Origin of the sequence: Streptomyces nojiriensis (assembly GCF_017639205.1) — a bacterium.
Taxonomy (GTDB): Bacteria; Actinomycetota; Actinomycetes; order Streptomycetales; family Streptomycetaceae; genus Streptomyces; species Streptomyces nojiriensis.
In genome coordinates, this window is record NZ_CP071139.1 from 8,520,691 (window position 1) to 8,577,020 (window position 56,330).

General features: G+C 73.1%; 50 protein-coding genes and 1 tRNA gene (2 of these 51 only partly in view). 26 read left to right on the forward strand and 25 right to left on the reverse strand.

Annotated elements, in window-relative coordinates; all coding sequences use genetic code 11:
* A protein-coding gene (locus JYK04_RS38495; protein ID WP_189744456.1) for a tyrosinase family protein crosses the window boundary here: on the forward strand, window positions 1–560 show its 3' portion. It extends 304 nt beyond the left edge of the window; 560 of the gene's 864 nt are visible here — the last part of the coding sequence; its start codon lies off the left edge, out of view; it ends in the stop codon at window positions 558–560.
* A gap of 114 nt (window positions 561–674) precedes the next feature.
* Here JYK04_RS38495 and JYK04_RS38500 read toward each other — a convergent pair whose 3' ends face one another.
* Window positions 675–959, reverse strand: a complete 285-nt coding sequence (locus JYK04_RS38500; protein WP_189744458.1) for a chaplin — start codon at window positions 957–959, stop codon at window positions 675–677.
* A gap of 99 nt (window positions 960–1,058) precedes the next feature.
* Window positions 1,059–1,355, reverse strand: coding sequence for a hypothetical protein (locus JYK04_RS38505; RefSeq protein ID WP_189744460.1), 297 nt, complete (start codon window positions 1,353–1,355; stop codon window positions 1,059–1,061).
* Window positions 1,356–1,489: 134 nt separating this feature from the next.
* On the opposite strand from JYK04_RS38505, the gene JYK04_RS38510 reads away from it, so the two are divergent.
* Complete coding sequence (locus tag JYK04_RS38510; RefSeq protein ID WP_189744462.1) at window positions 1,490–2,965, forward strand: carboxylesterase/lipase family protein; 1,476 nt, start codon at window positions 1,490–1,492, stop codon at window positions 2,963–2,965.
* Here the strand turns inward: JYK04_RS38510 and JYK04_RS38515 are convergent.
* Window positions 2,943–4,238 (reverse strand): alpha/beta hydrolase, encoded by a 1,296-nt coding sequence (locus JYK04_RS38515; RefSeq protein WP_189744464.1) that lies wholly within the window; start codon window positions 4,236–4,238, stop codon window positions 2,943–2,945. The two genes, JYK04_RS38510 and JYK04_RS38515, sit on opposite strands and share 23 nt — an antisense overlap.
* A gap of 266 nt (window positions 4,239–4,504) precedes the next feature.
* On the opposite strand from JYK04_RS38515, the gene JYK04_RS38520 reads away from it, so the two are divergent.
* Window positions 4,505–5,533, forward strand: coding sequence for a TolB family protein (locus JYK04_RS38520; RefSeq protein WP_189744466.1), 1,029 nt, complete (start codon window positions 4,505–4,507; stop codon window positions 5,531–5,533).
* Between the two features lie 61 nt (window positions 5,534–5,594).
* On the opposite strand, the gene JYK04_RS38525 is transcribed toward JYK04_RS38520, so the two are convergent.
* Window positions 5,595–6,281 carry a GNAT family N-acetyltransferase gene (locus JYK04_RS38525; RefSeq protein WP_150261243.1) on the reverse strand — a complete coding sequence of 229 codons (687 nt, stop codon included), beginning with the start codon at window positions 6,279–6,281 and terminating at the stop codon, window positions 5,595–5,597.
* Window positions 6,282–6,821: 540 nt separating this feature from the next.
* Here JYK04_RS38525 and JYK04_RS38530 point away from each other — a divergent pair.
* The 3 genes from JYK04_RS38530 (at window position 6,822) to JYK04_RS38540 (ending at window position 9,541) form a co-directional block, all read left to right on the forward strand.
* On the forward strand, window positions 6,822–7,232 hold the full coding sequence (locus tag JYK04_RS38530; RefSeq protein ID WP_189744469.1) for a VOC family protein: 411 nt from the start codon (window positions 6,822–6,824) through the stop codon (window positions 7,230–7,232).
* 33 nt (window positions 7,233–7,265) lie between these two features.
* Window positions 7,266–7,949 (forward strand): (2Fe-2S)-binding protein, encoded by a 684-nt coding sequence (locus tag JYK04_RS38535; RefSeq protein WP_189744471.1) that lies wholly within the window; start codon window positions 7,266–7,268, stop codon window positions 7,947–7,949.
* 173 nt (window positions 7,950–8,122) lie between these two features.
* A complete protein-coding gene (locus JYK04_RS38540; protein WP_189744473.1) occupies window positions 8,123–9,541 on the forward strand; it encodes an alpha/beta hydrolase family protein in 1,419 nt (472 codons plus the stop codon).
* On the opposite strand, the gene JYK04_RS38545 is transcribed toward JYK04_RS38540, so the two are convergent.
* Window positions 9,538–11,313 carry a S8 family peptidase gene (locus tag JYK04_RS38545; RefSeq protein WP_189744475.1) on the reverse strand — a complete coding sequence of 592 codons (1,776 nt, stop codon included), beginning with the start codon at window positions 11,311–11,313 and terminating at the stop codon, window positions 9,538–9,540. The genes JYK04_RS38540 and JYK04_RS38545 overlap by 4 nt on opposite strands.
* 265 nt (window positions 11,314–11,578) lie before the next feature.
* Window positions 11,579–13,006, reverse strand: coding sequence for a cation:dicarboxylate symporter family transporter (locus JYK04_RS38550; RefSeq protein WP_189744477.1), 1,428 nt, complete (start codon window positions 13,004–13,006; stop codon window positions 11,579–11,581).
* Between the two features lie 105 nt (window positions 13,007–13,111).
* Here JYK04_RS38550 and JYK04_RS38555 point away from each other — a divergent pair, with 105 nt between their 5' ends.
* Window positions 13,112–14,728: a sensor histidine kinase gene (locus tag JYK04_RS38555; protein ID WP_189744479.1), complete on the forward strand. Its 1,617-nt coding sequence runs from the start codon at window positions 13,112–13,114 to the stop codon at window positions 14,726–14,728.
* Window positions 14,725–15,426 carry a response regulator gene (locus JYK04_RS38560; protein ID WP_189744481.1) on the forward strand — a complete coding sequence of 234 codons (702 nt, stop codon included), beginning with the start codon at window positions 14,725–14,727 and terminating at the stop codon, window positions 15,424–15,426. Before JYK04_RS38555 ends, JYK04_RS38560 begins: the two co-directional genes overlap by 4 nt.
* Here the strand turns inward: JYK04_RS38560 and melC2 are convergent.
* The 3 genes from melC2 to JYK04_RS38575 form a co-directional block, all read right to left on the reverse strand.
* Entirely contained in the window at window positions 15,384–16,229 is an 846-nt protein-coding gene (melC2, locus tag JYK04_RS38565; protein WP_189744483.1) for a tyrosinase MelC2, read from the reverse strand. The genes JYK04_RS38560 and melC2 overlap by 43 nt on opposite strands.
* Window positions 16,226–16,612 (reverse strand): apotyrosinase chaperone MelC1, encoded by a 387-nt coding sequence (melC1, locus tag JYK04_RS38570; RefSeq protein ID WP_189744485.1) that lies wholly within the window; start codon window positions 16,610–16,612, stop codon window positions 16,226–16,228. The genes melC2 and melC1 overlap by 4 nt, the downstream gene beginning before the upstream one ends.
* A 220-nt stretch (window positions 16,613–16,832) precedes the next feature.
* Window positions 16,833–18,086, reverse strand: a complete 1,254-nt coding sequence (locus JYK04_RS38575; protein WP_189744487.1) for an erythromycin esterase family protein — start codon at window positions 18,084–18,086, stop codon at window positions 16,833–16,835.
* Between the two features lie 58 nt (window positions 18,087–18,144).
* Here JYK04_RS38575 and JYK04_RS38580 point away from each other — a divergent pair, with 58 nt between their 5' ends.
* From JYK04_RS38580 to JYK04_RS38595, 4 genes are all read left to right on the forward strand, one after another.
* Window positions 18,145–18,873: a TioE family transcriptional regulator gene (locus tag JYK04_RS38580; RefSeq protein ID WP_189744489.1), complete on the forward strand. Its 729-nt coding sequence runs from the start codon at window positions 18,145–18,147 to the stop codon at window positions 18,871–18,873.
* Between the two features lie 133 nt (window positions 18,874–19,006).
* Window positions 19,007–20,398, forward strand: coding sequence for a glutamate decarboxylase (gad, locus tag JYK04_RS38585; protein ID WP_189744491.1), 1,392 nt, complete (start codon window positions 19,007–19,009; stop codon window positions 20,396–20,398).
* Window positions 20,399–20,471: 73 nt separating this feature from the next.
* Entirely contained in the window at window positions 20,472–21,398 is a 927-nt protein-coding gene (locus JYK04_RS38590; RefSeq protein ID WP_189744493.1) for an NAD-dependent epimerase/dehydratase family protein, read from the forward strand.
* A 33-nt stretch (window positions 21,399–21,431) separates the two neighbouring features.
* Complete coding sequence (locus JYK04_RS38595; RefSeq protein ID WP_189744495.1) at window positions 21,432–22,286, forward strand: RNA polymerase sigma-70 factor; 855 nt, start codon at window positions 21,432–21,434, stop codon at window positions 22,284–22,286.
* Between the two features lie 48 nt (window positions 22,287–22,334).
* On the opposite strand, the gene JYK04_RS38600 is transcribed toward JYK04_RS38595, so the two are convergent.
* Both JYK04_RS38600 and JYK04_RS38605 read right to left on the reverse strand, forming a co-directional pair.
* Window positions 22,335–23,966, reverse strand: a complete 1,632-nt coding sequence (locus JYK04_RS38600) for a sigma-70 family RNA polymerase sigma factor (RefSeq protein ID WP_189744497.1) — start codon at window positions 23,964–23,966, stop codon at window positions 22,335–22,337.
* Between the two features lie 150 nt (window positions 23,967–24,116).
* Window positions 24,117–24,896: an IclR family transcriptional regulator gene (locus JYK04_RS38605; RefSeq protein ID WP_189744499.1), complete on the reverse strand. Its 780-nt coding sequence runs from the start codon at window positions 24,894–24,896 to the stop codon at window positions 24,117–24,119.
* A 188-nt stretch (window positions 24,897–25,084) separates the two neighbouring features.
* Between JYK04_RS38605 and JYK04_RS38610 the strand changes: the two genes are divergently transcribed.
* Window positions 25,085–25,669, forward strand: a complete 585-nt coding sequence (locus tag JYK04_RS38610; protein WP_229876638.1) for a bifunctional 4-hydroxy-2-oxoglutarate aldolase/2-dehydro-3-deoxy-phosphogluconate aldolase — start codon at window positions 25,085–25,087, stop codon at window positions 25,667–25,669.
* Window positions 25,670–25,671: 2 nt separating this feature from the next.
* Window positions 25,672–26,664 carry a PfkB family carbohydrate kinase gene (locus JYK04_RS38615; protein ID WP_189744501.1) on the forward strand — a complete coding sequence of 331 codons (993 nt, stop codon included), beginning with the start codon at window positions 25,672–25,674 and terminating at the stop codon, window positions 26,662–26,664.
* A 55-nt stretch (window positions 26,665–26,719) separates the two neighbouring features.
* Here the strand turns inward: JYK04_RS38615 and JYK04_RS38620 are convergent, their stop codons facing one another.
* The 3 genes from JYK04_RS38620 to JYK04_RS38630 form a co-directional block, all read right to left on the reverse strand.
* A complete protein-coding gene (locus JYK04_RS38620; protein WP_189744503.1) occupies window positions 26,720–27,925 on the reverse strand; it encodes a serpin family protein in 1,206 nt (401 codons plus the stop codon).
* 88 nt (window positions 27,926–28,013) lie between these two features.
* On the reverse strand, window positions 28,014–29,339 hold the full coding sequence (locus tag JYK04_RS38625) for a glycoside hydrolase family 18 protein (RefSeq protein ID WP_189744505.1): 1,326 nt from the start codon (window positions 29,337–29,339) through the stop codon (window positions 28,014–28,016).
* Window positions 29,340–29,447: 108 nt separating this feature from the next.
* Window positions 29,448–29,948, reverse strand: a complete 501-nt coding sequence (locus JYK04_RS38630; RefSeq protein ID WP_229876640.1) for a DUF4352 domain-containing protein — start codon at window positions 29,946–29,948, stop codon at window positions 29,448–29,450.
* A gap of 183 nt (window positions 29,949–30,131) precedes the next feature.
* Between JYK04_RS38630 and JYK04_RS38635 the strand changes: the two genes are divergently transcribed.
* Window positions 30,132–30,205, forward strand: a tRNA-Trp gene (locus JYK04_RS38635).
* Between the two features lie 158 nt (window positions 30,206–30,363).
* Here the strand turns inward: JYK04_RS38635 and JYK04_RS38640 are convergent.
* Both JYK04_RS38640 and JYK04_RS38645 read right to left on the reverse strand, forming a co-directional pair.
* Complete coding sequence (locus JYK04_RS38640; RefSeq protein ID WP_189744507.1) at window positions 30,364–30,699, reverse strand: hypothetical protein; 336 nt, start codon at window positions 30,697–30,699, stop codon at window positions 30,364–30,366.
* A gap of 124 nt (window positions 30,700–30,823) precedes the next feature.
* Window positions 30,824–32,464 carry a N,N-dimethylformamidase beta subunit family domain-containing protein gene (locus tag JYK04_RS38645; RefSeq protein WP_229876642.1) on the reverse strand — a complete coding sequence of 547 codons (1,641 nt, stop codon included), beginning with the start codon at window positions 32,462–32,464 and terminating at the stop codon, window positions 30,824–30,826.
* A gap of 206 nt (window positions 32,465–32,670) precedes the next feature.
* On the opposite strand from JYK04_RS38645, the gene JYK04_RS38650 reads away from it, so the two are divergent.
* Window positions 32,671–33,291 carry an RICIN domain-containing protein gene (locus tag JYK04_RS38650; RefSeq protein ID WP_189744509.1) on the forward strand — a complete coding sequence of 207 codons (621 nt, stop codon included), beginning with the start codon at window positions 32,671–32,673 and terminating at the stop codon, window positions 33,289–33,291.
* A gap of 184 nt (window positions 33,292–33,475) precedes the next feature.
* Here JYK04_RS38650 and JYK04_RS38655 read toward each other — a convergent pair whose 3' ends face one another.
* The gene (locus JYK04_RS38655) at window positions 33,476–34,567 is read right to left on the reverse strand and encodes a substrate-binding domain-containing protein (protein WP_189744512.1); all 1,092 of its coding nucleotides are present in this window, start codon (window positions 34,565–34,567) and stop codon (window positions 33,476–33,478) included.
* Between the two features lie 214 nt (window positions 34,568–34,781).
* Between JYK04_RS38655 and galT the strand changes: the two genes are divergently transcribed.
* On the forward strand, window positions 34,782–35,825 hold the full coding sequence (galT, locus tag JYK04_RS38660) for a galactose-1-phosphate uridylyltransferase (protein ID WP_189744513.1): 1,044 nt from the start codon (window positions 34,782–34,784) through the stop codon (window positions 35,823–35,825).
* Window positions 35,822–36,982 (forward strand): galactokinase, encoded by a 1,161-nt coding sequence (galK, locus tag JYK04_RS38665; RefSeq protein ID WP_202185969.1) that lies wholly within the window; start codon window positions 35,822–35,824, stop codon window positions 36,980–36,982. Before galT ends, galK begins: the two co-directional genes overlap by 4 nt.
* A 167-nt stretch (window positions 36,983–37,149) precedes the next feature.
* Here galK and JYK04_RS38670 read toward each other — a convergent pair whose 3' ends face one another.
* Window positions 37,150–38,010, reverse strand: coding sequence for an SDR family oxidoreductase (locus JYK04_RS38670; protein ID WP_189744515.1), 861 nt, complete (start codon window positions 38,008–38,010; stop codon window positions 37,150–37,152).
* Between the two features lie 89 nt (window positions 38,011–38,099).
* On the opposite strand from JYK04_RS38670, the gene JYK04_RS38675 reads away from it, so the two are divergent.
* Entirely contained in the window at window positions 38,100–38,828 is a 729-nt protein-coding gene (locus JYK04_RS38675; RefSeq protein WP_189744517.1) for a TetR/AcrR family transcriptional regulator, read from the forward strand.
* A 135-nt stretch (window positions 38,829–38,963) separates the two neighbouring features.
* Here JYK04_RS38675 and JYK04_RS38680 read toward each other — a convergent pair whose 3' ends face one another.
* A complete protein-coding gene (locus JYK04_RS38680; RefSeq protein ID WP_202185970.1) occupies window positions 38,964–39,569 on the reverse strand; it encodes a hypothetical protein in 606 nt (201 codons plus the stop codon).
* Between the two features lie 423 nt (window positions 39,570–39,992).
* Between JYK04_RS38680 and JYK04_RS38685 the strand changes: the two genes are divergently transcribed.
* On the forward strand, window positions 39,993–40,946 hold the full coding sequence (locus JYK04_RS38685; protein ID WP_189744521.1) for an aldo/keto reductase: 954 nt from the start codon (window positions 39,993–39,995) through the stop codon (window positions 40,944–40,946).
* Between the two features lie 243 nt (window positions 40,947–41,189).
* Here JYK04_RS38685 and JYK04_RS38690 read toward each other — a convergent pair whose 3' ends face one another.
* Together JYK04_RS38690 and JYK04_RS38695 are read right to left on the reverse strand one after the other, a co-directional pair.
* A complete protein-coding gene (locus tag JYK04_RS38690; RefSeq protein WP_189744523.1) occupies window positions 41,190–42,062 on the reverse strand; it encodes an ABC transporter permease in 873 nt (290 codons plus the stop codon).
* Window positions 42,059–44,764, reverse strand: coding sequence for an alpha/beta fold hydrolase (locus JYK04_RS38695; RefSeq protein ID WP_189744525.1), 2,706 nt, complete (start codon window positions 44,762–44,764; stop codon window positions 42,059–42,061). The genes JYK04_RS38690 and JYK04_RS38695 overlap by 4 nt, the downstream gene beginning before the upstream one ends.
* Before the next feature lie 150 nt (window positions 44,765–44,914).
* On the opposite strand from JYK04_RS38695, the gene JYK04_RS38700 reads away from it, so the two are divergent.
* The gene (locus JYK04_RS38700; RefSeq protein ID WP_189744528.1) at window positions 44,915–46,447 is read left to right on the forward strand and encodes an ATP-dependent DNA ligase; all 1,533 of its coding nucleotides are present in this window, start codon (window positions 44,915–44,917) and stop codon (window positions 46,445–46,447) included.
* Window positions 46,448–46,462: 15 nt separating this feature from the next.
* Here JYK04_RS38700 and JYK04_RS38705 read toward each other — a convergent pair whose 3' ends face one another.
* Window positions 46,463–47,443, reverse strand: coding sequence for a magnesium transporter CorA family protein (locus JYK04_RS38705; RefSeq protein WP_229876644.1), 981 nt, complete (start codon window positions 47,441–47,443; stop codon window positions 46,463–46,465).
* Window positions 47,444–47,645: 202 nt separating this feature from the next.
* Between JYK04_RS38705 and JYK04_RS38710 the strand changes: the two genes are divergently transcribed.
* The 4 genes from JYK04_RS38710 to JYK04_RS38725 all read left to right on the forward strand — a co-directional run bounded on the left by JYK04_RS38710 (window position 47,646) and on the right by JYK04_RS38725 (window position 50,124).
* On the forward strand, window positions 47,646–48,317 hold the full coding sequence (locus JYK04_RS38710; RefSeq protein ID WP_189744530.1) for a helix-turn-helix domain-containing protein: 672 nt from the start codon (window positions 47,646–47,648) through the stop codon (window positions 48,315–48,317).
* A gap of 16 nt (window positions 48,318–48,333) precedes the next feature.
* Window positions 48,334–48,495, forward strand: a complete 162-nt coding sequence (locus JYK04_RS38715; RefSeq protein ID WP_189744532.1) for a DUF6126 family protein — start codon at window positions 48,334–48,336, stop codon at window positions 48,493–48,495.
* Window positions 48,496–48,565: 70 nt separating this feature from the next.
* Window positions 48,566–49,648: an NAD(P)H-dependent amine dehydrogenase family protein gene (locus tag JYK04_RS38720; RefSeq protein WP_189744534.1), complete on the forward strand. Its 1,083-nt coding sequence runs from the start codon at window positions 48,566–48,568 to the stop codon at window positions 49,646–49,648.
* Window positions 49,645–50,124, forward strand: a complete 480-nt coding sequence (locus tag JYK04_RS38725) for a carboxymuconolactone decarboxylase family protein (RefSeq protein ID WP_189744536.1) — start codon at window positions 49,645–49,647, stop codon at window positions 50,122–50,124. Before JYK04_RS38720 ends, JYK04_RS38725 begins: the two co-directional genes overlap by 4 nt.
* Window positions 50,125–50,230: 106 nt before the next feature.
* On the opposite strand, the gene JYK04_RS38730 is transcribed toward JYK04_RS38725, so the two are convergent.
* From JYK04_RS38730 to JYK04_RS38740, 3 genes are all read right to left on the reverse strand, one after another.
* Window positions 50,231–51,871 (reverse strand): GMC oxidoreductase, encoded by a 1,641-nt coding sequence (locus tag JYK04_RS38730; RefSeq protein WP_189744538.1) that lies wholly within the window; start codon window positions 51,869–51,871, stop codon window positions 50,231–50,233.
* 73 nt (window positions 51,872–51,944) lie between these two features.
* A complete protein-coding gene (locus tag JYK04_RS38735) occupies window positions 51,945–52,589 on the reverse strand; it encodes a DUF6629 family protein (RefSeq protein ID WP_189744540.1) in 645 nt (214 codons plus the stop codon).
* A gap of 4 nt (window positions 52,590–52,593) precedes the next feature.
* Complete coding sequence (locus tag JYK04_RS38740; RefSeq protein ID WP_189744542.1) at window positions 52,594–54,075, reverse strand: MFS transporter; 1,482 nt, start codon at window positions 54,073–54,075, stop codon at window positions 52,594–52,596.
* Window positions 54,076–54,239: 164 nt separating this feature from the next.
* Between JYK04_RS38740 and JYK04_RS38745 the strand changes: the two genes are divergently transcribed.
* Window positions 54,240–56,330 carry the 5' portion of a S8 family serine peptidase gene (locus tag JYK04_RS38745; RefSeq protein WP_229876646.1) on the forward strand. It continues 1,518 nt past the right edge of the window, so only the first 2,091 of its 3,609 coding nucleotides appear in the window; the start codon lies at window positions 54,240–54,242; its stop codon lies off the right edge, out of view.

Below are 56,330 nucleotides of genomic sequence, written 5' to 3' on the forward strand. Positions count from 1 at the left end.
ACTTCCTCGGCGGCACCGGCCGGGCGAGCGACCGCAAGGTGATGACCGGGCCGTTCGCCTACGACACGGGCAACTGGACGGTGACCGTGGGCATCACCGAGTCCGCGTTCCTCACCCGCAACCTCGGCCGGCCGCAGAATCCCATCACCCTGCCCACCGCGGCCGAACTCCAATGGGCGATCGACGACCCGACCTACGACGTCTCCCCCTGGGACTCCACGGCCACCGCGGGCGGCTTCCGCAACAAGCTGGAGGGCTGGTCGGCCCCCAGGAGCGAGCGCTGGCGCAACCACAACAAGGTCCACCAGTGGATCGGCGGCCACATGACCGGCGGTACGGCGCCCAACGACCCGGCGTTCTGGCTGCACCACGCCTTCGTCGACCTGATCTGGGACCGCTGGCAGCAGAAGCACCCCGGCTCCGGCTATCTGCCCGCCGCCCCGCTCGCCGTCGGCGACCTCCAGCGCGGCCGGGTGATCGCCCTCGACGAGCCGATGCCGCCGTGGAACGTCACCCCGCGCGAGATGTCCGACCACCAGGGCCTGTACCGCTACGAATGACGCGCGCGGCCCGTGCGTACCCGCCGTGCGCGGGGGCACAGGGGCACAGGGGGAAGGGCCCCCGCCGGGTGGCGGGGGCCCTTCCGTCGATCAGCCGATCACACGATCAGGCGATCAGTGGCCGTAGTCGCCACCCTCGGTGTGGTGGCCGCCGTGGCCGGAGGCGTTGACGCAGGTGTTGCCGAACGCCGGGTTCAGCAGGGCGATCACGTTCACGGTGTTGCCGCAGACGTTGACCGGGACGTGCACCGGAACCTGGAGCAGGTTGCCCGACAGGACACCGGGGGAGCCGACCGCCGCACCGTGCGCTCCGGCATCGGCGACAGCCAGACCCGCACCGGCGACCACGGCGCTGCCGGTGACAGCGGTGATGGCGAATGCCTTCGCGATACGCGACATCAAGATCTCCTCGTGAGATGTGTGGGGCGCCACAGGATCTCTGTGGCATTTGACATGGCATACAACGCGGGGGAGGCCAAGGGGTCACGGCCCGTGCGCCTACCTGGTGACGGAAAACCGGACGGAGGCGAAATACGGCCGCACCTGGCCGACCTCCCCGGGCCGCATGACCCGCAGGGCCCGGCCGGAACACCGGTGGCCCTCGAAGAGGGTCGCCGAGCTCCCGGTCCCGTTGGTGACCGCCCGGGCGCCGCCGCCCTCCGCCTCGACGCACCCCCTCGGCGCGGTGAGGCCGTGGACCCGGTCGTCCTGGCCGACGTACTGGAAGTCCGGACCGGCGGCCGCATGCGCCGCACCGGGCAGGAGCGTGGCGCCCGCCAGGAGCAGGACGGGCACGGCAGGGTGGATACGCAGGAATCGCATGCCCGTCCAACCGGGCCGGGCCCGGACCCGGTCACGCCTTGTCACCCGTTGGACGGCTGTGCGACGGTGCGGCGGTGCGACCGGCACCGTCATCGCAGGAGGACGAGATGAGCGCAGAGGCTGCCGCCGACGGCCGCCGCCGGCCGCGGGCCAGGACGGCGACCGGGGTCGTCGAGGGCCGGACCGGGCCCGGGGGGACCGCCGTATTCCTGGGCATCCCCTACGCGGCCCCGCCCGTCGGCGCCCTGCGCTTCGCGGCTCCCGAGCCCCCGGCCGCCTGGGACGGCGTACGGGATGCCGCCGCCTACGGGCCGACCGCGCCCAAGGTGCCCTACCCGGACACCTTCGCGGCCCTGCTCCCCGACCCGGTGATCCCGGGGGACGACTGCCTGAACGTGAACGTGTGGACCCCCGACCCGGCCCCCGGTGCCCGGCTGCCCGTCATGGTCTGGATCCACGGCGGCGCCCACACCCGCGGCTCCTCGGCCGTCCCCGTGTACGACGGCTCCGCCTTCGCCCGCGACGGGGTCGTGCTCGTCTCCTTCAACTTCCGCCTCGGCGTCCTCGGCTACGGACTCTTCCCCGACGCCCCCGCCAACCGCGGCCTGCTGGACCAGATCGCCGCCCTCACATGGGTCCGCGACAACATCGGGGCCTTCGGCGGGGACCCCGACCGGGTCACCGTCTTCGGTGAATCCGCCGGGGCCATCGGCATCGGCGCCCTCCTGGCCGCCCCGCGCGCGGCCGGGCTCTTCGCCCGGGCCGTCCTGCAGAGCGGCGCCCCCGAGGTCGTGGCGCGCACCAAGGTCCGCGCCACGGTCCGGCGGATGGCTTCGCTCCTCGAGGTGGACGCCACCGCCGCGGCCTTCACGGCCACCGCCCTGCCCGACCTGCTCACCGCCCAGGCGGCCGTCCTGCGCCGATCGGGCCCGCTCCTCGGCGGACCCGCCTTCGGCCTGGTCACCGACCCGGACACGGTCCCGGCCGACCCCCTCGACACCCTGTGCGCGGCGGCCGCCTCCGGAGAGGTGCCGCTGCTCCTCGGCTGGACCCGTGACGAGTACCGGCTGTGGCTCGCCCCCACCGGCGGGATGCGGCTGCTGGACCGGCTCGGCCCGCTCGCCGTGGTGCTGGCCCGTGCCCGCTCCGGCAAGGACCGGGCGGCCGTACGGGCGCTGCGCGCCGCGCTGCCCGCCGCGGGCCCCGCCGAACTGGCCGGACAACTGCTCACCGACCACCTGCTGCGCGACCCGCTGCGCAGGCTCGCCGGGGCGCGGCGGGCGGCGCCGAGCTTCCTGTACGAGTTCGGCTGGCCCTCCGGCCTGCCGGGCCTGGGCTCCTGCCACGCCCTGGAGCTGGGCTTCGTGTTCGACACGCTCGCGGTGCCGGAGGCCGCCTGGCTGGCCGGGCCGGACACCCCGCAGGCGCTGGCGGACGAGATGCACGCGGCCTGGGTGCGGTTCGCGGTGACGGGCGATCCGGGCTGGGCGGCCTGGAACGGCGACGGCCCGCCGAAGGTGTTCGGCGGGCCGGAGCTCGATGGTGCGGGGGCGCCGGTGGTTACTCGACGGGCCCTTCCATGACCTTGCTGATGTACTGGACCGGCCCTTCGCCCATGTTCGGCACATAGGTCTTGGCGTTGTGCTGGCCGCCCTTGATGACCTTCAACTCGGCGTGGATGGGGCCCTTGTTGCCATAGGTGGCGACGAACTTCTGCACGTCGGGCAGGGTCTTCTTGTTGTTCTCGCTGTCGCCGACCTGGAAGGCGAGGTAGACCTCCGGGCCCTTGGTGTCGATGAGCTGCTTCGCCAGCAGCTCCGGGTTGTTCTCGGCCTTCTCCTTGTCGTGGCCCTTCCACAGGGAGGAGTCCGGGACGACGTCCGGGCCGGAGGCGATCACGGCCTTGAACTTGTCCGGGTGCTTCAGTACGGCCTTCAGGCCCGCGAATCCGCCGGTGGAGGAGCCCATGAAGGCCCAGCCGTCACGGGACTTGACGGTGCGGAAGTTCGCCTTCATCAGGTCCGGGACGTCCTCGGTCAGCCAGGTGCCCATCTTGGGCTGGCCGGGTATGTCGGAGCCGTCCCAGTAGATGCCCTTGTCGTCCGGCGCCGGGTTGAGGACCGGCATGGCCAGGATGAAGGGCTTGCTCTTGCCCTCCGCGTACCACTTGCTGATGCTGGTCTGGAGACCGAGGTCGGTGCCCATCCAGTAGTTGCTCGGGTAGCCGGCGCCGCCCGGCAGGGCGATCATGACCGGGAAGCCGCTCTTGGCGAACTTCGGGTCGTTGTACTCCTTGGGGGCCCAGACCCAGACCTTGCCCTTGAAGCCGGACTTCTTGCCGTCCAGCGTGGTGACGGCCACGTGCGTGCCGTCGGCGAGGGTCATGGTGTTCTTGAACTCGGAGGCCGGCCCGGTCGGCATCAGCATCTTGGAGTTCGGCGGCGGGGGAGCGTCGTTCTTCTTGCCGCCCCCCGCGGGCGTCTGCCCGAAGGACACCGCGGAGCCCTTGTCGGTGAACGGGGGTATCTCGTAGTGGTTCAGCACGAGCGCGGCTATACCGGCGAGCGCGAGCACGGAGGCGCCCGCGATCAGCCAGCGGCGTCCCCTGCGGCGGCGCGGCGGCTCCTCGGGGAGGAGGTCCTGCGGTCCGTAGCGCGCCGTCTGTTCGTACTGGTCCTGCGGTGCGTACTGCGGCTGCTGCCCGTACCGGTCCTGCTGCCCGTACGGCTGCTGGGGGCGGCCGGGCGGCGGCTGCTGTCCGTACGGCCGGCCGTACTGGTCGCCGTGGGGCGGCTGCGGTATCTGTCCTTCCGGCCGGTACGGCTGGTACTGCTGCCCGTCGGGTGCGTACGACATGTGCGGTGGCTCTCCGGCTGGTGCTGCCCCAGAGGGGCGGGGTGGTCTGACTGCTGGGTCCTTCCGTTCGAAGGATGAACGAAAGCATGTCAGGGTTCCGCACTTTCCCTACTCTTGGGGTGCCCTGGGGAAGGCCATTGCCTGGCATCCGGACGCCCGGTGGAGTTCACGGACCCGCCCCCGTCCGGGCCTGGCTCTTGTGCAGGTCGCCGGTTATGGTGCCCCCGCGCCGCCCCCGGAACCCCACCCCGCCCCGGAGTCATCCCATGTCGCTCCAGCGCCGGATCCTGATCCTGGTCACCGCCGTGGCCCTGCTCGCGGCCGTGGGCGTACTCGCCGTCGTGCGGGCCTCCTCGCGCGCCGACGAGAAGGACCACGCCCGGGCGGGCGGCCCGCCGGTCACCCCGGGCGCGGTCTCGCTGGCGCCGGACGACGGCGGCCGGCGGATCGTGTTCCGCAACATGGCCTGGGGACCGCACCGGGACGAGCTCGCCACGGTCGCGGCCGGCGCGCCGGAGGGGCCCCGTACCGCGTCCGGGGTGAGCTGCCTGCGCTTCCACGCGGCCGGTGGCACCGGGATCTGCCTCCGGGCGGACCGCGGCGGGCTCCAGGAGGGCTACCGGGCCGTCGTCCTCGACGCCCGGCTGAAAGAGGTGTCGGCACACCCGCTCGGCGGCCTCCCCACCCGGGCCCGGGTCTCACCGGGCGGGCACCTCGCCGCCTGGACCGTCTTCGTCGGCGGGGACTCGTACGCAGGTACGAATTTCTCGACGCGGACCTCGGTGCTCGACCTGCGCACCGGCACGCTCGACGCCTCGCTGGAGGACTTCACGATCCTGAAGGACGGCAAGCCGTACCGCAGTGCCGACGTCAACTTCTGGGGGGTGACCTTCGCCGCGGACGAGCGGACCTTCTACGCGACCCTCGCCACCGGAGGCCGGACCCATCTGGTCCGCGGGGACCTGGGCGAGCGCACCGTGACCACCCTGCGCGAGAACGCCGAGTGCCCGTCGCTGTCACCGGACGGGACCCGGGTGGTCTTCAAGAAGCGCGTGCCGGGCCTGCCGGCCGAGGCGCCCTGGCGGCTGTACGCGCTGGACCTGGCCTCCGGAGCCGAGCACCCGCTCGCCGAGGAGCGCAGCGTGGACGACCAGGTGGTGTGGACCGACGACCGGACCGTCGTCTACGCCTTGCCGGGGGACTTCGGCGCCGACCTGTACGCCGTACCGGCCGACGGGGGCGGCGCCCCCGCCCGGCTCGTGGACTCGGCCCTCGCCCCGGCCTTCCTCGGCTGAGGAGGCCGCGGCGAGGGCCGGGGGAGGAGCGTTTTTCCGTTCTTCGTCCGGCTGGACGCGGTTACGCGGGGATCAGGGTCTTGCGGCGCCGCTTGCGCTGCGCGCCCGCCGACAGCCTCAGCTCGATGATCGACCGTACGGCCGGCCACTCCTCGTCGAGGATCGAGTAGAAGGCCGTACTGCGGACGGCGCCGTCGAGCCCCCGCGAATGGGCCCGGCGGACCCCCTCGCAGGTGAAGCCCAGACGTTCCATGGCGGCTCGCGACCGGCCGTTGCGCGCGTCCGCGCGCAGCGAGATGCGCCGTACCCCCCAGGTCTCGAAGGCATGGCGGAGCATGAGCAGCTTCGCCTCGGTGTTGATGCCGGTTCCCTGGGCGCCCGGGGACAGCCAGGTATTGCCGATCTCGGCGGCATCGGGGATCGCCGTCGCCGGATCGCCGAACGGGACTCCGGGCACGGCGGGCCAGACCAGAGGCCCCTGCCAGTAGTCGAGTTCCAGGAACCGGGTCGAACCGACGACCCGCCCGTCGGTGGCTCTGACCACCGCGAACGGGAGCGATCGACCCGCTGCCTGATCGGCGAGGGCACGTTCGATGTACTCGTGTGACGCCTGCACCCCATGGGGTACGGGGGTGAAGGCGTAAGTCGTACGATCCTCGGCCCCGGCCACGGCCAGAGCCTCGGTGTGGTGGGGGGCGAGGGGCTCGAGCCGCACGGTGCGGCCCGCGAGGTGTACGGGTACGGGCACGGAGCCTTCGGTCCTTCTGGGCGGTGGGGTGGTTGCACAGTCTGCGTCCATGACGTCGCCCCCCGTGCAAAACACGAGTGAAAGGCAACCGGCTGTCAGGTGAACGCGAGTGGCTCAATGTAGCTCCTTAATGTCCTCTCATGAACCCCCAATTTGGCAATGGCGTGACACTGATTTCCGGGGACTTGGGTCCCCGCCCCGGAGGACCCGTAATCATGATCGACGGACATCCCTTCAACCGCACGGCGTGGGCCCCCCGGACGGCCGCCCCGGCGGCCGCCGGTTGCCGTGCGATCATGCCTGACCTGCGGGAATGCGGATAGATCCGGGTGGCCCCGGGTCAGGCTCCGCTCGTGGGTCCCGCGGCCGGGGCCACCGGTCCGCCGCCCCGCCCGGAGGTCGAACACATGGTCGTCGGCGGTGTGTCCGTGAGCGGCCGCACCCCGGGGGAGGTACGACTGCGCCACCCGGGTCTGCTACGGGGCCCGCGGGGCCGCCGTAGAGTCGAAGCGATGCCTGTGTCCGCCGAGGAGGGTGTACATGCTGCGAGGTGTTGCGACGATCAACTTCTGGGCCGACGACCTGGAGACCGCCAAGGCCTGGTACACCGAGCTCCTCGGGATCGCCCCGTACTTCGAGCGGCCCGGTTACGCCGAGTTCCGCATCGGCGACTACCAGCACGAGCTGGGCATCGTCGACCGCCGCCACGCCCCGCCGGGCGCGGCGAAGGACCCGGGCGGCGCGGTGGCCTACTGGGCCGTCGACGATCTCCCCGCGGTCCACGCGCGGCTCCTGGCCCTCGGGGCGACGGAGTACCAGCCGGTGACCGCGCACGGCGACGGCGGCTTCGTCACGGCGGCCGTCACGGACCCCTTCGGCAATGTGCTCGGCATCATGTGCAACCCGCACTACCTGGAGGTCCTCGAAGGGGCGACCCCGGACCCGGCCTGACGCCGGTCCCGCGCCGCTGAGATCATCTCGGGTATGGACGACGTACTGCGGCGACTGGCCGCCGTGGGGCCCTTCTTCACCGTCCCCTGCGGGAAGGAACCGCCCGGCCCCGGCTTCCGGCCGCTCACCGCGCTGTACGGGGAGCGGCTCGGGCCGTACGTGGCCGAGGTGGGGCGGCGGATCGGCACCGGGCCGGGCCGGGTGGCCGCCTCGACCGCACAGTTCGGGATCGTCTCCCGGCTCTGGTCGCTGGGGCTCGGGTGCGCGGCACTGGCGGGCCGGGTTCCGGACCTGGCCCCTGACCGGGTGTGGTGGCGGCTGCCGGACGCGGGATCGCTGCAGCTGTGGCTGCCCGAGCCCGCCCCCGGCCTGCCGGCCGAGGCGCTCGGGGAGAACGTCCTGGCGAACCTGGCCGTGCTCGACGAGGCCCTGCGCGAGCGCTTCGGGGTCTCGCCGAAGGTCCTGCGGGGGAACGCGGCGTCCGGGCTCGTCGGGGCGCTGCGCGTGCTGATCGACCGGGTGCCGGGCGGCGCGGCCGTGGAGCTGGCGGGCGCCCTGCTGGCCGACGGCGGAGCGCTGGCGGGCACCGGCACCTTCATCCATGAGGAGGGGCTCGGAGTGGCGTTCGTACGGCGCAGCTGCTGCCTCTACTACCAGGTGCCCGGAGGCGGGCTCTGCGGCGACTGCGTGCTGCGGACCGCGCGGCGGACGGGCTGACAGCCGTCCTGACAGCCGTCCTGACAGCCGTCCTGACAGCCGTCCTGACGGACGGCCTGACGGACGGCGTGACGGAGGGCCCCACGGTCACCGGCCGACGCACGCGGCCGTTCGGAGCAAGGGAGGGCGCGCCGCGCCCCGGCCCGCCACGGGCCCCGCGTACGGTCCGCTGCATGACCGCTCGTACACCGCACCAGCCCGCCGCGCTCACCCGCCGCGCGGCCCTGACCGGCCTCGCCGCGGGGGCCGGGGCGCTCGCCGTCGGGGGTGGGGCCCGCACCGCGGCCGCCGCGCCCAGGCCGTCCGCCAAGGCGGTGGGTCCCACACCCGGAGCCATGCAGCTCTTCGCCGATCCCGGCTTCAACTTCGCGGGCCTGCTCGCCCTCGGCGCGGCCGGCATGCGCGCCTCCGAGGTGGGCGAGGTGCTGACCGCGGTCAACGCGATCAATGCGGCGGGGCTGTCCGAGCAGACGTTCAGCGACACCTTCCGCGCCTGGGGGGACCGGCTCGCCGCGCCCCCGGCCGCCGGCCGGCACGGCCACGGTGCCCCCTCGCAGACCCGCCGCTTCCGGTCCCTGCGCGCCGCCCAGTACTACGCGCAGGCGCTGTTCTACGTGCTCGGCACCGACCACCCCGGTGACGAGGAGTCGCTCTACCTGGCCGGGCGCGGGGCCTGGGACACCTTTGCCGCGCTCTGCTCACCGGCCGCCGTCCGCGCGCAGGTCCCGTACGGCAAGACCCGCCTGCCCGTCTGGTTCTTCCGCCCGGACGGTCCCGCCGAACCGCGCCCCACCGTGATCCTCACCAACGGCAGCGACGGCCAGAACCTCGACATGTGGACCTACGGTGTGGCCGCCGCACTCGGCCGGGGCTGGAACGCCCTCGTCTACGACGGACCCGGCCAGGGGCAGCTCCTGTTCGTGGAGGAGATCCCCTTCACCACCCGCTGGGAGAAGGTGGTCGGCCCGCTCGTCGACTGGCTGGAGCGGCGCGAGGACGTGGACAGCGGCCGGATCGCGCTGACCGGCCTCAGCATGGGAGGCAACCTGGTCGCCCGTGCCGCAGCCTTCGAGCACCGGCTCGCCGCCGTCGCCTGCCAGCCGGGCTGCGTCAGCCCCTGGCTGGGATTCGACGCGGAGCTGCGCGCCGTCGTCACCCCCGACAAGGAGGAGACCAACCGGGTCTGGAACGAGGAGGTCGTCCCGGAGCTGACGCCGGAGCTCGCCTTCACGGTCAGGAAGCGCTTCGAGATCTTCGACAGGCAGGCGCTGCGCCAGGCCCGCCAGGGCGTCGTGCCCACGGACATCTGGACCCCGGCGCAGGTGGCCATGGGCCTCGACGTCACCAAGGTGGTCGGGAGGATCAAGGCCCCGACGCTCGTCCTGGACTACGACTTCGAGCTGTTCTACCCGGGCCAGCCGCAGCAGATGTACGACCTGCTGCGCAGCCGCCGCGAGTACGTGAAAATGACGGAGGCCACCGGGGCGCAGTTGCACTGCTCCCCGATGGCCCCGCAGCAGCACTGCGACGTCGTCTTCGACTGGCTCGCCGACGTGCTGCAGCGCCGGCGGAACTTCCGGAAGACCTCCTAGAAGGTCAGGTTCCAGGAGTCGACCTTGCCGGTGTCGCCGCCGGCGTTGTCGTTGACCCGCAGCTTCCAGGTGCCGTTCGCGGCCTCGGAGGAGGCGTTCACGGTGTAGACCTGGTTGATGTTGTCGGTGCTGCCGCCGGAGCGGTTGTGCACGGTGTAGACGGTGCCGTCCGGGGCGACCAGGTCGACCTTGAGGTCACCGATGTAGGTGTGCACGATGTTCACGCCCACCTTGAGGGTGGCCGGGGCGTTGCCGGTGACACCGGTGACGGTGATCGCGCTCTCCACCGTGGTGTTGTCGCCGATGGCGACGTCACCGGTGTTCTCGAAGTACTTGCCGGGCGGCGGGGTGCTGCCGACGGCCTTCAGCGCGTCGACCTGGCCCTCGCCGAAGAAGCCGTTCTTCGCGGTGGTGCCCTTGCAGCGGCCGTCCGACGGGCAGGCGACGTCGTTGGCCTGGGTGGCCAGCTTGTCGCGCAGCTGCGCCGGGGTGATGCCCGGGTTGGTGCTGGCCAGCAGGGCCGCCACGCCGGTGACGTGCGGGGACGCCATCGACGTGCCGCTCATGGTGCCGTACTTGCCGCCCGGCTGGGTGCTGTAGATGCCGACGGTGTCGCCGCCGGGGGCCGTCACGTCGACGACGTTCAGACCGTAGTTGGAGTACGAGGCCTTCGCCGTGGTGCCCATCGCCGAGACCGTGACCACGCCCGGGAGCTCGGTCGGGATGTCCAGGCAGGCGTTGGTGATGGTGCGGGTGACCGGCGTCGAGTCGTTCGGGCTCTCGGTGTCGGTCGTCTTGTTGGCCAGGTCGATGTTGGAGTTGCCGGCCGCCGCGACCTGCAGCGAGCCCTTGCCCTCCGCGTACTCCTGGGCGCGCTTGACGCCCTCGATGATGGCGGCCTGGTCGGCGTTGTCCGGGCAGTTGAACTGCCACGGGTCCGTGTAGTAGCTGTTGTTGGTGACCTTGAAGCCGTGGTCACCGGCCCACATGAAGCCGCAGACGGTGTTCTCGGCGAAGAAGAGCGAGGAGCCCGGCTCGGCGATGCGCACCGAGGAGATCCGCACGCCCGGGGCCACGCCGATGACGCCCTTGCCGTTCTTGGCGGCCGCGACCGTTCCGGCCACGTGCGTGCCGTGGGTGCCGACGTCCCGCCAGGCGCCCGTACGGGTGTCCGGCTTGCCGTAGGCGCAGGACGCGGAGTCCGCCGCGTTGAAGTTCGGGGCCAGGTCCTGGTGCTGGTCGTCCACACCGGTGTCCAGGATGCCGACCTTGACGGAGGCGGAACCGGTGGTGACGGCCCAGGCCTGGTCGGCCTTGATCTGGGTCATGTCGGCGCGGACCGGCTCGCCCGAAGGCGTCGTGGCCTGCGTCGGGTTGGCGGGCAGCGCCGGGTTGTAGGCGTCCGCCGGCACGTCCGAGGTGCGGGTGGCGCCGACCTGCTGGACGCCGCTCACACCGCGCATGGTGGTGGCGAAGGTACCGGACGCGGAGTGGGCGACGATCACGCCGATCGCGTCGTAGTACTGGAACACCGTGCCGCCGTTGGCGGCGACGGCGCCCCGCACCGCCGTGGTGTCACCGGGGGCGGTGATCACGAGGTAGGCGCGGGTACCGGCAACCCAGGTCGCACTCTGGGAAGTCGGGGCCGCGGCCTTGGGGGCGGCCGCCGCGGGGGCGGGGGCCGAGGAGCCGTTGGGCGAGACGGGGGCGGTGCCGGCGAGCGCGGCGGGAGCCCCGAATGCGAGTGCCGCGCCGAGCGTGGCGGCCAGCACGAGGGTACGTCGAGGTCGGCTGGATATGTGGGGTATCAATGCGTCCTCCGAAGACCCGGTGGTCAGGCCGGGTCGAACGAAACAAGTGGTGGACGCAAGATGTCATGCACACAGCCTGTTACGGAAGTACCTTTTACAGCCGGGGGGTTCGTATATCGGTGGCCGAATACCGACTATGGGTGCAAGTGCGGAGAATGGGGCGGGCCGACCGGGCTGGGCACCGTGGGGGCGAGCCCTGCCCGGTCGGCCCGCGGGGGCGTACCGGCTAGACCGGCACCCCGTCCTTGGGGCTGTCCGAGGGCTGCGGCACGGAATTCGGGGTTCCGTCGGACTCCGCGGACCCTGCGGACTCTGCGGACTCGGCAGACTGCGCGGGCCCGCCCTGCTGGTGCTGCGTGCCGTGCCCGTCGTCCACCAGCGTGTTCTCGTCGAACGGCAGCCGTCCCGCGAGGACTTCGGTGGCGCGCGCGTGGTCGAACTCCTTCGTCCACGTTCCGATGAGCACCGTGGCGACCGCGTTGCCCGCGAAGTTCGTCAGCGCCCGGGCCTCGCTCATGAACCGGTCGATGCCCACGATCAGGCCGACGCCGTCCACCAGTTCCGGCCGGTGCGACTGCAGTCCGCCGGCGAGGGTGGCCAGGCCCGCGCCGGTCACCCCGGCCGCGCCCTTCGAGGCGATGATCATGAACAGCAGGAGCGAGATCTGCTCGCCCAGCGCCAGCGGCTTGCCCATCGCCTCGGCGACGAACAGCGAGGACATCGTCAGATAGATGGCCGTCCCGTCCAGGTTGAAGGAGTAGCCGGTCGGCACGGTGATCCCGGTGACCGGCCGGGAGACCCCCAGGTGCTCCATCTTCGCGATCAGCCGCGGCAGCGCCGACTCCGAGGAGGAGGTCGAGAGGATCAGCAGGAACTCCCGGCCCAGATAGCGCAGCAGGGCGAAGACACTGACCCCGGTGCACACCCGCAGCAGCGTGCCGAGGACCACGAACACGAAGAGCAGGCAGGTCGTGTAGAAGCCGATCATGATGACGGCCAGGGACTTCAGCGCGTCGATGCCGGTGGCCCCGACCACCGCCGCGATCGCCCCGAAGGCGCCCACCGGAGCCGCCCACATGATCATCGCGAGTACCCGGAAGACCATCTTCTGGACGTGCCCGATGCCCCGCAGCACCGGCTCGCCCGCCGCGCCCATGGCCTGCAGCGCGAATCCGCAGAGCAGCGCCACCAGCAGCGTCTGCAGCACCTCGCCCCCGGTGAAGGCGGACACCAGCGTGGTCGGGATGATCCCGAGCAGGAACTCCGGCGTGCTCTCGGCACCACCGGCCTTGGCCTGCGCCTCGCCCGCACTGCGCGCCGCCTCGGTCAGGTGCAGCCCGCTGCCGGGGTCCAGGAGGTTGCCGACCAGCAGGCCGATGGCCAGCGCCACCGTGGACATGACCATGAAGTAGCCGAGGGCGAGCCCGCCCACGGCTCCCACCTTGGCGGCTTTGCGCACGGATCCGATGCCCAGCACGATCGTGCAGAAGATCACGGGCGAGATCATCATCTTGATGAGGTTGACGAAGCCGGTGCCCAGCGGTTTGAGCTCCACGGCCACGCCGGGGGCGGCGAAGCCGACGGCGATGCCGAGCAGCACCGCGCCGATCACCGCGATGTAGAGATAGTGCGTTCTGTCGCGCCTGGCGGCCACGATGCCTCCCGGTGGTGATTACGTTCGGGGAGACCATCGCCCAGGGCTGTGACCCCGGTCACCCTTGCGTTCATTGAGTTCGCGACCCGGTGCACACTGAGCGCCATGTTCCGCTTCCTCCGCCCCCCGCGCAGCCTCGCCGGCCAGCTCTTCGCCATGCAGGTGCTGCTGGTCGCCGTGGTCGTCGCGGGCTGCGCCGTTTTCGCGTACGCCACGGCCCGGGGCCAGGCCGAGGAGGCCGCCCGGCGCCAGGCCGGGGCCGTGGCCCGCGCGGTGGCCGACTCGCCGTCCGTACGTGAGGCCGTACGGGGAGCGGCGCGCGGGATCGACCCGTCCGTCGAGCTCCAGCCCTACGCGCAGCAGGTCCGCGCGGACTCCGGGGTGGCCTTCGTGACGATCATGTCCCCCGAGGGGCGGCGCTGGACCCACCCCGACCCGCACCGGATCGGCGAGCCCTTCATGGGCAACACCGCCCCCGCGCTGCGCGGCGAGACCTTCAGCGAGACGTACACCGGCACCCTCGGCCCCTCCATCCGCGTGGTCACCCCCCTCCGGGACGAGGGCCGGATCATCGGCCTGGTCAGCGCGGGGATCACCGTCCGCGCCATCAGCGACCGGCTCGCCGCGCAGCTCTCCGCCCTGGCCTGGGTCGCGGGCGGCGCGCTCGCCCTCGGCGGCGTGGGCACGTACGTCGTCAACGCGCGGCTGCGCCGTCACACTCATGGCATGAACGCGACGGAGCTCAGCCGGATGTACGACTACCACCAAGCGGCCCTGCACGGGGTCCGCGAGGGGCTGCTGATGCTCGACGGTCAGCGCCGGATCACCTTGATCAACGACGCCGGACGTGAACTGCTGGGTCTGCCCGGAAAGGTCACCGGCACCGGGGTGGCCGACCTCGGCCTGCCGGCCCCGCTCACCGGCGCCCTGCTCGCGGACCGGCCCCGGGTGGACGAGGTGCACCTGACCGCGGACCGGGTGCTGGTGGTCAACAGCTCGCCGGTCGCGGGCGGAGGCCGCAGGGGCACCGTGGTCACCTTGCGCGACCACACGGAACTGCAGGCGCTGACCGGTGAGCTGGACCACGAGCGGGGCTTCACCCAGGCGCTGCGCTCCCAGGCCCACGAGGCGGCCAACCGGCTGCACACGGTGGTCTCGCTCATCGAACTCGGCCGCGCGGACGAGGCGGTCGACTTCGCCACCGCCGAGCTGGAACTCGCCCAGGCCCTCACCGACGAGGTGGTCACCGCGGTCGGGGAGCCGGTACTGGTGGCGCTGCTGCTGGGCAAGGCCGCCCAGGCGCACGAGCGGGGCGTCGAGCTGGTCGTCACGGCCGACAGCCGCAGCCTCGCCGAAGGGGGCGGACTGCCGCCGGCCCGGGACCTGGTCACTGTGCTCGGCAACCTCATCGACAACGCGGTCGACGCGCTCACCGCCGTACCGGGGGGCCGGATCGCGGTGACGCTGCGGCCCGAGTCGGACGAGCTGCTGCTGCGGGTCGCGGACAACGGACCCGGGCTGCCCGAGGGGGTGGACGTGTTCCGCCGGGGCTGGTCCGGCAAGGGCGAGGGCCGCGGCCTCGGTCTCGCGCTGGTCCGGCAGGTGGCGGAGCGCTGCGGCGGAGCGGTGACCGCCGCGCAGGGCCCGGGCGGTGGAGCGGAGTTCACGGTTCGCCTGCCGGTCGCGTCCGCACCCGCCGCGGGCCCGGGGGGCCCGCGATGAGCGCGGACGAGGTGCGCGTGCTCATCGTCGAGGACGATCCGGTGGCCGCCGACGCGCACGCGCTCTACATCGGCCGGGTGCCCGGCTTCACCGCCGTCGGCGCCGTCCACTCGCTCGCCGGGGCCACCCGGTTCCTGGAGCGGACCCGCGTCGACCTGCTGCTCCTGGACCTCGGCCTGCCCGACGGGCACGGTCTGCGCTTCGCGCGCGGGCTGCGCGCGGCCGGCCATCCCGTCGACGTGATCGTGGTGACCTCCGCGCGGGACCTGGCCGTCGTCCGTGAGAGCGTTTCCCTCGGCGTGGTCCAGTACGTACTGAAGCCGTTCGCGTTCCCCACCCTTCGCGAACGGCTCCTGCGCTACGCCGAGTTCCGTCAGGCGGCGGGCGAGGCGGCCGGCCAGGACGACGTCGACCGGGCGATGGCCGTCCTGCGCGCACCCCGCCCGGCCGAGCTCCCCAAGGGGCTGAGCGCGCCGACCCTGGACCGGGTCGCCGCCCTGCTGCGGTCGGCACCCGAGGGGCTGACCGCAGCAGGGGCGGCCGAGGCGGCCGGGATCTCCCGGATCACCGCCCGCCGCTACCTGGAGCACCTGGTGGACACCGGCCGCGCGGACCGCACCCCCCGGTACGGCCAGGTCGGCCGCCCCGAACTGCACTACCGCTGGCTGGCGGCGGCCGGTTCGGTGTCGAAGGTGTAGAACTTCCGGTGGTCCAGCATGTCCGCCGGGGTCACGTTGTTCCAGGGCCGCATGGTGTCGTTCAGGTCGACGACGTTCTGCGTGCCCGCGCCCGGCAGGTACGTGGACTGGGGGTGCTTGGCCTGCCAGTCGGCCCACAGCTTGTCGATGAAGGCGTGGTGCATCCAGAACACCGGGTCGTTGGGGGAGACGCCGGTGGACATCTGCCCGCCGACCCACACGTGCACCCGGTTGTGGAGGTTGGCGCCGCGCCAGCCCTCCAGGTGGTTGCGGAAGCCGTTGGAGGAGCTGTTCCAGGGCGCCATGTCGTAGACCGGCATGGCGAGGACGGAGTCCACCTCGGCCTTGGTCGGCAGCTGGGCGACGGCCGTGCCGAGATCACGGCGCAGGTAGGCGCGCCCGTCCACCCGGACGTTTATGTTCCACTTGCCCGTCGCGTACGCGAACGGACCGTCCATGACCTGCCCGTCGCGGGCCCGCCCGGTGCCGCCGAGGAAGTCGGCGGCGAAGAGGGAGGCGCGGGAGGTGCGGTCCACGGTCCAGTCCCAGTACGGGAGCGCCACGCTCGCGTCCACTTTCTGGAGCGCCTCCTCGAACTCCAGGAGGAAGCGCCGGTGCCAGGGCAGGAAGGAGGGGGAGCGGTGGCCGACGCGGTCGCCCGAGTCGGTGTCGCTCATGATGAAGCCGTTGTGGGTGGTGACGAAGCGGTCGTAGCTGCCGTTGCGCTTGAGCTCCAGCAGTGCCGAGGTGAAGGCGCGCTTCTCCTCGGGGGTCAGCGTGGCCTGGTTCTTGCGGACGGTCATGCCGCACCTCCGAAGGGAACGAGGGCGGCGCCCTGGAGATCGCGCACCGCGGCGCGCGCGAGCAGCTTCGGGTCGGCGAAGGTCTCGTAGTGGTTGATGACGCTGATCCAGGTGCCGTCGGCGTTGCGCATGATGTGCAGTTCCCTGCCGTCTATTCGGACGGTGGGCTGGCCGGGCGAGTGGTGGCCGCCGTGGTGGCCGCCTCCGCCGGCGGTGATCTGGATGCGACGGCCCTGGTAGACCTCGTCGACCGTGCCCGGGGTGGTGGGCTCGGTGGGAGTCGCGGCGGCGTTCGTGGCGCCCGCGGCAGCAGCGGTCAGGCCAAGGGCGGTGAGGGCACCGGCAGTTGCCCCCAAGGCCTGACGGCGAGTGATCTTCTTCATGGCCGAAGAGGTATCAGGGCCCGGGAGGGGCTTGGCCTGTATCCGGACATCGACGGATAAGTTTCCGATAGAACAAGTTGGATGATCTTCCCGTCCGGAGCGGCTCCGGGGGTCCGGACGGGAAGATCTGCGGGACAAACTCTACTTGACAGTAATTTCTTCAGGGTGAGGGGGGCGCTATGTGCGGGATCACACTGCAGAGTCGGCTGGAAGCAGAGCGTCAGACTCGGCCCGACGGTGTGCCGGGTGACTCCGGGGCGGCTGTGGCGGGGACCTCCGGAAGATCCCTGATGAACACGACCCCGTCGATCGTGGCCAAGTGGGCCGGGTCGAGCGGGGCGTAGCCGAACCAGGGGGAGACCCGGGGCGCCGGTGCCGGTGCGTCGCCCAGGGAGGCGGCCAGCCGACGGGCGTCGACGACGCAGCGGTCGTCCGGGAGCGCGTACAGGAGGCCTTCGAGGGTGTCCGGCGGCGGTGCGTCCACCCCCCGGTGCCGGATCGTGCCGAGGGCCGTGGCCAGGAAGGCGTACTCCGTGCCGAGCCGGGCGCTCACCAGCGCGCCGGCGCTCCACCACTCCAGAGGCCTGCCGCCCATCCGCATCGCGCTCTTCTCCCGCTGGAGATGGGCGTTGTGGGCGTGGACGAGGACCGGGCCCCGGGCGGCGAGGGCGAGGAGGTTGTCGGCCATCATCCGGCCCCGCTCGCCCACCAGCCGGGTCATGCGGGCCGCCGAGGTGTCGGCCATCCTGCGGTGGTAGCGCAGCAGGCCGGTGGCGGTGCGTCCGTAGAGGCGGGCCCGGTCCAGGTCCTCCCGGGAGGTCGCCGCGATCAGGTGCGGCGTCTGCTCCTCCAGCAGCGCCACCAGGTCGTCGGCGAGCAGCCGCAGCTCCCGGGCCTCGGCGGACCGCCCCGTGGACCGGGCCGGGTCCGTCATCGCGGCGGGCTCGGTCCACCGGTCGTCGGCGCCGAGCAGGCGGTCGAGCGTGTGCGCGGTGCAGGGGAGCAGCTCGGCGTCGACGTGGCGGGCGAGGTGGTCGTGGAGCGCGGTGAGGGCCTGCCGTGGGCTCGCGGCACCCGCCATCTCCAACGGGCCGTCGATCCCGGCGAAGCGGAGCCGCTCGGGCGCGGGCCGGCCCTCGTTGAACGCCCGCATCCAGCGCACGAGTTCGCGATTGGCGGCCGATGCGCCGAACCCGTGGCTGAAGCCGCGCTCCATGACCTCGTCGAGGCTGCCGGCGCCCGAGGTGACGTACGCGTCGACCAGCAGGCCCGCCAGGCAGTCGCTCTCGATCGCGATCGTCCGGTAGTCCCCGTGCGCGACGAGCTGGCGGAAGAGCTCGTTGCGGACTTCGAGCAGGGTGTCCTCGCCGTGGGTGGGCTCGCCGAGGGCGAGCAGCCGCGGTCGGGCCGCGAACGGTTCCATCACGGCGGCGGCGTCGACGGCGCGGGCGATGTCCTTGATGTCGATTGGCATGCCTTCAACGCTATCGTTGAACCTTCGGTGGAAACTTTTCCGCTCTATCCTGGGTTTCGTGAGCCAAAACCTTCAAAGCGGCCGACGGCTTCGGCCGGTCGACCTGGCGCGCGGGCACGGCCTGTCCACGCAGGCGATCAGGAACTACGAGGAGGCCGGCATCCTCCCGGCCGCGGACCGGACCCCCCAGGGCTACCGCACCTACACCCCGCTGCACGCACGCGCGCTGGCCGCGTTCCTCGCCCTCGTACCGGGCCACGGCCACCCGACGGCGGCATCGATCATGCGAGCCGTGAACGAGGAAGCGGCCGAGGAGGCCTTCCGTCTCATCGACGGGACCCACGCCGAACTCCTCGCCGACCGGCGGACCCTCGATGCCGTGGAGAACGCCCTGCGCGCCCTGGCGCCCACCGGTGCGGCCGCCGAGCCGGGCGCCACGTCCGGCGCCACGTTCATCGGGACGCTCGCCCGCGAACTCGGTGTCCGGCCCGCGACCCTGCGCGCATGGGAACGCGCCGGGCTCGTCCGCCCGCGCCGCGACCCGCTGACCGGGTACCGCGTGTACGACGACGCCGACGTCCGGGACGCCCGCCTGGCCCACCAACTCCGCCGCGGGGGACATCTGCTGGAACAGATCGCCCCCCTGCTCGCACAGGTCCGCACGGCGGGCGGCCTGGCACCCCTGGAGTCCGCCCTGACCGCCTGGCGCGCCCGCCTCTCCGCCCGCGGCCGCGCCCTGCTGGCGGGCGCGGCCGAACTGGACGCGTACCTCCAGGCCCGCGGCTGACCGCCGGCCGCGAGCCGGCACGCACCGGTCGCAGCCGATCACCTGCGCCGCTTTCCGGTTGTCCCACCGCGGTGTCGGCCCGCGCCCGTCCGTCCTACCCGGTAATAGTAGTTTTTGCACATATAGTCCCGATATGGCTCTCCACGAGACGAAGGACGTACGTGCCCAGGACGCCGACACGGACGTGTTCACGTCCACGCTGAGCGGCCAGATCCTCCCCAAGTACAAAATTCCCGAGGACCACTCACCCACCGAGGTGGTCTACGAACTCCTCCGCAACGAGCTGCTCCTGGACGGCAACGCGGCCCAGAACCTGGCCACCTTCTGCACCACCTGGTCGGACGAGGGCGTGCACCGCCTGATGAACGTCTGCCTCGACAAGAACATGATCGACAAGGACGAGTACCCGCAGACCGCGGAGATCGAGTCCCGGTGCGTCAACATCCTGGCCGACCTGTGGAACGCCCCCGCCGGCACCACCGCGGCCGGCTGCTCCACCACCGGCTCCAGCGAGGCCGCCATGCTCGGCGGCCTCGCCCTCAAATGGCGGTGGCGCGCGCGCCGCCGCGCCGAGGGCCTGCCCACCGACCGCCCCAACCTGGTGTGCGGACCGGTCCAGATCTGCTGGGAGAAGTTCGCCCGCTACTTCGACGTCGAACTGCGCCAGGTCCCCATCGAGGCGGGCGCCACCGGTCTGCAGGCCCATCAGCTCGCCCAGTACGTCGACGAGAACACCATCGGCGTCGTCGCCATCCTCGGCGTCACGTACACGTGCGACTACGAGCCCGTCGCCGAGATCGCCGCCGAACTCGACCGGATCCAGGCCGAGCACGGCTGGGACGTCCCCATCCACGTGGACGGCGCGAGCGGCGGGTTCGTGGCGCCCTTCCTCCACCCCGACGTGGTCTGGGACTTCCGGCTGGAGCGCGTCGCCTCCGTCAACACCTCCGGCCACAAGTACGGGCTCGCGCCGCTGGGAGTCGGCTGGATCGTCTGGCGCACCGCCGACCTCCTCCCCGCCGACCTCGTCTTCAACGTCGACTACCTCGGCGGCGACATGCCGACCTTCGCCCTCAACTTCTCCCGCCCGGGCGGCGAGATCATCGCGCAGTACTACCTGTTCCTGCGCCTGGGCCGGGCCGGCTACCGGCGGGTCCAGGAGGCGTGCGCCGAAACCGCCCAGTACCTGGCCCGGCAGATCGCCGACATGGGCCCCTTCACCCTCCTGTACGACGGCCAGGGCGCCCTGCCCGCCGTCTCCTACAAACTCACCGACCCGGACGCCACCCCGTTCAACCTCTACGACCTCTCCGACCGGCTGCGCATGCGCGGCTGGCAGGTGCCCTCGTACCCGCTGCCCGCCGACCGCGACGACACGGTCATCCAACGCGTCCTCGTCCGGCACGGCGTGACCCGCGATCAGATGGCCCTGCTCGCCACCGACCTGCGCGCGGCCGTGGAACACCTGACGGCCACGCCCCCGCCCGCACCGGCCGCCGCGCCGCGCTCCGGCTTCCACCACTGACCCGCGGCCGGGGTGTGACCCGCGTCGCACCCCGCAGGCGTCACGTTCACCGGGGGCACCTTGTCCCAGAGGTATGAACGACACCCAGAAGGTACTGCTGGCCGGGGCGAGCGGAGTCCTGGGACGCCACATCACCGAGGCGCTCACCCGGGCCGGCCACACCGTGATCGGCCTCGGCCGCGGACCCGGGGCCGAGGTACGGGCCGACCTGATGGACCGTGACGGGCTGCTGCGCGCCGTCGACGGCATCGAGGCCGACACGGTGGTGCACGCGGCCACCGCCCTGCGCGCCGCGCCGATGCGGCACAAGGACATGTTCGCCACCGACGACCTGCGGGCGATTGGCACCAGGAACCTCATGGAGGCCGCCCGCGCGCTCGGCGCCCGCCGCGTCATCGCCGAGTCGATGGTCTTCGGTTACGGCTACCGCGACTTCGGCGACCACGTGATCACCGAGGACACCGACCCGTTCGCCCCGACCGGCGACCGCGCGGTGGAACGCCACCTCGAAGGCATGCGGGTCAAGGAGGAGCTGATGCTGGGCTCCGCCGGGATCGAGGGCATCGCGCTGCGCTTCGGACTCTTCTACGGCGCCGGAGGCACCGAGCCGCTCGTGGAGATGCTGCGCCGGCGCAAGGTGCCGGCGGTCGCCGACCACGGACGCGTACTGCCCTGGGTCGACCTGGCGGACGCCGGCCGCGCGGTGGCCCTCGCCGTCGAGGGCGGCCGCCCGGGGCAGGCGTACAACATCGTCGACGACACCCCGACGGGATTCGGCGCGCACATCCGCGAGGTCGCCGAGGCGTACGGCACCCCGAAGCCGATGGGCGCGCCCACCTGGCTGATGCGCCCCTTCCCCTACGCCCACCGGATGGTCACGACCAGCATGCGCGTCTCCAACGCCCGGGCCAGGGCCGAGCTCGGCTGGGCGCCGGGCCACGCGGACTGCGCCGAAGGGCTGCGCGCCCTCGCCGGGAGCCGACCCGTGGACCTCCCTTGAACAGCCGGGTCCGCGGATGACACCGTGTTGATCATGAGTGACAAATTCGAGGAGCACCGGCGCCTGCTGTTCGGTACGGCCTACCGCATGCTGGGCAGCGTCGCCGACGCCGAGGACATCGTGCAGGACGCCTGGCTCGCCTGGCACCGCACCGACCGCACGGCCGTCGAGAACCCCAGGGCCTACCTGGTGCGCACCGTCACCAACCTGAGCCTCAACCGGCTCAGGTCGGCCCAGGTCGTCCGCGAGGCCTACGTCGGACCCTGGCTCCCCGAGCCCCTGCTCACCTCTCCCGACATCGCCGAGGAGGCCGAACTCGCCGACACCGTGTCCATGGCGGTCCTGGTCGTACTGGAGACCCTGACCCCGACCGAGCGCGCGGTGTTCATGCTCCGCGAGGTGTTCGGGTACTCCTACTCCGAGATCGCCGAGGTCGTCGGGAAGTCCGAGGTCGGCGTCCGCCAGTCCGCGCACCGGGCCCGCGAACACGTCCGGGCCCGCCGCCCCCGCTTCACCGCCAAGGCGGCCGAACAGCGGGAGATCGTCGAGAAGTTCCGGCAGGCCTGCCTCGGCGGGGACCTCGGCGAGGTGCTCACGGTCCTCGCCCCCGACATCGTCTCCTGGGCCGACGGCGGCGGCATCGTCACCGCCGCCCGCCGCCCGCTGCACGGAGCCGACCACGTCGCCCGCTGGTGGCTCGGCGTCCTGGCCAAGTCCCAGGCCCGCGAGGGTGCGATGCGCCCCGCCGAGATCAACGGCGAGCCCGGCCTGCTGCTCGTCCACAACGGCGCGACCGTCGGCGCCATGACCTTCGAGGCCGCCGACGGCCGGATCACCGCACTGCGCGTCACCGTCAACCCGGAGAAGCTGCGCGGCCTGCGCGCCTGACGCGCGGGCCCGGCGCCACCGGGACGGGCGGCCGCTTCCCGCCGCTTCCTACCGCGCGCCGAAGTTCTGGGTCCACCAGGGGCCGCCCGCGCCCTGGTGGATGCCCACGCCGATGTCCTTGAAGGAGCAGTTGAGGATGTTCGCCTTGTGGCCCGGGCTCTTCATCCAGGAGTCCATCACCGACTGGGCCGTCTGCTGGCCCCGCGCGATGTTCTCCCCGTACGTCGACCAGCGGTAGCCGGCCGCGGTGGTCCGGTCGCCCGGGTCCTTGCCGTCGGGGCTGGTGTGGTCGAAGTAGTCCCGGGCCGCCATGTCGTCGGAGTGCCCCTGGGCCGCCGCACGCAGCTGCGGGTCCTCCTTGAGGGGGCCGCAGCCGACCGCCGCCCGCTCGCTGTTGACCAGCGCCACGACCTGGCCGGCCACGCCCGACGGCGGGGCGGGCGCCGGCTTGGCCGCCGAGGCCTTCGGGGTCGGGGACTTGCTCTTGGACTGCGCCGGGCTCGGGCTCGCCGACGGGCTCGGCGAGGCGGAGTCCGACGGGGAGGGCGAGGGGGACGCGGAGGGGGAGGCCGACTCCGAGGGCGGAGCGGCGGATTCGGTCGCCGAGAGCGCGGCCAGCGGGGTCGGGGCCGCGGCGGCGCCCTCCTTCGTGCTACCGGAACCGGGCAGCCCCCCGAGGTACACGAGCCCGCCGCCCGCGACGCAGGCGGCGAGCACCGCACCGCCGACCACCCGGCGGCGGCTCTGCCGGCGCTTGCGCAGCGCGCCCCGGCCACCGCCGCCCACATCGGCCACCGGGGTGAGCTGGGTCGCCGCGTCGTCGAAGCCGCCGCCGAAGCCCCCGTCGAAACCCTCGGCGAAGGCCACGCTCGCGGGGGCGAAGCCGGCCGCCCCCGCCGTCTTCACCCCGGCGAGCAGGGCCGCCGAGACCGGTACCAGGGCCAGACCGGCCAGCAGGCCCTCCGCCGGGACCAGTCCGCTCCACAGACCGGAGCAACGTACGCATTCACGGGCGTGCCGGGCTATTCGCTTGCGCCACAGCGCCGAGGGCTGCCCGTCCCAGCCCGCCATCAGGGTCCGCAGCTCCTCGCACGCCGGATGGGTGTCCAGCGCGCGCTCCACCACGCGGGCCGACTCCAGCTGCGCCTTCATCCGCTGCACCCGGACCGCCGTGTGCTGCGGGGACAGCTCCAGCGCACTGGCCACCTCGGCCCGGGTCAGTTCCCCGGCGCACTCCAGCCACCACAGCGACAGCAGCGCCCGGTCCTCCGGCTCCAGCCAGCGGGTGGCGCGGGCCGTCTCGCGCCGCTGCCCGGCGAGCTGGAGGCGGGCGACGGTCAGGTCGACGAAGTCGGCACCCGGGTCGGCGACATCGCTCGCGGCCTCCAGCGTGCTCTCGCCGAAACCACTCTGCCGGGCCTGCCAGTGCGCCCGCACGCGGTTCATCGCGATCGCCACCAGCCAGGACCGGAAGCTCTCGTCCACGCGCAGGCCGCCCAGCCCGTCGAGCGCCCGCAGCATCGTGTCCTGCACCACGTCGTCCACGTCGCAGGACCCGTTGAGGGCCCGCCCGACGATGTTGTAGACGAGCGGGAGATGGGTGCCGACGAGCTCGTCCTGCGCGCGCAGGTCGCCCGCGCGGGCCGCTGCCACGAGCGCTGCGGTGTGCTGAGTAGTCATGTGATGTTCCCTGTCCGTACCGGCGGTCGATGATGCCCGATACATGGGAGACCGTCGACGGGAGCGTCGATAACAGTTATCCGGAAGAATTTTCCCGGAGAGTTTCCGGGACCTCGCACCGGGGCCTTCCAGCGGGGGCCTCCTGGGGGGTCACAGCAGCGGAGCCAGGGCCTCCGCGGCCGCGCGCAGGGCCGGTGCGTACGCCTGGATCTCCTCGCGGGAGACCAGGAAGGTGACGGTGGTGACGCTGACCCCGCCGACCGGCCGGCCCGCCGGACCGGGGATCGCCGCGCCGATGCAGCGGATGGTGGGCTCGTTCTCCTCGTCGTCGAGGGCGAAGCCCTGGGCGCGGACCGCCGCCAGTTGGGCGTGCAGGGCCCGTGCGGTCGTGAGCGTCTGCGGCGTCCGGCGCGGCAGTCCGGTCGCGTCGATCAGTTCCCGTACCTCCTCGGCGGGCAACAGCGCCAGGATGCTCTTGCCGATCGCGGTCGTGTGCAGCGGCATGCGCATGCCGATGCGGGAGGCCGTCCGGAAGGGCTGGTCCTCGCTCTCCAGCTTGCGGATGCACGTGATGGTCCGCCCGCTGTGCAGGGCCAGATGGACCGTCTGGCCGGTGGCCCGCCGCAGTTCGCCGAGGATGCGCCCGATGCCGGCCGGTTCCGCGGCGCCGACCAGGGCGGACAGCCCGCGCAGGCGCGGCCCCACCCCGTACCGGCTGTCGGCTTCCTGGCGTACGAAGCCCTGGTCGACCAGCGAGGCCAGGATGCGGAAGGCGCTCGACTTGGGCACCGCGGCCGCGGCCGTCACATCGGCGAGGCGGTGCGGGCCGCCGGGCGCGGCCACCGCCTCCAGGACGCGCAGGGACTTCTCCGATGCGGAACCGGCCGCGGAGGCCCGTCCCGCGCGCCCGCCCGCTGCCGCTTCATCCATTGACACGAGCGCTCCTGGGGTGGGTAGGGTCTAGACCACACGGTTCCGTCATACGGTACGCCGTTCCACTACGTGGAACAACCGCGTGGAGCGAAGGGGAGGGTCCGTTGCCCGATCACCCGTCAGGCCGCCGGTCAGACCGCCCGTCCGGCCATTCGTCCGGCCATCCGTCGAGTCTTCTCTACGCGGTGTTGGCGGCCCAGCGCGTACTGCCCGTGCTGCGCAACACCGATGCCGACGAGGCCGTCCGCCGCACCGCCGCCCTGCTCGCCGCCGGCTGCCGGGCGGTCGAGCTCACCACCTCCACCCCGGGCTGGCCCGCCGCCATCACCCGAACCGCCCCGCTGAGCGACGTCCACGGCCGCCCGGCGCTCATCGGCGTCGGCACGGTCACCACCACCGCGCAGGCGGAGACGGCCCTCGACGCGGGCGCCGCGTTCCTGATCTCCCCCTACCCGGCCCCCGAGGTCCGCGCGGTGGCCGTACGCCGCGAAGCCGTGTTCATCGAGGGCGGGTTCACCCCCGGCGAGATCGCCGCCGCCGTCCGGGCCGCCGGATCCGCCAAGGTCTTCCCGGCGCACGTCGGCGGCCCCGGGTTCGTCCGCTCCCTCCGGGCCGTCCTGCCCGGGGCGGTGATCGTCCCGACCGGCGGCATCCGGCCCGCCGAGGTCCCGGACTGGCTCGCCGCCGGCGCGACGGCCGTCGGGATCGGCGGCGGCCTGCCGTCCGACCCGGGCGAACTGGCCGCCGTGTTCGCCGGTGCGGGGCGCTGACCGTGGCCGGACGAGCGGACGCGCACTACGACGTCCTCGTACTCGGTGAGGTCCTGGTCGAGATCCACGCGGGCACCGCCCTGCGCGAGGCCGCCGACGGCACCCCGGCCCGTATCTCCTACTCCGGGGACGCCCTCAACGCGGCGGCCGCCGCGGCCGCGGCCGGCGCCCGGACCGCCCTGCTCGCCGTGGTCGGCGACGACGAACTGAGCGTCCCGCTGCTGCGCCGGGCCGCCGGACTCGGTGTGGACGTCTCCCACGTGCGCCGCGCCCCGCACCCCAACGGCGCCTACCTGCTCTCCGCCGACACCGACGGCGACCGCGAGTTCGTCTACTGGCGCACCCGCAGCGCGGGTTCCACCCTCGCGCCCCGCCACGTCGCGTCCTGGCGCGCCCTGCTGACCCGCTGCGGAGCGCTCGTCACCAGCGGCATCACCGGAGCCCTGTCGCCGGGCAGCCGCGACGCGGTCCTGGCCGCGGCCCGCCTCGTGCACGGGGCGGGCGGGCACGTGACGTACGACCCCAACTTCCGCTCCCGGCTGACCGGCCCGGCCGAGGCGCGCGAGCTGCTGGGCCGGATCGCGCCGCTGACCGGGCTGCTCAAGACCTCCTGCCCGGCCGATGCGCGGGCCCTGGTGGACACCGCCGACCCGCGCGCCGCGGCCGTCCGCTGCCGTGCGCTGGGCGCCCGTACGGTCGTGGTGACCGCGGGCGCCGACCGGCTGCTGCTGGACGACGGCACGCGGGCGGCGTACCACCCGGTGCCCGTCAACCCCGAGCCCGTGGACGCGACCGGGGCGGGGGACTGCTTCACCGGCACCACCACCGCCCGGCTCGTCCTCGGGGACACCCTCGCGGACGCCGTCGCGTACGGCGCGGCCGCCGCCTCCCTCTCGGTGTCCGGCAGAGGCGGCACCGGGCGCGTCCCCGCCTTCGGCGAGACGGCGGCGCTGGCCGCCGCCCACCGCCGGTCCGGCCGGATGGCGTCGGGCTAGGCCGTCTCTTTCGGATCTTGCCGGGCGTCGCGGGCCCGGCAAGATCAGAGACGGCCTAGAAGTCGTCGGGCTCGGGCTCGTAGGGGTCGGGTTCGGCGACCCAGCCGGCCGCCAGCACCAGCCGCGAGGTCCGGTGGACGGCCAGGAACCCGAACGGCCTGTCGAAGTGCACCTCGGCCCGGCGGGTCCGGTACCTGGGCCGCGTCGGCGCGCAGCCCGCGGCGATGCCGAAGGCGGTGACGGCGGCGGCCTCGAAGCCAGTGGCCTCGAACCGGGCCATCGCGGACTGCCGGGCCGAAGTGACCGCCAGCGGCCGGGAGCTGAGGCCGGGGAAGTGGCCGCGATCCGTGTCGGTGGCGGTCTCCAGCCCGAACAGCCGGGCGTGGTCCAGGAGGTCGTGCTCCGACCGCACTTCGAAGGCCACCGTCTGGATGTCCAGCCGGGGTTCGGGGGAGTAGGCGGCCACCGTGCCGACCGCCAGTCCCGGACCGGGGCGCCCGTCGGGGAGCAGGCTCGCTCCCGTGGCGGGGAGGGCCCTCGTGACGGCGGCGATCCCGGTGGTGAGCGTGCCTCCGGCCGGCGCCTCGGGCTCGCCCAGTACGAGGTGGACGTCCACGCCCGCCGCCCCGACGATCTCCAGCAGGGTGACCGCACCGGTGGGGCCGTGCGCCACCCGGACCCGGTCGAGCAGCGAGGTGTTGCGGTGCAGCATCCGCACGCTGCGCCCGGCCCACGGGCCGGTGTGCGGCTCCCCGACCCACTCGCCGAACGGCTGGATCCACCGCAGCCGCAGCGTGAGCGCGGAGGCCAGGACCAGCAGGGTGTCCTCGTCCAGGACCACCGGCATGCGTTCGATCAGCCCGTTGGTCCGCTCCGATGCCCACGCGTCGAGCGCCTTGGCGTCGGCGTCCGGGTCCCCGGTCAGCGTCCCCCGGGCGCCGGCCGGGAGCTTCGCCGACCAGTCTTCCTCCAGTGGGAGCCCGGCACCGGTCCACAGGCCGGTCGCCGTCCGAAGACCCCGTACGCCGGCCAGTGCGGCCAGCAGCTCCCGGGCGGCCGGACCCGCGGCCTCGGCAGGTATGTCCAGGGCCTGCGCCAGTTCGGCGCGGGCCGGGCCGCCCGAGCCGTCCGCGAGCAGGGCGAGCAGCGGCCAGAGCCCGGCCGCGGTGAACACGGTGCCCGTGCTCCCGTCCGGGGTGTCCGCGGCCGCGGCCCAGTGCGTCGTCAGCTGATTGACCGCCCGTACCGTCGAGTTCCTCATGCGGGGGAGCGTACGTGGAGGGACGCCGCCGGGCCGGATGGTTTTCCGCGGCCCGGCGGCGCCGGTCTGGTGCGGCCGGGCGGCCGGGTCAGCGGCCGCGCAGGCCCCGGTCGACGGCCGTCATCAGCTCGCCGTCCCCGGTGTCCGCGTCGAGCGACCAGAACATCGCACCGCCGAGGCCGTGTTCGCGGATGTACCCGGTCTTGGCGCGCAGCACCTGCGGATCGTCGTACGTCCACAGGGTGGTGCCGTCGAAGAGCCAGGCGTGGCCGCCGCGCCGGTCCCGGTGGATCGTGTAGGAGCCGGAGTCGGCCAGCTTCTTCAGCGCCTTGTAGTCCTCGTACCCGGCGGACCAGGTGGCCGGTGCCGGGCCCGTGGCCGGCTGTCCCATGCCGTCCCCGCCGCCGGTGACACCGGTCCAGCCCTGGCCGTAGAACGGCATGCCCATCACCAGCTTGTTCGCGGGCGCGCCGCGCCGGAGCCAGGCGTCCACCGTGCCGTCGACGCTGAAGTCGCCCCGGGCACGGAGCGCGGACTGCTGCGCGGTCCTCGGCTCGCCGGAGACGTGGAAGTCGTAGCCCTGCAGGGTCACGAAGTCCAGGTCGCGCATGATCCGGCGGACGTCGAAGCCCGCGTCGATCTTGGCGGGGGCGGTCGGGACGAAGGCGGTCAGTTCGTACGTGGTCTTCTTCTTCTGGCTCCGCGCGTACGCGTCGAGCTGCGTGCGGAACTCCTTCACCAGCGCGGTGAAGTTCTGCTTGTCCTCGGGCCGGTACTTCGTGTCGGTGTCACCCGCGGAACCGGGCCACTCCCAGTCGAGGTCGATCCCGTCGAACACGCCGGCGGCCGCTCCGGCCCCGCCGCGGGCGCCGTCCCGGGGGAGGTTGCCCTTGATGTAGAGGTCGATGCAGGACTCGACGAAGGCCTTGCGGGAGGCCGGGGTGAGCGCGGCGTCCGAGAAGTGCGTGGACCAGCTCCAGCCGCCCAGCGAGATCAACACCTTCAGGCCGGGGTGCTTGGCCTTGAGCTCGCGCAGCTGGTTGAAGTTGCCGGCGAGCGGCTGATCGCCGGTGTCGGCCACCCCGTCGACGGAGTTCGCCGCGTCGAGCGGGCGCACGTAGTCGGCCCAGGCGTCGGCCTCGCCGGGCACGTTCCCGGTGAAGCACCTGCCCTGCGGACTGACGTTTCCGAAGGCGTAGTTGATGTGGGTGAGCTTGCCGGCGGAGCCGTTCGCCTCCAGGTCCTGGACCTGGAAGTCCCGTCCGTAGACGCCCCATTGGGTGAAGTAGCCGACCTTCTTGTACGGACGGTCGTGGCCGCCGTCGGCCTGCGCGGCGGCGGCGGGCGCGAAGGCGGTCAGCAGGGAGAGGGAGCAGGCGGCGACGGCCAGCCTGCCGAGCATGCTGCGGCGCATGGGCTTCCTTTGCGGATGCGGGGAGCGGGGCGTGTGCGCGTGCGCTGTGCATGCCGGAAACTATTGGTCTGGACCAGAGCGGTCAAGGGGGTGGTGGGAACTCGCCCGCTACGGGAGCGGCAGGCTCCACTGGCCGACGTCGTCGGCGAGACCGGTGTTCAGGGCGAACTGGACCGCGGCCGGTTCGGCGTCCGCCGGGATCCGGAAGGTGATGAAACCCTCCGCCGTGCCGCCGGGATCGAGCGTGACGGTTCCGGGGAAGGCCGGCCCGGCGGTGGTGGGGACGTCGTCGCCGGTGAACCGCTGCCCGGCGGTGTCCAGCAGGTGCGCGGCCGGTGCGGGGGAGTCCTGGTAGACGGCGGTCCCGGTGTTCTCCAGGCGGAAGCGCGTCGCGACGAGCCGGTCGCTCCCGGTGGGCTCCGGATCTGTGGGCCGGGCCGGGTCCACCACCTGCGTCAACGTGACGTCGAGCCGCTGGCCGGGGCCGTTCCCGGCGAGGGAGATCGTCTCGCCCGAACCGCCCGGGGCCGCGCCCAGCAGGGTGGACGCGAGGAGCGCGACCGCCGGGAGCGAGCCCCGCACCCGCCCCGGTCGTCGGCTTCGAGGCATGACGGAACCTCCCACTCCACGGGTCCCCTCCCCACGATCCTCCGCACCCCGCGGTCCCGCCACCCACGCCCGTTCGACAGGAGCGGCAACGTCCGGGGAACGCACTCCGCGGGACTCGCGCCCGGTCGAGGGAGGAATTGATTGGATCTCCGGGCGCGTTCGTGTCATGGTTGGTCCCACCGAAGGGGTGTAGCTCAGCTGGTCAGAGCGCCGGTCTCCAAAACCGAAGGCCGCAGGTTCGAATCCTGCCGCCCCTGCGACACCGACAGCACACCTGTCGAACACGCCCGGCCGGGAGTACATCTCCCGGCCGGGCGTTGCTGTTTCCCCGACCGGCCGCCACCGACCCCCGGCTGTCGCCGGACTCGGTGGCGCGGATGCTCGACGACTGCGACAGCGGCGTACGCGCTGACCGTCACAGGGTCATGAGGTGGGCCGCCAGGAGGAGCGGTGCGGGGCAGGCCAGGGCGCCCAGCAGGGTGAAGCGGGCCTCGCGCGACAGCCGCCGGACGCCGGGCGCGAAGTAGAGCAGGGCGCCCACCACGGCCGCCCCGGCGACCGTGCCCGCCACCTGGAGCAGCGGGTGCGTCATGTCCTCGCCGGACGCCATGCCCCAGACGCCGATCATCAGCACGAAGAAGCCGATGACGACGAGGGACATCGCGGTCAGGGCCCACAGCAGGACGGCCGCCACGACGAGGGTCTTGTTCGGCGGGACGGGTCGGGCGGGCGCGACGAACGGTGCGGACATGGCCGGCTCCTGTTGCTGACTCGGGATGATGATCCAAGTCTGCGGGTCCGGCGGCGGCGGGGGATGAGTAGGGGTACTCATCTCCCGCCGCGCACATGCTCAGCCGGGCGCCGCCCGGTCGCGCTCATCGGCTCACGGACTCCGAACCCCCGTACACGGCGTTGACGTTGTCCTGCGCCGGGTGGGTCCGGCCGGCCGGGCCCGCCGCGAACACCCGCAGGAGGTTCTCCGTCACCCGGGTGGTCAGGGCCCCCGAGCGCGCGTCCAGACCGTGGTTGCGTCCGCTGCGGCCGTCGCCGGTCGCGTCCAGGGCCTCCACCCACCGCATCGTGCCGGTCGCGAAGACCCCCGCCCCGCTCGCCACCGTGTAGTAGGCCGTGTCCTGGTGGCTGGGCCGTCCCTCGCACACCACGGGGGAGTGGGCCAGGATCTCGATCGGCCGGGGCGTCGGGAAACCGGTGTTCACCTTGTCGTACTCGACCCCGACCAGGTGCTCGAAGCGGTCGCCCGCCCGTGTCCCGGTGCCCTCGAAGAGCCAGTGCCCGGGGTTGGTCACCACGTACGGGGCGTCCACCGGATAGCCGTCGTAGATCACGCCGAGCAGCGAGCTCTCCGGGTCCGCGCCGGGCGCGGAGCGGAAGTCCACCGTCGCCGGATGGCCGCGCTTGAACCCCGGGTCCTGCTCGTAGGACGACTTGTAGCAGACCAGCGTGCGGTCCGGCCCGAGGTCGGAGGGTTCCAGCCGGATCCGGCGGTAGCAGCAGTTCGCACCCAGGATCGCGATGTTGGTACCGGCGTCGCGGGCGGCCGTGAAATGGGCGCGCTGGTCGGGCGACCAGTACTCGTCGTGTCCGAGCGAGAGCACCGCCGCCGCCCCGTCCAGGAGCCGCTTCTCCCGTGCCACGTCGGTGGTGGTCGTGTAGGCGAGGGGGATGCCGAGCCGCTCGGCCAGCGCGATGAGCGGAGCCTCGTACACCAGGAACAGGCCCGCGCCGTCGTCGTACTCGTACGGCCGGTCGAAGCTCACGGCGAGGGAGCGGGAGGCGAAGCCGCCGCTGGGGCCGTCGTAGCTGCCGTAGCCGCCCCACCGGTTGTACGCCTGCCAGGTGGCCACCGCGTTGACCACGACCGTACGGCCGGCGGTCGCCGCGGACCGCACGGTGATCGGCACGAACCGCCGGCCCTCCCCGCCCTGCGCCTCCAGCCGCAGCAGGTAGCTGCCCTCCGGCCAGTCCGTCGTCGTGACCGTGGCGGTACGGGTCCACCGGGTGCGGACCATCCGGGTCCCGGCGTCCACCGTGTGCTCCGGCTGCCGGACCCCGGGCAGGGCCTCGGAGCGCCACACCAGCCGGGCCCGGGCCCCGCCGTACCAGCCCATCCGGTAGGCGGAGACGGTGAACCGGGGCGCGGTCGTCGACACGTGCAGCCCGAAGGACTCGCCGGGCAGGACGCTGACCCTGTCCGCGAACCCCTCGATGGCCCGCGCCGGGCCGGCCTTGTCCACCGGCCAGTCGGCGTGGCCCGGACGGGCGTTCTCGGCCTTGACGTCGAGGCCCTGCGCCCCGGCCGGCGACGGCTTCCCGCCGGGCGCGGCGGACGCCGAAGCCGTGCCGGGTGAGCCGTCGTGGCCGCCGTCACCCTTTGCGCAACCGGCCAGGGCCCCGAGCCCCGCAGCCGTGGCCGCCCCCGTCGCGATCGCGAGGAACCGCCGCCTGCCCGCGTCTTCGCCGTCCGCGCCGGGCCCGGCCGAGTACATCTGATGCATGGAGGGCACGTTATGTGATGCTCTGGCCCACACTTCGACCGGCCTGCTCGAGGAGCGGCCGCCTCCGGACGGTCCAAGCCGCCATGGCCGGATCGGCGTTCTGACAGAGAGGGGCCGTGCTGTGTTCCCCTGCTTGCCGGCACCTGCCGGGCGACGCCGGCCTGTAGCGGCATCGCCCGTACGCACCCGAAGACCTGGGAGGGAACATGCCTCGTACCACCCGATCGGCGGCGGTCACCGCAGCCGTCGCCGTCGCTTTCGCCGTCGCTCTGACCGGAACCGCCGGGGCCGATGCCGCCGCTGTGACTGCGATCCCGGCCCCGGCCGCACCCCGGCCCGTGTACTGGGCCGCACCGGCGCAGGGCGTGACGGCCGCCGCGCCGCAGCGATTGCTGAACCAGCCCGTGCGGATCACCAACGACTTCGCCAAACGCCCCACCACCCAGTGTCTGGACGTGGACGCGAATGGCGGCGGCAACGGCACGGTCGTCCAGATCTGGCAGTGCAACGGCACCACCCAGCAGCGTTGGTACCTCTGGAACAACGGCGCACTGGAGAGCTACCGCTTCCCCGGCAAGTGCCTGGACGCCGACCTCAACGGCGGTGGCCGCAACGGCACCAAGGTGCAGATCTGGGACTGCAACAACACCCCGCAGCAGAGCTGGTCCCACCCGTCGGGCGACCGTGCGATCTACAACGCGCGCTTCTACGGCGGCGGCAACATCGTCATGGACCGCGACGCGAACGTCGTGGGCAACGGAGCCCGCGTCCAGCTGTGGCAGAAGAACTTCCAGTCGCAGCAATGGTGGGACGTCTGGACCGACTGACCTCGGCAGGCGGCACCGCCTAGGCCGTCTCTTTCGGATCTTGCCGGGCCCGCGACGCCCGGCACCGCACCTGGCCGCGTTGTCGGGGCGCCCGAGTACGTCCAGTACACGGTGCGCTCCTCCGCCTTGCCATGTACGGCACCGGACGCCGCGGGCTCGGCCGACAAGATCCGAAAGAGACGACCTAGGAGCGGATCGTCAGGCGTGGGAGCAGCCCCACATGCTGCCGGGGGCCGGACTCCGGGCCGGCGGCGGTCAGCCGGTCCAGCAGCAGGTCCGCCGCCCGCCTGCCCACCTCGCGCTTGGGCGGTGCCACCGCCGACAGCGGTACACCGGCCAGCCCGGCCACCTCGTCGTCGTACGCGAACACCGTCAGGTCCTCGGGCACCCGCACACCACGGGCCTGGAGCCTCGGGAGCAGCATGATCGCGTCGGTGTCGCTGTGGACCAGCGCCGCGGTCACCCCGCCCGTCGTCACCGCCCCGCACAGGTAGTCCAGGGTCCTGGCGAACAGGCCGGCCTCCGAGAGCGGGCCGCCCGGTCCGGCCGGCGGCCACGGCGGCGCCGGTTCCAGACCGAGGGCGGCCACGGCGGCCTCGTACCCGGCGCGCAGCCGTGCCGTCGCCGGGGTGTCCCGGCCGGCGAGCGCGATCCGCCGGTGCCCCAGCCCGGCCAGGTGCCGGACCGCCCCGGCCGCGCCGTGCGCGTGGTCGGACGCCACCCGGTCCAGGGCGGCCGCCGGATGCCCCGGCGGGGCCCAGCGCTCCACCAGTACGGCGGGAACGGGGAGTTCCGCGGTCCAGGCGCCCTCGCCGGGCCCGGGCGATCCGGTCTCCCAGTTCGGGGTCAGCAGCAGCCCGTGCACCCCCGTGGACAGCAGCCGGTCCGCCTGGGTCCGGTCCTCGCCGGTCAGGTACCGCGTCAGACCCACGGTCAGCCGGGCGCCCCGCGCCTCGACCGCCTCGCGGGCCCCGCGCACCACATCGGCGTAGTAGTGGTCGGCCGTCGGCACCACCATCCCGACCGCCAGGCCGACGGCCGACCCCGCGGCTGACACCGCCCCCGCCACCGCGGCGGCCGGGCGCCCCGGCTCGACCCGGCCGATCCCCCCGTGCATCCGCCGGATCTCACCCAGCGCCGCCAGCGCCTCGACGTCCCGCCGCAGGGTGACCGGCGAGACGCCGAGTTCCCGGGCCAGGTCCGTCACCCGCACGGTGCCCCGGGCCCGCACGAGTTCGAGTACGCGGGTCCGACGCTGGTTCACGTGCGGTCTCAAAATGTCCCCCTGCGGTCTGCGCGGTCCCTCCCGGCAGCGGCATCATAAGGAACCGGCCCGATCGACCGACCTTTTGCGGACGGCTGGTTCGACCTGGTGGTCCCCGAACTGCCGTTGCCCGACCGGATCGACCGGATCGACCGGATCGGCCGGCCCGACCTGATCGACCCAGGCCGTACCACGGTCGTCACCCCGGAGTGAGAGAGTTCCTTCCGTGAAGCGCACGAGCACCCGCCTCGCCGACGGCCGCGAGATCTTCTACTACGACACCGGCGACGGCGCCGCCCGCGCCTTCCCCGACACGCGTCCGCTCGACGCGTCCGCCACCGCGAGCAGCTCCGAGGTACGGCGCGACCCGCTGCTCGGCGACCGGGTCGTCATCGCCTCCCACCGGCAGGGCCGCACCTACCACCCGCCCGCCGACGCCTGCCCGCTGTGCCCCTCCACCGCGGGACGCGCGAGCGAGATCCCGGCCCCCGACTACGAGGTGGCCGTCTTCGAGAACCGCTTCCCCTCCCTCGCCGGCGACACCGGCCGCTGCGAGGTCATCTGCTTCACCCCCGACCACCTGACCTCCTTCGCCGAACTCGACGACGAGCGCGCCGCGCTCGTCCTCGCCGCCTGGAGCGACCGCACCGCCGAACTCTCCGCCCGCGAGGGCGTCCAGCAGGTCTACTGCTTCGAGAACCGCGGCACCGAGATCGGCGTCACCCTCGCGCACCCGCACGGCCAGATCTACGCCTTCCCCTTCGTCACCCCGCGCACCACCCGGATGCTCGCCACCGTCGCCGCCCACCGCGAGCGCACCGGCGGCAACCTCTTCGAGGAGGTCCTGGCCGCCGAGCGCGCCGAAGGCACCCGCGTCGTCCTCGAAACGGAGCACTGGACCGCCTTCGTGCCCTACGCGGCGCGCTGGCCGTACGAGGTCCACCTCTACCCGCGCCACCGGGTCCCCGACCTGCCCGCCCTCGGCGACGGCGCCCGCGCCGAGTTCCCCCGCGTCTACCTGGAGCTGCTGCGCCGCTTCGACCGGCTCTTCGACCGGCCCGAACCGACCCCGTACATCTCCGCCTGGCACCAGGCCCCGGCGGGCGAGGGCCGGGCCGACTTCGCGCTCCACCTGGAGCTCTTCACGATCCGCCGGACGGCGGACAAGCTGAAGTACCTGGCCGGGACCGAGTCCGGCATGGAGGCCTACATGAACGACGTCCGGCCCGAGGCCGCGGCCGCGCGGCTGCGGGAGGTGGCGAGCGCGTGAGCGGGTCGGCACAGGACGATTTCCGGCAGCTGTACGGGTACCCGCCCGAGGGGGTCTGGGCGGCCCCCGGCCGGGTCAACCTGATCGGCGAACACACCGACTACAACGACGGCTTCGTCCTGCCCTTCGCCCTCCCGCAGCGCACCGAGGTGGCCGTGGCCCGGCGCACCGACCGGATCCTGCGGGTCCACTCCGCCGACGCCCCCTCCGGCGCGGTCACCCTCGACCTCGCCGGTCTCGATCCGGCGCGCCCTCCGCAGGGCGCCGCGAGCTGGGCCGCCTACCCCGCCGGAGTCGCCTGGGCCCTGCTGGACGCCGGGCTTCCGGTCGGCGGCGCCGATCTGCACGTACGGTCCGACGTACCGGCCGGCGCCGGCCTGTCCTCCTCTGCTGCCCTGGAGGTGGCCACCGCGCTGGCCCTCACCGACCTGTACGGGATCCCGCTCACCCGCCCCGAACTGGCCGTACTCGCCCGGCGCGCCGAGAACGCGTACGTCGGCGTCCCCTGCGGGATCATGGACCAGACGGCTTCGGCCTGCGCGACCGAGGGACACGCCCTCCACCTGGACACCCGCAGCCTCGAACAGCACCACATCCCCTTCGACTGCGCGGCGGCCGGCCTGCGCCTCCTCGTCATCGACACCCGGGTCAAGCACGCGCTCGCCGACGGCGCCTACGGCCGGCGCCGGGCCTCTTGCCACCGCGCGGCCGAGGCCCTGGGCCTGCCCGCCCTGCGCGACCTCCCGTACGAGGAACTGGAGCAGGCCCTGGCCCGCCTGGAGGACCCGGTCGGGCGCAGCCGCGTCCGGCACGTCGTCACCGAGAACCGACGGGTCCTGCGCATCGAGGAACTGCTGCGCGCGGGCCGACTGCGCGAGACGGGCCCGCTGCTGACGGAAGGCCACCTCTCGCTGCGCGACGACTACGAGGTGTCCTGTCCGGAGCTGGACCTGGCGGTTTCCACGGCGAACGCGGCGGGCGCGTACGGCTCCCGCATGACGGGCGGCGGCTTCGGCGGCTCGGCACTGTCCCTGATCGACGCGGACGCCGAGCGGTCGGTGACCCGGGCGGTGACGGAGGCCTTCCGCAGCGCGGGCCTCACCCCGCCCCGCATCACGACGGCCTCCCCGTCCCCCGGCGCCACCCGCCTCGTCTAGTTGTAGCGACCCGCAGGGTTGTCGACACGGCTGATGGGTGTCCGGCCGTCGAGTGCCCTCGGTTTGTGCCCGAGGCCGCCGATCTGGCGATCGACGTCCTCGGGCAACAGAGGACGAGCCGTGTGGGCGGCGAGCCGGGCCGGGGCCGTCTGCGCGCCCCGCTGGACCTATTCGGCCCAGGCACGCTCCAGCTGGGTGCGGAAGGTGGCGGGCTCTCGCCCGATCAGCTCGGCCAGGGTCGAGTCGACAGAGGCGAACTCCCCGTTCCGCGCCGCGGCGAAGATGCTCGATACCAGGTCGGCGATCGCGGCCGGGGCGCCGTGCGCCAGGAACTGCTCGCGGAAGGCGTCGTCGGGGACGACGGTGCGGGTGAAGGGTCGTCCGGTGGTCTGAGACGCGATCTCGGCGACGGTGTCGAAGTCGAGCGCCGCCGGGCCGGTGAGCGGCGGGGTGGGCCCCTCGAAGCGGGCCTCCCCGGCGAGGATCACCGCGGTGGCCTCGGCAAGGTCGTCGTGGCCGGTCCAGGCGACGGGGCCGTCGGCGGGGAGGGCGATGTCGCCGGTGTGGCGGGCGGACTCCAGGAACTGCAGGGCGCTGGAGGCGTAGAAGCCGTTGCGCAGCGCGGTCCAGGGCAGGCCGGTGGCGCGCAGCAGGTCCTCGGTCCGGGCGTGGTCGCGGCAGGCCTGGAAGCGGGAGTCGTGGGCGGCGCCCATCTGGCTGGTGTAGAGGATGCGGCCGACCTCGGCCTTCACGGCGGCGTCGACGGCGGCACGGTGGCCGCTGACGCACTCCTCGCCCGTGCGGTCGAGGGAGACGAGGAGCAGCTGTTCGGCCCCTTCGAAGGCGTGCATGAGCGAGTCGGGGTCGTCGAAACTGCCCTGCCGGACGCGGACGCCGCGGTCGGCGAGGTCCTGGGCCTTGCCGGGGTCGCGGACGCTGACGCCGACGCGGTCGGCGGGGACGCGCTCCAGGAGGCGCTCGACAGTACGGCGGCCGAGCTTTCCGGTGGCTCCGGTCACGATGATCATTGGGTTCTCCCGACGATGTTTCCGATGGAATCGCTGCAACGGTAACACTGGAATTTCCAATGGAAACAGATCCCCGGTATCATCGGTTCATGGCTACACGTGACTCAACCGACAACCCTCGGCGCCGCATCGTCGAGGCAGCCGTCGAGCTGCTGGAGAACGGCGGACCCGACGCGGTGAGCACCCGCGCGGTCGCCGCCGCGGCCGGAATGCAGCCGCCGGCGATCTACCGCCTCTTCGGAGACAAGGAGGGGCTCCTCGAGGCCGTCGCCGAGCACGGCTACGCGCAGTTCCTGGAGAGAAAGCGCGCGCAGCTCGACCCCGCCCCGCAGGCCCCGGTGGAGGAGCTGCGTCACGGCTGGGACGTGGTGGTCGAGTTCGGGGTCTCCCGCCCCGAGTTGTTCGCGGTGATGAACCGGGCCACCGGCCGGGGATCGGACGCAGCACACCGCGCGGGCTTGGAGATCCTCCATGGGCGGGTGCGCCGGCTGGCGGCCGGGGGATGGCTGCGGGTCGACGAGGAGCTGGCCGCCCAGATCATCCGGGCAACCGGCCAGGGCGCAGTCACCACCTGGCACTCCACGCCCGCGGACCGCCGCAATCCGGCGCTGTTGACCGTTCTGCGCGAGTCCATGGTCGCGGCCGTCACCCGCGCCGAGCCGGCGATTCCCGCCGCGGAGTCCGGTCCCGCCGCGGCGGCCCGCGCGCTGCGCGCCGCCCTTCCCGACGACGCCGATGTCCTGAGCGACGCCGAGCAGCGCCTCCTGCGTGAGTGGCTCACGCGCCTGGCGGCGGACGGTGGCGCTCCGGGTGCCTGATCGCGCGTCAAGCGCCCTCGTGCAGGTTGAACCTCGCAAGGAGAGATCGTGCGATGAAGCGGCCTCGCCGCCCACTGTTTCGTGCGTACGGCCCGCCCCCGGGGTTCCGGGACGGGCCGTGGGGCGCGGGGAGGGTCAGGCGGACGGGGGCGGCGTGGCGCCGGGCACCGGGCCGACGAGCTTCGGGTTGTCCTGCCGGGAGGGTTCCACGGGCTGGACGTCGACCACGGTCACGCCGGTACCGGGCCGCTGCTCGCCGATCAGTTCGCCGCGGTGCCGCATGACGAAGCCCACGGCGAGCGGTACGCCGTGGACGGCGTCGTTGACGTAGACGTCCTCGGTGTAGTCGTAGCGGGCCGAGGACCAGCACCCTTCGCATCCCGCTTCGGGCTTGCCCTCGAACGTCCACCGCAGGGTGACGCGGTAGGTGACGGGGTCGTCCCCGTACCCGGCGGTGAAGACCAGCTTGCCGCGGCCGGTGCGGTGGTCGGTGGCACACATGTCGACCGTGACGGTGCCGTACGCGGGGACGCTCTCGGGGGTGGGGAGCTGGGGCACGGTGCGCGCGCAGCCGGGCGCGGGAGTGGGGGTCCCGCCGCCTCCGCCCGTGCCTCCGCCCCCGGGACGGCCGGTGGGCGTGCCGGGTCGCGGGGTCACGGTCGGGTTCGGGGTGACGGTGGGGGCCAGGGTGGGCGTGGCGTCCGGAACGGGGGTGCCGGGGAGGGGAGTGCGCGACGGCACGGGCGTGGGGCCGGTGGTCGGCGGGGCGGACGGCCCCCTGGTGGGCGAGGTGCTGGGGACGGGGCCGGGGGTCTCGTCGGCGTTGACGGGTCCGGCGAATAAGGCGAGGACGGCGGCCGCGCAGGTGGCGACGGCGGCGGCCGGTATCAGCTTGCGGTTCACGGGTTCCTTCGGGTCGGGCCGACCCCGCCCCGGGCGGGGCGGGGGAACTCAGGTCAGAACGCGGCCGCGGCCGGCGGGGCGACGTCATGATCCACAAGGCCAAATTACCCGGAGCGGTCGCGGCGGCCGGTGGGGTCGGGGCCCGCGCGTGTCACACGGCGTTCACAGCCCACTGCGCGGAATCCGGTCCGCCGCCCGGGTCACCCGCCTAGACTGAAATTCAGTTGATCATGTAATCGTCGAGTCGGAGGAAAGAACCGCATGCGCTATCTCCCCCTGGGCAGTTCCGGACTCCAGGTCTCCGCCGTCGGCCTCGGCTGCAACAACTTCGGCGGCCGCCTGGACGCGCAGGCCACCCGTGCCGTCGTCGACGCCGCCCTGGACGCGGGCATCACCCTCCTGGACACCGCCGACATCTACGGCGGCGCGGGCGGCTCCGAGATACACCTCGGGCAGGCCCTCAAGGGCCGTCGCGACCAGGTCGTCCTCGCCACCAAGTTCGGTTACGACGGCGTGGACATGAAGTACGGGCCCGCCGCCGGCTCCCGCGGTGGCCGCGCCTACATCCGGCGGGCCGTCGAGGAGTCCCTGCGCCGCCTCGACACCGACCACATCGACCTCTTCCAGCTGCACAGCCCCGACCCGGCCACCCCGATCGCCGAGACCCTGGCCGCGCTCACCGAGCTCGTGGCCGAGGGCAAGGTCCGTTACATCGGCCACTCCAACCTCTCCGGCTGGCAGCTCGCCGAAGCCGCCCACGTCGCCCGCGAGACCGGCTCGGTCCCCTTCGTGTCGGCGCAGAACGAGTGGTCGCTGCTGGAGCGGTCGGCCGAGCGCGAGCTGGTCCCGGCCGCCCTCCACTACGGCGTCGGCGTGCTCCCGTACTTCCCGCTCGCCAACGGCCTGCTGACCGGCAAGATCCGACGGGGTACGCCCGTACCGGCCGGCTCCCGCCTCGAAGGCCGCGATTCGTACCTCACCGAGGAGCGCCTCGACGTCGTCGAAGCGCTGGCCGCGCTCGCCGAGAAGCACGACCGGACCGTCCTCGAACTCGCCATCGGCTGGCTCTCCGCCCAGCCCGGCTGCGCCTCCGTCATCGCGGGAGCCACCTCCGCCGAGCAGGTACGCGCCAACGCGGCCGTCGCCGACCGTCCGCTGGACGCCGAGCTGCTCGCCGCGATCGACGCGATCCCCGGGGCGGGCAAGCCCGAGTGACCGCTCAGCCGGGTGCCCCCGTCAGGACGTCCGCCTTGCCGGTGTCCAACGCGTAGCAGGCGCCCCACGACGGCCAGGGCGCCCTTGCCACCCGGGATCCCGGTCGGGGTGATCGGGGTCCGCGCTCACCCGGCGGGCGTTGTGCCGGGGGTGATCGGACCGCAGCCACACGGGCAGGGCAGCGTTGCCACGGACGGCCCACGCCCCGATGTCCCCGGGCGTGGGCCGTCCGTCCGCGCCCGGTCAGGACACGATGTCCTTGCGGGAGAACCCGCGGAAGGCGAGCGCGAACAGCACCAGCGCGTACGACACCGACACCACCGCCCCCTTGACCATCCCGCCCCACTCCAGCTGCGGCTGCAGGGCGTCCGCCCACGCGAACTGCCAGTGCGCCGGCAGGAACTCCCGCCACGACCCGAGCGCCGTCACCGCGTCCAGCACGTTGCCGACGATCGTCAGCCCGACCGCCCCGCCCACCGCGCCCAGCGGCGCGTCCGTCCGCGTCGACAACCAGAACGCCAGACCCGCCGTCACCAGCTGCGACACGAACACGAAGGCCACCGCCAGCGCGAGCCGCGGCACGGTGTCCCCGACCGCCAGCGCCCCGCCCGCCGGGAGCTTCAGCGACCCCCACCCGTACGCGGCCGTGCCCGCCGCCAGCGCCACCGCCGGCAGCAGCACCATCGCCGCCAGACTGAAGCCCAGCGCCACCACCAGCTTGCTCCACAGCAGCCGCGCCCGGGGCACCGGCGAGGCCAGCAGATAGCGCAGCGAGGACCAGCTCGCCTCCGAGGCCACGGTGTCCCCGCAGAACAGCGCCACCGGCACCACCAGCAGGAAGCCGGCGGAGACGAACAGACAGGTCGCGGCGAAGTTCGCACCCGAGGCCGTGGCCGTGTCGATCAGGGTGATGCGGCCGTTCCCGCCGCCCCGGCTGCCCGGCCCGCCGCCCACCGCGAACGCGATCATCAGGATGAAGGGCAGTGCGGCCAGCACCCCGCCCATCACCAGCGTCCGCCGCCGGCGCCACTGCCGCAGCGCCTCCACGCGCAGCGGCAGCGTACGGCTCGCCCGGTAGCCCGGAGCCACCTCCCGCACCGTCGTCGCCGTACTCACGCCGCACCTCCGATCAGGGTGAGGAACGCGTCCTCCAGTCGCCGGTGCGGTCCCACTCCGCTCACCGGCACCTCCAGCCGTACGAGTTCGGCGATCAGCCCCGCGGCCGTCGCGCCTTCGAGCCGTACGAGCAGCCCGTCATCGGCGGCCACCACGGAACCCACTCCCTCCAGCGCCGCCACCTTCTCGACGCTCACCTCGTCCACCGGCTCCGCCAGCGTCACCAGCAGCGTGTCCCCGCCGCCGGTGATCTCGGAGACCTCGCCGGCGGCGACCCGCTGCCCGCGGTCCATGACCACCAGGTGCGTACAGGACTGCTCCACCTCCGACAGCAGGTGGCTGGAGACGATGACCGTCCGGCCGCCCGCGGCGTAGCGGATCATCACGTCCCGCATCTCCCGGATCTGCGGCGGGTCCAGACCGTTCGTCGGCTCGTCGAGGATCAGCAGGTCCGGCATGCCGAGCATGGCCTGCGCGATCGCCAGGCGCTGGCGCATGCCCTGCGAGTACGTGCGCACCGCGCGCTCCAGCGCGTCGCCGAGCCCGGCGATCTCCAGGGCCTCCGCCATGTGCGAGTCCTCGGCCGGGCGGCCGGTGGCCTGCCAGTACAGCTCCAGATTGGCGCGGCCCGTCAGGTGCGGAAGGAATCCGGCGCCCTCCACGAAGGCCCCGACCCGGGACAGCACCGGCGCCCCGGCCCGTACCGCGTGCCCGAACACCCGGATCTCCCCGGCGTCCGGCGAGATCAGCCCCATCAGCATCCGCAGGGTGGTGGTCTTCCCGGCGCCGTTGGGCCCGAGCAGTCCCAGTACCTGCCCCTTCTCGACGCGGAAGGACAGGTCCCGCACCGCGTACCGGTCCTGCGCCTTCGCGTAGCGCTTCGTCAGGCCGGTGATCTCCAGGGGTACGTCGGCCAGTGCGGGGTCCGGCTGCGAGGCGCCCGGCCCCGACCCGCCGGCGCCCCGGCCGGTCCGCCGGATCCCGAGCAGCGCCGCGGCCAGGGCCACCGCGCCCAGCGGCAGCCACCAGGTCCAGGCGGGCAGCCCGGCCGAGGCGGTCCGTACCTCCGCGGCGACGGGCACGGCCAGCGGCCCCTCCACGGCGACGGTGTAGGTGGCCGGCGCCGCCGGGGTCGCGTAGCCGAGGTCGGTGGCGGCGATCACCAGCCGGAGCCGGTGCCCGGCCGGCACGGAGTGGTCGATCGCGGGGAGCCGCAGCCGCACGGTCGCACCCTGCTGGGCGTTCTCGACCCGCACCGGGGCGACCAGCTGGCTCGGCAGCACCTGCTGACGGCCGTCGGGCCCCACGTCGTACACCTTGCCGAACAGGACGGCCGAGCCGTCCTCGGCTGTCGACCTCACCTTCAGGGTGAGGGTCGGGGTGCCGGTGACCGTCACGTCCTCGGTCAGCGGCGCCGACTCGAACCGGGCGTTCTGCCCGGGGAAGTCCAGCGAGAGCCCGGCCCCGAAGGCGGCGAGCTGCCCGCCGATGCCCGGGAGCGCGGACAGGGCGGGAGGCGCGCCGCCCGCGGGATTGGCGAAGGTCTGCTCCGGCCCCGTCAGGGCGAACTCCCGGGGCCCGGATTCCAGCCCCGGGTACCGGTCGCCGGTCGCGCCGCGCAGCGTGACCTCGCCGTCGGTGGAGTCGATGCCCCCGGAGCGCGTGACCCGGAACGCCGGACCGGTGTCGGCGCCCTCGTCCCCCTTGAGGTGGCGGTCGAACCAGGAAGCCACCCGGGCCTCGACCCGGTCGGCCTCGCGCATCCCGCCGTCGTGCCCGCCGGCCGCCCAGTCCACGGAGACGGGCGCGCCGTTCGCCGCGATGGCCTTGGCCATGGCATCGGCCTGGTCCAGCGGGAAGAGGGAGTCGTCCTGGCCCTGCACGATCAGGGTCGGCACCTTGATCCGGTCGCCGACGGCCGACGGGCTGCGCTGCTCCAGGAGGGCGCGGGCCTCGGGATCGGGCCTGCCCGCCACCGCGACACGTTCGTACATCGCGCAGAGCTCGGGCTGGAACCGTCCGCAGCCGGGTGCGGACGGGGAGTCCGGCCGCTGTCCGGGCAGAGCACGCTGCATCCCGTCGGTCGAGCCGCTGGTGAAGAAGATGCCGGACCAGAGCTTTTTGAAGACGCCGTTGGGGAAGAGGGAGTCCGCGAGGTTCCAGTAGGTGATCACGGGAGCGATCGCGTCGACCCGCGGGTCGTGACCGGCCGCGAGCAGCGAGATCGCGCCGCCGTAGGAGGCCCCGGAGACGCCGACGCGCGGATCGCCGGCCGCGTCGAGCTGCACCTCGGGCCGGGCCGCGAGCCAGTCCACGAGCCGGGAGACGTCCTTGACCTCGTACGCGGGGTCGTTCAGGCCGATCCGGCCCTCGGAGCGGCCGAAGCCGCGCGCCGACCAGGTCAGGACGGCGTACCCGTCCCGGGCCAGGCGCTCGGCCTGCGCGCGGACGTCGTCCTTGCTGCCGCCGAAGCCGTGCCCGAGGAGGACGGCGGGACGTCTTTCCGCTCCGCCGCCCGCCGTGAAATAGGAGGTGTCGATCCCGGCGCCGGGCATGTTCACGACCTGGTCCTGGCGGTGCACGGCGGGTTCGTCACCGGTCGCGGACGCGGCCGTCCACGTACCGGCCCCCGCCACGACCGCGAGCGCGGCGGCGCCCGCGAGCAGACGGTCTCGGCGGCGCCGGGGCATTCGGAGCTTCATACGGGCACCCTAAGGGCCCGTTCCCCGGGCTCCGAGCACCCACAGGCGGAACCGTCCACCTTCTCGAGGAGTAGGCCGGGCCCCGTGTGTACCGCGCCTGCGGTACACGCCCGACCTGCGCGGTGCGTCCGCGGGCGGGAGGATGGCCGCATGCTGCTGGCCGAGGTCGCGCGCGTGTCCCGGGAGGTCGCCGACACCTCCGCCCGGTCCCGCAAGAGCGCCCTGCTCGCCGAGCTCTTCGCCGCCGCGCCCCCCGAGGAGGCCGGCCTGGTCATCTCCTACCTCTCCGGGCGCCTGCCGCAGGGCCGCCCCGGCATCGGCTGGCGCACGCTCGGCCAGGAGATCGAACCGGCGGCGCAGCCCGTCCTGACCGTCCGCGACGTCGACACCGCGGTCGGCGAACTGGCCGCGGTGGCGGGCCACGGGTCCGTGGAGCGGCGCGGCCGGATCCTCGCCGAGCTGCTGGGCCGGGCCACCGCGGCCGAGCAGGTGTTCCTGCGCGCCCTGCTGTCCGGCGAGGTGCGCCAGGGCGCGCTCGACGCGGTGGCCCTGGAGGGCGTGGCCGAGGCCGCCCGGGTACCGGCCGCCGCACTGCGCCGGGCCGTGATGCTGGACGGCTCGCTGCCCCGGGTGGCGGCGGCCGTACTGGCCGACGGCGCGCAGGCGCTGGGCACGGTCACGCTGCGCGTGGGGCAGCCCGTACAGCCGATGCTGGCGGGCACGGCGAAGTCGGTCGCCGAGGCACTGGCGGTGCTCGGGCCGTGCGCGGTGGAGGAGAAGCTGGACGGGATCCGGGTCCAGGTCCACCGCGAGGGGAGCGGCGTACGGGTGTACACGCGCTCCCTGGACGAGATCACGGGGCGGCTGCCGGAGGTGGCGGAGCTGGCCCGGTCGCTGCCGGGGGAGCGGTTCATCCTCGACGGGGAGGTCATCGGACGGGCGGCGGACGGCCGCCCCGTCCCCTTCCAGGAGATCGCGAGCCGGGTCCGCTCCCGGGTCGACGTCGACGCCGCCCGGCGCACCCTCCCGGTCGCCCCCTACTTCTTCGACGTCCTGGCCGTGGGCGAGGACGTCCTCCTCGACCTGCCGGTGCGCGAGCGGTACGCGGCCCTCACCGCGCTCGTTCCGGAGGGCGCCCGGGTCCGCCGCCTCGCCGTCGAGGACCCGGCGGAGCAGGGCGCCGAGGCCGAGGAGTTCTGGGCCGAGACGTTGCGCCGCGGCCACGAGGGGGTCGTCGTCAAGGCGCTCGACTCGTCCTACGCGGCCGGCCGGCGCGGCAGGCACTGGCTCAAGGTGAAACCGGTGCACACCCTCGACCTGGTGGTCCTCGCCGCGGAATGGGGCCACGGGCGGCGCACCGGCCTGCTGTCGAACCTGCACCTGGGGGCGGGCACCGGCGACGGGACGTACGCCATGCTAGGCAAGACCTTCAAGGGGCTCACCGACGAGATGCTGCGCTGGCAGACGCAGCGGCTGCGCGAGCTGGCGGTCGAGGACGACGGCTTCACCGTCCGGGTCCGCCCGGAACTGGTCGTCGAGATCGCCTACGACGGCCTGCAGCGCTCCTCCCGCTACCCGGCCGGGGTGGCCCTGCGCTTCGCCCGCGTCCTGCGCCACCGCCCGGACAAGCCGGCGGCCGAGGCGGACACGGTGGCCACGGTCCTGGCCGCGCACACGGCCTAGGCAGGATCGGCCGCCCTACGCGTCGTCGGGGTCGCTGTCGTCCTCGCGCAGCATGCGCCACAGGCGGGTGCGGTGGAGGACGTAGAGGGCCACGAGCAGGAAGACCACCTGCAGGCCCACGGCGAGCAGCCAGAAGACGGCCCGGCTCTCCAGCTCGTCCGTCAGGTAGGCGAAGTTCATGCCGAAGAACCCCGTCAGGAAGGTCAGCGGCAGGAAGATCGTCGACACCACCGCCAGGCGGTTGATCACGCCGTTCTGGTCGCCGGACACCAGGGAGGAGTAGCTGCCGAAGGCCCGCCGGGAGGTCTCCTGGAGGGACTCGATGTCGGTGAGCACCAGGTTCGAGGTGCGCCGGTACTCGCGGACGAGCTGCTGGCGGTCCCCGTGGAAGCCGCGGTTCATCACCCTGCGCGTGACGCTCTCCTCCGCCACCCGGTGGTAGGGCAGGAGGGTGTGGTGCAGCAGGGCCGCCGTGCGCCGCAGCCGCGACAGGCGGTAGAGCTGCTCGGGCTCGCGCCGGCGGAACATGGCGTCCTCCAGGTCCTCCACCTCCAGCAGGGCCCGGACGGCGGCCCGGCGATAGGTCTCCATGGCCTCGTCCAGCAGCAGGAACAGCATGGCGACGGCGTCCGGCGGGCTCTCGAGCGGGAACCGGGCGGTGACGTTCCCGATCAGGGGGGCCGATCCCCGGTGCACGGTGACGAGGTACCGCTCGGTCACCACGGCGTGGACATGGATGACGCGGTCCGCGTCGACCGCGGGCACGACGAACGCGCCGATCTCCCCGAAGATCTCCACCCGGGCGGATTCCCCCTTCCGCCCGAGCCACCCCATCTGCTCGGCCTCCAGGCCGAGCAGATGGGCGAGCGGTGGTCCGTCGGATGCGCCGTCCTCGGGCAGTTCCACGTCCACGAACAGGAAGGGAGACGTGGCGAGACGCTCGCGTGCCTCCGACACAGAGCCCCGGGTCAGGGTGCCCTCCGGCATGGACAGCATCGATACGATCATCGTCCCTCGCCGTAGGTCATCCGGTGCCGTGGCTCCCAGCCTGTACGGAGGGGGGTCCCGCGCAACCGCGGTGACGCATTCGCCCGGCGACGGGCCCTCGAACAGGTGAGGCCGGGGCGCCCGCCGAAGATGATTTGCCTCAGAGGCAATGCGGTTTGCCAGGCAGGCAAGAGTCTGGCTCAATCGGGGTATGACACCCGGATCCGACACCGGCCCCGAAGGCGCGGCCGGCCCCGACGAACCGGCGGACGAACTGCCCGCCGTGGCCCCCCAGCTACGCGACCTGCGCCGCCGCGCCGGACTCACCCTGGAGGCCGCCGCCGCACGGGCCCGGCTCTCGCCCGCCCACCTGTCCCGCCTGGAGACCGGCCGGCGCCAGCCCTCGCTGCCGCTCCTGCTCGGACTCGCCCGCACCTACGGCACGACCGTCTCCGAGCTGCTCGGCGAGATGCCCGCCGTGGCCGATCCCATCGTACGGGCCGGCGGTCCGGGCGCCCGCGAGGCCGACGGCTGGACGTACTGGCAGGCCGGCGGCTCCGGGCGGGGGATGCAGGCGCTGCGCGTGCACGTGCCGCACGGCCGCAGCCAGGGCGAGCTGGTCCGCGTACATCCCGGCGAGGAGTGGCTGTACGTCCTGGAAGGGCGGCTGCGGCTGCACCTGGGCGAGGCCGAGCACCTGCTGGAGCCGGGGGACAGCGCGCACTTCGACTCGCTCACCCCGCACCGGATCGGCGCGGCCTCCGCGGGCGGGGCCGACCTGCTCTTCGTCCACACGCTGCTGCAGAGCAGCCTGGCCGGGCTCTGCCTCGGCGGCGCCACCACGACCACGCCCGGCACGCCCACGACCACGCACCACCGATAGCGGAGGAGCCTTACCCATGTCCCGAGCCGAGAAGCCCGCGCCCGCGTCCATACGGGCCCGCTTCGAGTCCAAGTTCCCGCGCGGCCTGATCATCCGGCTGATCGCCTACCTGTTCGTCGGCCACCTCTTCGCCTTCTTCGTCTACCTCCTCTTCGTCCTGGGCGGCCAGAACCAGTAGCCGCGGGAGGCGGACGAGTTCAGGCCGCGCGACTCTGGCAACGTAAAGGACCTGTGGCTACCCTCCGCGCATGATTTCCACGGTTGTCTGGGGTACCGGCAACGTGGGCCGACTGGCGATCCGTGCCGTCGAGGCCCATCCCGCGCTCCAACTCTGCGCAGTCATCGTCCACAATCCAGCCAAGGTCGGCCGCGACGCGGGAGAACTCGGCGGCCTCGACCGCCTGTTGGGGGTCGAGGCCACCGACGACGTCGAAGCCGTCCTCGCCGCCCGCCCCCGGGCCGTGGTGTACGCCGCGTCCGGGGACATCCGGCCCGACGAGGCACTCGCCGACATCACCCGCGCCGTCCGCTCGGGCGCGGTCGTCGTCAGCCCGGCCCTGTACCCGCTCTACGACCACCTGAGCGCCCCGCCCGGGTTCCGCGACCCGGTGCTCGCCGCCGTCGCGGAGGGCGGCGGCTCGCTCTTCGCCTCCGGGGTCGACCCCGGGTGGGGCAACGACGTCCTCCCGCTCCTGCTCAGCGGACTCGGCACCACCGTCGACGCCATCCGCTGCCAGGAGATCTTCGACTACTCCACCTACGACCAGCCGGACTCCGTCCGTCACCTCGTGGGCATGGGGCAGCCGATGGACCAGGAGCCGATGATGCTCATGCCCTCCGTCCCCACCATGGTGTGGGGCGGGCAGATACGGATGATGGCCCGGGCGCTCGGGGTCGAACTCGACGAGATCCGCGAGACCTCGGAGCGCCGCGCGCTCGACACCACGGTGACCACCCGGACCATGGGCGAGTTCGAGGCCGGCACCCAGGGCGCGATCCGGTTCGAGGTACAGGGCATCGTCGAAGGCGAGCCCCGCATCGTCATCGAGCACGTCACCCGCATCCACGCCTCGTGCGCACCGGACTGGCCCATGCCGCCCGACGGCGGCGACGGCGCCCACCGGGTCGTCATCGAGGGCCACCCGCGCATCGAGGTCACCATCGAGGCCACGGACGAGGGCGAGAACCGCTCGGCGGGCGGCAACGCCACCGCCGTCGGCCGCCTCGTCGGCGCCATCGACTGGCTCACCGGGGCGGAACCCGGACTCTACGACGCCCTCGACATCCCGCTGCGCCCCGCCGTCGGCAGACTCGGAAGGAAACAGTCATGAGGATCGACATCCCTGAAGGCCAGCACCCGATCGAGTACGTGTGGGGCGACATGGTCCCCGGCATCGGCATGGCCGCGGCGAACTTCTCCCTGTCGGTGTACGCCCACACCACCCTGGGCCTGCGCGAGTTCGAGGCGGCCCGGCTGCGCGTCGCGCAGATCAACGGGTGCGTCTTCTGCCTGGACTGGCGCACCGAGCGGGACGGGGAGAAGGTCGAGGAGGAGTTCTCCGAGGCGGTCACCGAGTGGCGCACGACCGACGCGTTCGACGAGCGCACGCGGCTGGCGGCGGAGTACGCCGAGCGGTACACCCTCGACCACCACGGGCTCGACGAGGAGTTCTGGGACCGGATGACCGCGCACTACAGCCAGCTGGAGATCGTGGAGCTGACGATGAGCATCGGGTCCTGGCTGGCCTTCGGCCGGCTCAACCACGTGCTGGGCCTGGACAGCGTCTGCGTGCTGCCCGGGCACTGAGCGGCGGTGCATGCGGCGGTGCGTGCGGTGGTACGCGCGGCACTCAGGCAAAAGGGGCCGTTCGGGAGATCCGAACGGCCCCGGCCGCTGGGGGGAGGTCGCGGCGCTACGGAAGGTCGGTGGCGATGATCTTCTCTATGTTGCGTTCGGCGAGCGCCGTGATGGTGACGAAGGGATTCACGCTCGTGTTGCCGGGGATGAGCGCGCCGTCGATCACGTACAGGCCGGTGTAGCCGTGCAGGCGCCCGTAGTTGTCGGTGGCCTTGTTCAGGACCGCACCGCCGAGCGGGTGGTAGGTGAGGGTGTCGTTCCAGATCTTGTTGGCACCGAACAGGTCGGTCCGGTAGATCGTGCCCTCCTTCGAGTTGATCTTGTCGAAGATCGTCTTGGCCATGGAGATGGACGGCTGCTTCCAGGCGGTCTGCCAGCTCAGCTCGGCCGCTCCGGTCGCCGCGTTCCAGGTGAACTCGGCGCGGTTCGGGTTCTTGGTGATCGACAGGTAGAACGAGGCGTACGTCTCGATCCCGGTGGGGAGCGGTGCGACCTCGGCGAACGCGCCGCCCGCGTCCCAGTTGTCGATGCCGGAACAGGGGATGGTCGACTGGAGCTTGCCGGTCGGGTCCCACAGGTGGTTGGCGCGGCCGCACATGACGTTGCCGTTCTCGCCCCAGCCCTTGCCCACCTCGCCGTTGAGGTTCGGCAGTGCTCCCGTGGCCTTCAGTTTGACCAGGAGCTTGCTGGTGCCGACGCTGCCGGCCGCGAAGAAGACCCGGTCCGCGGTCACCGTCTTGGTGGCCACGGTGTCACCGGTGGTGTTGATCTGGTCGATGGCGACCGTGTAGCCGCCGCCCGCGGCCGGTGAGACCGAGGTGACCTTGTGCAGAGCGGAGATGGCGACCCGGCCGGTCGCCTTCGCCTGCGCGAGGTAGGTCTGGACGAGCGACTTCTTGCCGGCGTTGTTGCCGTAGAGGATCTCGCCGGCCAGGGCGGACTTGGTGACGGTGCCGGCGGCCTCCGCCTTCATGTAGTCCCAGTCGTACACGTCGGGCACGAAGGTCCAGGCGAAGCCGGAGCGCTGGGCGTGCTTGCGGCCGACGCGGGAGAACTGGTAGCAGTCGGCGGTGTCGAACCAGGCCGGGTCGATCATGCCGACCCCGAGTCCGGCATTGGCCCTCGGGTAGTAGGTGGCGTACATCTCGTCGGCGTCCACCGAGGGGAGGACGGCGGCGAAGTTTGCACGCTTGGGCGTGACCGCCATGCCGCCGTTGACCAGCGAACCGCCGCCGACCCCGCGGCCCTGGTAGACCGTGATGCCGGCGAAGTCCTCGGCGTCCAGGATGCCCGTGTACTTGGGGACGTCCTTGTCGATCGGGAAGCCGAGGAAGTTGCTGAGCGGCGCCTTGGTCCGGGTGCGCAGCCAGAAGGACCGGTAGTCCGGGCTGGTCACCTTGGGGAAGATCTTGCCGTCCGAGCCCGGCGTGTCCCAGGACATGCCCATCTCGATCATCTGCACGTCCACGCCGGCCTGCGCCAGCCGCAGGGCCGCCACCGATCCGCCGTAGCCCGTGCCGATGACCAGGACCGGTACGCGGGCGCCGTCGGAGATCGGGCCGGGCGGGGCGGCCGCCTGCGCCGGGGTGACGCGGCCCGCCAGGGCCACGGCCCCGATGATGGAACCTGTTCTACCGAGAAATCCGCGACGGGAAATCCCGTTGGAACTCCTTCTGGGCAGAGGTTTATCCTTCATGTGACGTTCCTCACTCGATGACAGAATGGGAACGAGTTCTACTGCTGCCCGCGTGTGAAGTCACTACATACGTCTAGGTAACTTTCGGTCGATCGCGTGACAGGGGAGCGGCGTGCGGCCGCCGGACCCAGCCCCAGACCAGCAGTGACGCGACCGCCGCGAAGGCGCACCAGGTGGAGGCGAATTCCAGCCGCCACAACGCTGAGCAGGCCAGTGCCCCCGCCGCCGGCACCATGCCGAGGGTCCCGAGCCGCCGGTCGCCCCCGAGCAGCAGCGCGCCCAGCGTGGCGAACAGGTAGCCCGCCAGCACCAGCGGCATCCACGGAACATTCACGCCGTAGCCGATGGTGCGGCCCCTGATCTCGGCGGTCACCGGCCGCGTCGCGAGGCAGTACGAGAGCACCGCGGCGGTGGCCGGACCCGCGGCCAGGGGGGCCCACAGCCGGCGCCGGACGCCGGGCGCGGCCGCCGGCAGGACCCCGGCCGGCACCCAGAGCACCAGCAGCGGCATCGCGATCACCGCCCAGGCAGTGGCGGCCGGGGAGCAGCCGCCGCCCGTGCCCCACACCGCGGCCTCCACCAACTGGTGCGCGCCCAGCAGCAGCGGCAGCGCGGCGACGGGCAGGTCGCGGGCCCGCCGCACCCCCGCCAGGCACACGATCCCGGCGGCGGAGACCGCCGTGCCCGCCACCAGATCGGCCGTCGCGCTCCAGCACACGGGATCAGCCGGACTCCTCACGGGGTTCGAGCGGCGGGGCCGACACCGCGCAGTACGTATGACACTGGGGGTGGCACGCCTCGGGCGCGGGGGAGCGTACGGTCGCCCAGGCCAGGGCGGCGCCGGCCACGAACGCCCCGGTGCACCAGAGCATGGCCCGCCCGAAAGCGGCGTCGAACTGGGTCGCCGAGCGGTACGACTCCGGCCCCATCCCGGACAGCAGCGGCAGCGCCGCCACCGCGAGCAGCCCGGCGACGCGCGCCGCCGCGTTGTTGATGCCGCTGGCCAGGCCCGCCCGCCCGGGGTCCACCGAGGCGAGCACGGTCGAGGTCAGCGGAGCCACCAGGGCCACGAGGCCCATGCCCATGACGACCATCGCGGGCAGCACGTCCGAGACGTACGAGGCCGCGGGCCCCACCCGCAGCATCAGCAGCGTCCCGGCCGCGCACAGCAGCGGCCCCACCGTGAGGGGGATGCGCGGCCCGATCCGCTCCCCGAGCTCACCCGAGCGCGCCGACAGCAGGAGCATGAGGAGGGTCGTCGGCAGCATCGCGGCCCCGGCCGCCAGCGCCGAGTAGCCGGACACCACCTGGAGCTGGAGCACCGTGAGGAAGAAGAACCCGCCGATGGCCCCGTACACGCACAGGGTGACGAGGTTGACCGCGGTGAACAGCCGGGACGCGAAGATGTCCGGAGGCACCATCGGATCGGGCCGCCGCCGCTCCACGTAGACGAAGGCGATGCCCAGCAGGACCCCGAGCACCGCTGCGACGATCACCGCCGGTGCGCCCGACCGGGCCTCGATCAGCGCGTAGGTGACCAGCCCGAGGGAGCTCGCACCGAGTGCCGCCCCGGCCACGTCGAACCGTCCGTGCGCCTGCGGGTCCCGCGATTCCGGTACGTGCCGCAGGGCGACCGGCACGCAGACCGCGGCCAGCGGCACGTTCAGCAGGAACACCCACCGCCAGCCCGGCCCGTCCACCAGCCAGCCGCCGAGGAACGGTCCCACGGCCGCGCCCACCCCGCCGAGCCCCGACCACAGGCCGATCGCCCGCCCCCGGTCCTCGGCGCGGATCGACGCCTGGATCAGGGCCAGGGAGCCGGGCGCCAGCAGTGCCCCGCCGATGCCCTGCAGGGCGCGGGCGGCGATCAGCACCCCGGCGTTCGGAGCGATGCCGCACAGCAGCGAGCCGACCGCGAACCACACCACGCCCAGTACGAAGATCCGGCGCCGCCCGAAGCGGTCGCTCAGCGACCCGCCGACCAGGATCAGCCCGGCCAGGGTCAGCAGATAGGCGTTCACCGTCCACTGGAGCACCGCCAGATCGGCGTCGAGGTCCTCCCCGATGCGCGGCAGTGCCACGTTCACGACGGTCCCGTCCAGCATGGCCATGGTCGACCCGAGCACGGTGGTCAGCAGGATCCACCGGCCGCGTGCGGACGCGATCGGGACTCCGGCTCCGGACGGCTCGGCAGGCGCAGTCATGTCTTCAGGCTGGCGCGCGCGGCCGGTGCGGGCCACCGGGGCGCACCGCGGGACGGCCGAAAAGTCACCCTTGTAATGAACATGACGTCTCCTTCACCATGACCCGCGCACGTCACGCGCACCCTTCCCGCACAACCCGCACACGGCGTACGAGGAGACAACACGTGGCCCAACGCGACAACCGGTCCCCACGAGCCCTACGGCCCACGAAGCCGGCCAGGCCCGCACGGTCCTTACGCACGGCGCTCGCCGCCCTCACCTCGGTCCTGCTCCTGCCGATCGGCGCGGGCGCCGCCGCGGCCGCGCCGGACCCCGGACCCGCCGCCCCGACCGCGGCCGAGCGCAAGATCGAACCGGCGCTCCGCGCCCAGCTCGACGACTCCGCCAAGGCCGCCTTCTGGGTCTACCTCGACAGCGCCGCCGACCTCACCGCCGCGGGGAAGCAGCAGACCCGCGCCGCCAAAGCCGAAACGGTTCTTCGGATCAAGAAGGACCACGCCGCGCGCAGCCAGGCCGAGGTCGTCAAGGCCCTGCAGGGCGCCGGCGCCGAGTACACCTCGTACTGGATCGTGAACGCCGTGCGCGTCGTCGGCAGCCAGAAGCTCGCCGGGACCCTCGCCCAGCGCCCCGAGGTCGCCCGGATCGACGCCGACGACAAGGTCGACCTCCCCAAGCCCACCGAGGGCAAGCGGGAGAAGGCCGTCGCCGACGCCATCGAGTGGAACATCGACCGGATCAAGGCCCCGCAGGTCTGGGACCAGGCCGGGGTGCGCGGCGAGGGCATCGTCGTCGCCAACATCGACAGCGGCGTGGACTACACCCACCCGGCCGTGAACAACCAGTACCGCGGCAAGAAGGCGGACGGCACGTACGACCACGCCTACAACTGGTTCGACCCGGCGGGCGTGTGCACCACCGCGGCCCCCTGCGACAACAACGACCACGGCACCCACACCATGGGCACGATGGTCGGCGACGACGGCGGCGCCAACAAGATCGGCGTGGCCCCCGGCGCCAAGTGGATCGCGGCCAAGGGCTGCGAGTCGAACTCCTGCTCCGAGGCCTCCCTCCTCGCCTCGGGCCAGTGGATCGTCGCCCCGACCGACCTGAGCGGCCAGAACCCGCGCCCCGACCTCGCCCCGCACATCGTCAACAACTCCTGGGGCGGGGGCGGCGGCGACACCTGGTACCAGCAGATCGTCGACACCTGGCGGGCCGCCGGCATCTTCCCGGCCTTCTCCAACGGGAACGCCGGCCCGGGCTGCAACACCGCCGGCTCGCCCGGCGACTACGCCAGCTCCTACAGCTCCGGCGCCTTCGACATCAACAACGCGATCGCGTCCTTCTCCTCGCGCGGCGCGGGCCCCGGCGGCATCGTCAAGCCGAACATCGCCGCCCCCGGCGTGAACGTCCGCTCCTCCGTCCCCGGCGGCGGGTACGAGGCCTTCTCCGGCACTTCGATGGCCTCACCGCACACCGCTGCCGCCGTCGCCCTGCTCTGGTCCGCCGCGCCCGCCCTGGAGGGCGACATCGCGCAGACCGAGTCGCTCCTGGACGGCACCGCCCTGGACACCGACAGCAGCCAGTGCGGCGGCAGCGCCGCCGACAACAACGTCTTCGGCGAGGGCCGCCTCGACGTCCTCGCCGCCGTGACCGCCGCCCCGCGCGGCGCCATCGGCTCGCTCGGCGGCACCGTACGCTCCGGCGGCCAGCCCGTCGCGGGCGTGAAGATCACCGCCGACGGCCCGATCGACCGTACGACCACCACCGCGGCCGACGGCACCTACCGCTTCACCTCCCTCTCCGTCGGCGACTACGCCCTGACCGCCGCCAAGTTCGGCTACGGGCAGCAGACCGGGACGGCCACGGTCACCGAGAACGCCACCGCCACCGGCGACTTCACCCTCACCCAGGCGGCCTCCGGCAAGCTCACCGGCACCGTCTCCTCGGCCGCCGGCCCCGCCGCCGGCGCCTCCGTCACCATCGCGGACACCCCGGTGACCGCGACCGCCGACGCCCAGGGCCGCTTCGAGGTCACCCTGCCGCACGGCACGTACGACGTGAACGCCACCCACGCCTCCCGCTGCGTCACCGGCGGCACGGCGAAGGTCACCGTCGCCGGCGACGCCACCGTCGCCGTGAACCTGCCCGAACGCACCGACGGCTACGGCTACGCCTGCGCCGCCGCCGGCGACCGCCCGTACGCCGAGGGCACCCGCCAGCTCGCGCTCACCGGAGACAACACCACCGAGCGC

Coding starts and splice junctions, on each gene's coding strand:
- JYK04_RS38520 (WP_189744466.1), top strand. CDS start 4,505: ATGTCGCTCCAGCGCCGGATCCTGATCCTGGTCACCGCCGTGGCCCTG.
- JYK04_RS38650 (WP_189744509.1), top strand. CDS start 32,671: ATGCCTCGTACCACCCGATCGGCGGCGGTCACCGCAGCCGTCGCCGTC.
- JYK04_RS38515 (WP_189744464.1), bottom strand. CDS start 4,238: ATGTCGTACGCACCCGACGGGCAGCAGTACCAGCCGTACCGGCCGGAA.
- gad (WP_189744491.1), top strand. CDS start 19,007: ATGGCTCTCCACGAGACGAAGGACGTACGTGCCCAGGACGCCGACACG.
- JYK04_RS38710 (WP_189744530.1), top strand. CDS start 47,646: ATGACACCCGGATCCGACACCGGCCCCGAAGGCGCGGCCGGCCCCGAC.
- JYK04_RS38540 (WP_189744473.1), top strand. CDS start 8,123: ATGACCGCTCGTACACCGCACCAGCCCGCCGCGCTCACCCGCCGCGCG.
- JYK04_RS38705 (WP_229876644.1), bottom strand. CDS start 47,443: ATGCTGTCCATGCCGGAGGGCACCCTGACCCGGGGCTCTGTGTCGGAG.
- JYK04_RS38500 (WP_189744458.1), bottom strand. CDS start 959: ATGTCGCGTATCGCGAAGGCATTCGCCATCACCGCTGTCACCGGCAGC.
- JYK04_RS38625 (WP_189744505.1), bottom strand. CDS start 29,339: ATGCGCCGCAGCATGCTCGGCAGGCTGGCCGTCGCCGCCTGCTCCCTC.
- JYK04_RS38510 (WP_189744462.1), top strand. CDS start 1,490: ATGAGCGCAGAGGCTGCCGCCGACGGCCGCCGCCGGCCGCGGGCCAGG.
- JYK04_RS38720 (WP_189744534.1), top strand. CDS start 48,566: ATGATTTCCACGGTTGTCTGGGGTACCGGCAACGTGGGCCGACTGGCG.
- JYK04_RS38740 (WP_189744542.1), bottom strand. CDS start 54,075: ATGACTGCGCCTGCCGAGCCGTCCGGAGCCGGAGTCCCGATCGCGTCC.
- JYK04_RS38670 (WP_189744515.1), bottom strand. CDS start 38,010: ATGATCATCGTGACCGGAGCCACCGGAAAGCTCGGCCGCCGTACTGTC.
- melC2 (WP_189744483.1), bottom strand. CDS start 16,229: ATGACCGTCCGCAAGAACCAGGCCACGCTGACCCCCGAGGAGAAGCGC.
- JYK04_RS38590 (WP_189744493.1), top strand. CDS start 20,472: ATGAACGACACCCAGAAGGTACTGCTGGCCGGGGCGAGCGGAGTCCTG.
- JYK04_RS38640 (WP_189744507.1), bottom strand. CDS start 30,699: ATGTCCGCACCGTTCGTCGCGCCCGCCCGACCCGTCCCGCCGAACAAG.
- JYK04_RS38715 (WP_189744532.1), top strand. CDS start 48,334: ATGTCCCGAGCCGAGAAGCCCGCGCCCGCGTCCATACGGGCCCGCTTC.
- JYK04_RS38685 (WP_189744521.1), top strand. CDS start 39,993: ATGCGCTATCTCCCCCTGGGCAGTTCCGGACTCCAGGTCTCCGCCGTC.
- JYK04_RS38605 (WP_189744499.1), bottom strand. CDS start 24,896: ATGGATGAAGCGGCAGCGGGCGGGCGCGCGGGACGGGCCTCCGCGGCC.
- JYK04_RS38530 (WP_189744469.1), top strand. CDS start 6,822: ATGCTGCGAGGTGTTGCGACGATCAACTTCTGGGCCGACGACCTGGAG.
- melC1 (WP_189744485.1), bottom strand. CDS start 16,612: ATGAAGAAGATCACTCGCCGTCAGGCCTTGGGGGCAACTGCCGGTGCC.
- JYK04_RS38700 (WP_189744528.1), top strand. CDS start 44,915: ATGCTGCTGGCCGAGGTCGCGCGCGTGTCCCGGGAGGTCGCCGACACC.
- JYK04_RS38725 (WP_189744536.1), top strand. CDS start 49,645: ATGAGGATCGACATCCCTGAAGGCCAGCACCCGATCGAGTACGTGTGG.
- JYK04_RS38555 (WP_189744479.1), top strand. CDS start 13,112: ATGTTCCGCTTCCTCCGCCCCCCGCGCAGCCTCGCCGGCCAGCTCTTC.
- JYK04_RS38675 (WP_189744517.1), top strand. CDS start 38,100: ATGGCTACACGTGACTCAACCGACAACCCTCGGCGCCGCATCGTCGAG.
- JYK04_RS38630 (WP_229876640.1), bottom strand. CDS start 29,948: ATGCCTCGAAGCCGACGACCGGGGCGGGTGCGGGGCTCGCTCCCGGCG.
- JYK04_RS38560 (WP_189744481.1), top strand. CDS start 14,725: ATGAGCGCGGACGAGGTGCGCGTGCTCATCGTCGAGGACGATCCGGTG.
- JYK04_RS38730 (WP_189744538.1), bottom strand. CDS start 51,871: ATGAAGGATAAACCTCTGCCCAGAAGGAGTTCCAACGGGATTTCCCGT.
- JYK04_RS38600 (WP_189744497.1), bottom strand. CDS start 23,966: ATGACTACTCAGCACACCGCAGCGCTCGTGGCAGCGGCCCGCGCGGGC.
- JYK04_RS38575 (WP_189744487.1), bottom strand. CDS start 18,086: ATGCCAATCGACATCAAGGACATCGCCCGCGCCGTCGACGCCGCCGCC.
- JYK04_RS38535 (WP_189744471.1), top strand. CDS start 7,266: ATGGACGACGTACTGCGGCGACTGGCCGCCGTGGGGCCCTTCTTCACC.
- JYK04_RS38695 (WP_189744525.1), bottom strand. CDS start 44,764: ATGAAGCTCCGAATGCCCCGGCGCCGCCGAGACCGTCTGCTCGCGGGC.
- JYK04_RS38620 (WP_189744503.1), bottom strand. CDS start 27,925: ATGAGGAACTCGACGGTACGGGCGGTCAATCAGCTGACGACGCACTGG.
- JYK04_RS38595 (WP_189744495.1), top strand. CDS start 21,432: ATGAGTGACAAATTCGAGGAGCACCGGCGCCTGCTGTTCGGTACGGCC.
- JYK04_RS38645 (WP_229876642.1), bottom strand. CDS start 32,464: ATGCATCAGATGTACTCGGCCGGGCCCGGCGCGGACGGCGAAGACGCG.